57 protein-coding genes (1 of these 57 only partly in view) are annotated in these 55,559 nt (G+C 60.0%); 31 read left to right on the forward strand and 26 right to left on the reverse strand.

Annotation, left to right across the window (positions count from 1 at the left end; all coding sequences use genetic code 11):
- From nuoN to dnaE, 8 genes are all read left to right on the forward strand, one after another.
- On the forward strand, positions 1–434 hold the end of the coding sequence (nuoN, locus tag AGR7B_RS06195; protein ID WP_078054275.1) for an NADH-quinone oxidoreductase subunit NuoN. 1,009 nt of this gene lie to the left of the window's left edge; 434 of the gene's 1,443 nt are visible here — the last part of the coding sequence; its start codon lies beyond the left edge, outside the window; the stop codon is at positions 432–434.
- A 26-nt stretch (positions 435–460) separates the two neighbouring features.
- Positions 461–1,201, forward strand: a complete 741-nt coding sequence (locus tag AGR7B_RS06200; RefSeq protein WP_065653982.1) for a biotin--[acetyl-CoA-carboxylase] ligase — start codon at positions 461–463, stop codon at positions 1,199–1,201.
- A 203-nt stretch (positions 1,202–1,404) separates the two neighbouring features.
- Positions 1,405–3,072, forward strand: a complete 1,668-nt coding sequence (locus AGR7B_RS06205) for a ribonuclease J (RefSeq protein WP_080856261.1) — start codon at positions 1,405–1,407, stop codon at positions 3,070–3,072.
- A 132-nt stretch (positions 3,073–3,204) separates the two neighbouring features.
- Complete coding sequence (locus AGR7B_RS06210; protein WP_065653980.1) at positions 3,205–3,510, forward strand: DUF1467 family protein; 306 nt, start codon at positions 3,205–3,207, stop codon at positions 3,508–3,510.
- Between the two features lie 655 nt (positions 3,511–4,165).
- The gene (gene proS / locus AGR7B_RS06215; RefSeq protein ID WP_003521508.1) at positions 4,166–5,488 is read left to right on the forward strand and encodes a proline--tRNA ligase; all 1,323 of its coding nucleotides are present in this window, start codon (positions 4,166–4,168) and stop codon (positions 5,486–5,488) included.
- A 124-nt stretch (positions 5,489–5,612) separates the two neighbouring features.
- A complete protein-coding gene (locus AGR7B_RS06220; protein WP_080856262.1) occupies positions 5,613–6,920 on the forward strand; it encodes a lipoprotein-releasing ABC transporter permease subunit in 1,308 nt (435 codons plus the stop codon).
- A 15-nt stretch (positions 6,921–6,935) separates the two neighbouring features.
- Positions 6,936–7,619, forward strand: a complete 684-nt coding sequence (locus AGR7B_RS06225) for an ABC transporter ATP-binding protein (protein WP_003521506.1) — start codon at positions 6,936–6,938, stop codon at positions 7,617–7,619.
- Positions 7,620–8,052: 433 nt separating this feature from the next.
- Positions 8,053–11,553, forward strand: coding sequence for a DNA polymerase III subunit alpha (gene dnaE, locus AGR7B_RS06230; RefSeq protein WP_080856263.1), 3,501 nt, complete (start codon positions 8,053–8,055; stop codon positions 11,551–11,553).
- A gap of 22 nt (positions 11,554–11,575) precedes the next feature.
- Here dnaE and AGR7B_RS06235 read toward each other — a convergent pair whose 3' ends face one another.
- The 3 genes from AGR7B_RS06235 to AGR7B_RS06245 form a co-directional block, all read right to left on the reverse strand.
- On the reverse strand, positions 11,576–12,814 hold the full coding sequence (locus AGR7B_RS06235) for a L,D-transpeptidase family protein (protein ID WP_078054012.1): 1,239 nt from the start codon (positions 12,812–12,814) through the stop codon (positions 11,576–11,578).
- A gap of 169 nt (positions 12,815–12,983) precedes the next feature.
- On the reverse strand, positions 12,984–14,267 hold the full coding sequence (locus tag AGR7B_RS06240) for a DNA polymerase IV (RefSeq protein WP_080856264.1): 1,284 nt from the start codon (positions 14,265–14,267) through the stop codon (positions 12,984–12,986).
- Between the two features lie 70 nt (positions 14,268–14,337).
- Complete coding sequence (locus AGR7B_RS06245) at positions 14,338–14,646, reverse strand: DUF3572 domain-containing protein (protein WP_078054010.1); 309 nt, start codon at positions 14,644–14,646, stop codon at positions 14,338–14,340.
- Between the two features lie 131 nt (positions 14,647–14,777).
- Here AGR7B_RS06245 and AGR7B_RS06250 point away from each other — a divergent pair, with 131 nt between their 5' ends.
- Together AGR7B_RS06250 and AGR7B_RS06255 are read left to right on the forward strand one after the other, a co-directional pair.
- The gene (locus AGR7B_RS06250; protein ID WP_003521498.1) at positions 14,778–15,149 is read left to right on the forward strand and encodes a response regulator; all 372 of its coding nucleotides are present in this window, start codon (positions 14,778–14,780) and stop codon (positions 15,147–15,149) included.
- Between the two features lie 18 nt (positions 15,150–15,167).
- On the forward strand, positions 15,168–16,538 hold the full coding sequence (locus AGR7B_RS06255; protein ID WP_020810655.1) for a PleD family two-component system response regulator: 1,371 nt from the start codon (positions 15,168–15,170) through the stop codon (positions 16,536–16,538).
- Between the two features lie 883 nt (positions 16,539–17,421).
- Here AGR7B_RS06255 and rpmG read toward each other — a convergent pair.
- The 6 genes from rpmG to topA form a co-directional block, all read right to left on the reverse strand.
- Complete coding sequence (gene rpmG / locus AGR7B_RS06260) at positions 17,422–17,589, reverse strand: 50S ribosomal protein L33 (protein ID WP_003496403.1); 168 nt, start codon at positions 17,587–17,589, stop codon at positions 17,422–17,424.
- Between the two features lie 89 nt (positions 17,590–17,678).
- Positions 17,679–18,845 (reverse strand): MFS transporter, encoded by a 1,167-nt coding sequence (locus AGR7B_RS06265; RefSeq protein WP_161987842.1) that lies wholly within the window; start codon positions 18,843–18,845, stop codon positions 17,679–17,681.
- 17 nt (positions 18,846–18,862) lie between these two features.
- On the reverse strand, positions 18,863–19,489 hold the full coding sequence (locus AGR7B_RS06270; RefSeq protein WP_003521495.1) for an NUDIX hydrolase: 627 nt from the start codon (positions 19,487–19,489) through the stop codon (positions 18,863–18,865).
- Positions 19,490–19,551: 62 nt separating this feature from the next.
- Positions 19,552–19,995 (reverse strand): DUF983 domain-containing protein, encoded by a 444-nt coding sequence (locus AGR7B_RS06275; protein ID WP_020808926.1) that lies wholly within the window; start codon positions 19,993–19,995, stop codon positions 19,552–19,554.
- 44 nt (positions 19,996–20,039) lie between these two features.
- Positions 20,040–22,394: a ribonuclease R gene (rnr, locus tag AGR7B_RS06280; RefSeq protein ID WP_078054007.1), complete on the reverse strand. Its 2,355-nt coding sequence runs from the start codon at positions 22,392–22,394 to the stop codon at positions 20,040–20,042.
- Positions 22,391–25,075: a type I DNA topoisomerase gene (topA, locus tag AGR7B_RS06285; protein ID WP_080856265.1), complete on the reverse strand. Its 2,685-nt coding sequence runs from the start codon at positions 25,073–25,075 to the stop codon at positions 22,391–22,393. The genes rnr and topA overlap by 4 nt, the downstream gene beginning before the upstream one ends.
- Positions 25,076–25,333: 258 nt before the next feature.
- Between topA and AGR7B_RS06290 the strand changes: the two genes are divergently transcribed.
- Entirely contained in the window at positions 25,334–25,567 is a 234-nt protein-coding gene (locus AGR7B_RS06290; protein ID WP_003521491.1) for a hypothetical protein, read from the forward strand.
- Here the strand turns inward: AGR7B_RS06290 and dprA are convergent.
- The 5 genes from dprA to AGR7B_RS06315 form a co-directional block, all read right to left on the reverse strand.
- Positions 25,520–26,662 carry a DNA-processing protein DprA gene (gene dprA / locus AGR7B_RS06295; RefSeq protein ID WP_080856266.1) on the reverse strand — a complete coding sequence of 381 codons (1,143 nt, stop codon included), beginning with the start codon at positions 26,660–26,662 and terminating at the stop codon, positions 25,520–25,522. The genes AGR7B_RS06290 and dprA overlap by 48 nt on opposite strands.
- A gap of 20 nt (positions 26,663–26,682) precedes the next feature.
- Positions 26,683–27,300: a glycerol-3-phosphate 1-O-acyltransferase PlsY gene (gene plsY, locus AGR7B_RS06300; RefSeq protein ID WP_065653971.1), complete on the reverse strand. Its 618-nt coding sequence runs from the start codon at positions 27,298–27,300 to the stop codon at positions 26,683–26,685.
- A 48-nt stretch (positions 27,301–27,348) separates the two neighbouring features.
- The gene (locus AGR7B_RS06305; protein WP_080856268.1) at positions 27,349–28,641 is read right to left on the reverse strand and encodes a dihydroorotase; all 1,293 of its coding nucleotides are present in this window, start codon (positions 28,639–28,641) and stop codon (positions 27,349–27,351) included.
- A complete protein-coding gene (locus AGR7B_RS06310; RefSeq protein WP_080856269.1) occupies positions 28,638–29,579 on the reverse strand; it encodes an aspartate carbamoyltransferase catalytic subunit in 942 nt (313 codons plus the stop codon). The genes AGR7B_RS06305 and AGR7B_RS06310 overlap by 4 nt, the downstream gene beginning before the upstream one ends.
- A 236-nt stretch (positions 29,580–29,815) precedes the next feature.
- Positions 29,816–30,247: a DUF6841 family protein gene (locus AGR7B_RS06315; RefSeq protein ID WP_080853180.1), complete on the reverse strand. Its 432-nt coding sequence runs from the start codon at positions 30,245–30,247 to the stop codon at positions 29,816–29,818.
- A 326-nt stretch (positions 30,248–30,573) separates the two neighbouring features.
- Between AGR7B_RS06315 and AGR7B_RS06320 the strand changes: the two genes are divergently transcribed.
- The 7 genes from AGR7B_RS06320 (at position 30,574) to AGR7B_RS06345 (ending at position 35,192) form a co-directional block, all read left to right on the forward strand.
- Positions 30,574–32,226, forward strand: coding sequence for an acyl-CoA dehydrogenase family protein (locus AGR7B_RS06320; RefSeq protein WP_020808932.1), 1,653 nt, complete (start codon positions 30,574–30,576; stop codon positions 32,224–32,226).
- 137 nt (positions 32,227–32,363) lie between these two features.
- Complete coding sequence (locus tag AGR7B_RS06325) at positions 32,364–32,975, forward strand: GNAT family N-acetyltransferase (protein ID WP_020808933.1); 612 nt, start codon at positions 32,364–32,366, stop codon at positions 32,973–32,975.
- 63 nt (positions 32,976–33,038) lie between these two features.
- Positions 33,039–33,335, forward strand: coding sequence for a type II toxin-antitoxin system ParD family antitoxin (locus AGR7B_RS06330; protein WP_080856270.1), 297 nt, complete (start codon positions 33,039–33,041; stop codon positions 33,333–33,335).
- Positions 33,332–33,706 (forward strand): type II toxin-antitoxin system RelE/ParE family toxin, encoded by a 375-nt coding sequence (locus AGR7B_RS06335; protein WP_080856271.1) that lies wholly within the window; start codon positions 33,332–33,334, stop codon positions 33,704–33,706. The genes AGR7B_RS06330 and AGR7B_RS06335 overlap by 4 nt, the downstream gene beginning before the upstream one ends.
- A gap of 121 nt (positions 33,707–33,827) precedes the next feature.
- Complete coding sequence (locus AGR7B_RS06340; RefSeq protein ID WP_003521480.1) at positions 33,828–34,472, forward strand: TetR/AcrR family transcriptional regulator; 645 nt, start codon at positions 33,828–33,830, stop codon at positions 34,470–34,472.
- Positions 34,473–34,743: 271 nt separating this feature from the next.
- On the forward strand, positions 34,744–34,878 hold the full coding sequence (locus AGR7B_RS26425) for a hypothetical protein (RefSeq protein WP_256366667.1): 135 nt from the start codon (positions 34,744–34,746) through the stop codon (positions 34,876–34,878).
- Complete coding sequence (locus AGR7B_RS06345; protein ID WP_003521478.1) at positions 34,875–35,192, forward strand: DUF6105 family protein; 318 nt, start codon at positions 34,875–34,877, stop codon at positions 35,190–35,192. Before AGR7B_RS26425 ends, AGR7B_RS06345 begins: the two co-directional genes overlap by 4 nt.
- Here the strand turns inward: AGR7B_RS06345 and ruvX are convergent.
- Positions 35,144–35,623 carry a Holliday junction resolvase RuvX gene (gene ruvX / locus AGR7B_RS06350; RefSeq protein WP_065653965.1) on the reverse strand — a complete coding sequence of 160 codons (480 nt, stop codon included), beginning with the start codon at positions 35,621–35,623 and terminating at the stop codon, positions 35,144–35,146. The genes AGR7B_RS06345 and ruvX overlap by 49 nt on opposite strands.
- Before the next feature lie 14 nt (positions 35,624–35,637).
- Positions 35,638–35,940, reverse strand: a complete 303-nt coding sequence (locus AGR7B_RS06355) for an alkylphosphonate utilization protein (RefSeq protein WP_065653964.1) — start codon at positions 35,938–35,940, stop codon at positions 35,638–35,640.
- A gap of 84 nt (positions 35,941–36,024) precedes the next feature.
- Here AGR7B_RS06355 and AGR7B_RS06360 point away from each other — a divergent pair, with 84 nt between their 5' ends.
- The 3 genes from AGR7B_RS06360 to gatA all read left to right on the forward strand — a co-directional run bounded on the left by AGR7B_RS06360 (position 36,025) and on the right by gatA (position 38,677).
- Positions 36,025–36,729, forward strand: a complete 705-nt coding sequence (locus AGR7B_RS06360; protein WP_065653963.1) for a metal-dependent hydrolase — start codon at positions 36,025–36,027, stop codon at positions 36,727–36,729.
- A gap of 124 nt (positions 36,730–36,853) precedes the next feature.
- Positions 36,854–37,141, forward strand: coding sequence for an Asp-tRNA(Asn)/Glu-tRNA(Gln) amidotransferase subunit GatC (gatC, locus tag AGR7B_RS06365; protein ID WP_003521472.1), 288 nt, complete (start codon positions 36,854–36,856; stop codon positions 37,139–37,141).
- Between the two features lie 54 nt (positions 37,142–37,195).
- Positions 37,196–38,677, forward strand: coding sequence for an Asp-tRNA(Asn)/Glu-tRNA(Gln) amidotransferase subunit GatA (gene gatA / locus AGR7B_RS06370; protein ID WP_080856272.1), 1,482 nt, complete (start codon positions 37,196–37,198; stop codon positions 38,675–38,677).
- A gap of 58 nt (positions 38,678–38,735) precedes the next feature.
- Here gatA and AGR7B_RS06375 read toward each other — a convergent pair whose 3' ends face one another.
- On the reverse strand, positions 38,736–38,993 hold the full coding sequence (locus tag AGR7B_RS06375; RefSeq protein WP_003521470.1) for a YjhX family toxin: 258 nt from the start codon (positions 38,991–38,993) through the stop codon (positions 38,736–38,738).
- Positions 38,994–39,267: 274 nt separating this feature from the next.
- Between AGR7B_RS06375 and AGR7B_RS06380 the strand changes: the two genes are divergently transcribed.
- Entirely contained in the window at positions 39,268–39,777 is a 510-nt protein-coding gene (locus AGR7B_RS06380) for a GNAT family N-acetyltransferase (RefSeq protein WP_035217587.1), read from the forward strand.
- Here AGR7B_RS06380 and AGR7B_RS06385 read toward each other — a convergent pair.
- Positions 39,759–40,091 (reverse strand): DUF1294 domain-containing protein, encoded by a 333-nt coding sequence (locus AGR7B_RS06385; protein WP_162934065.1) that lies wholly within the window; start codon positions 40,089–40,091, stop codon positions 39,759–39,761. The two genes, AGR7B_RS06380 and AGR7B_RS06385, sit on opposite strands and share 19 nt — an antisense overlap.
- A gap of 151 nt (positions 40,092–40,242) precedes the next feature.
- Between AGR7B_RS06385 and gatB the strand changes: the two genes are divergently transcribed.
- The 5 genes from gatB to AGR7B_RS06410 all read left to right on the forward strand — a co-directional run bounded on the left by gatB (position 40,243) and on the right by AGR7B_RS06410 (position 44,000).
- Positions 40,243–41,748: an Asp-tRNA(Asn)/Glu-tRNA(Gln) amidotransferase subunit GatB gene (gatB, locus tag AGR7B_RS06390; RefSeq protein WP_080856274.1), complete on the forward strand. Its 1,506-nt coding sequence runs from the start codon at positions 40,243–40,245 to the stop codon at positions 41,746–41,748.
- A gap of 206 nt (positions 41,749–41,954) precedes the next feature.
- Entirely contained in the window at positions 41,955–42,452 is a 498-nt protein-coding gene (locus tag AGR7B_RS06395; RefSeq protein WP_080856275.1) for a GNAT family N-acetyltransferase, read from the forward strand.
- Positions 42,449–42,922 carry a GNAT family N-acetyltransferase gene (locus AGR7B_RS06400; protein WP_080856276.1) on the forward strand — a complete coding sequence of 158 codons (474 nt, stop codon included), beginning with the start codon at positions 42,449–42,451 and terminating at the stop codon, positions 42,920–42,922. The genes AGR7B_RS06395 and AGR7B_RS06400 overlap by 4 nt, the downstream gene beginning before the upstream one ends.
- Positions 42,923–43,031: 109 nt before the next feature.
- The gene (locus AGR7B_RS06405) at positions 43,032–43,430 is read left to right on the forward strand and encodes an NADH:ubiquinone oxidoreductase subunit NDUFA12 (RefSeq protein ID WP_003521463.1); all 399 of its coding nucleotides are present in this window, start codon (positions 43,032–43,034) and stop codon (positions 43,428–43,430) included.
- Positions 43,431–43,562: 132 nt separating this feature from the next.
- Entirely contained in the window at positions 43,563–44,000 is a 438-nt protein-coding gene (locus AGR7B_RS06410; protein WP_080856277.1) for a DUF2155 domain-containing protein, read from the forward strand.
- A 17-nt stretch (positions 44,001–44,017) separates the two neighbouring features.
- Here AGR7B_RS06410 and AGR7B_RS06415 read toward each other — a convergent pair whose 3' ends face one another.
- From AGR7B_RS06415 to AGR7B_RS06440, 6 genes are all read right to left on the reverse strand, one after another.
- Complete coding sequence (locus AGR7B_RS06415) at positions 44,018–44,461, reverse strand: hypothetical protein (RefSeq protein WP_065653956.1); 444 nt, start codon at positions 44,459–44,461, stop codon at positions 44,018–44,020.
- Between the two features lie 79 nt (positions 44,462–44,540).
- Positions 44,541–45,185: a leucyl/phenylalanyl-tRNA--protein transferase gene (gene aat, locus AGR7B_RS06420; protein ID WP_078053997.1), complete on the reverse strand. Its 645-nt coding sequence runs from the start codon at positions 45,183–45,185 to the stop codon at positions 44,541–44,543.
- A 6-nt stretch (positions 45,186–45,191) separates the two neighbouring features.
- Complete coding sequence (gene accC / locus AGR7B_RS06425; RefSeq protein ID WP_063951155.1) at positions 45,192–46,538, reverse strand: acetyl-CoA carboxylase biotin carboxylase subunit; 1,347 nt, start codon at positions 46,536–46,538, stop codon at positions 45,192–45,194.
- A gap of 12 nt (positions 46,539–46,550) precedes the next feature.
- Positions 46,551–47,042 (reverse strand): acetyl-CoA carboxylase biotin carboxyl carrier protein, encoded by a 492-nt coding sequence (accB, locus tag AGR7B_RS06430; protein WP_059752742.1) that lies wholly within the window; start codon positions 47,040–47,042, stop codon positions 46,551–46,553.
- 25 nt (positions 47,043–47,067) lie between these two features.
- Positions 47,068–47,505, reverse strand: a complete 438-nt coding sequence (aroQ, locus tag AGR7B_RS06435; protein ID WP_065653953.1) for a type II 3-dehydroquinate dehydratase — start codon at positions 47,503–47,505, stop codon at positions 47,068–47,070.
- A gap of 125 nt (positions 47,506–47,630) precedes the next feature.
- Positions 47,631–48,398, reverse strand: a complete 768-nt coding sequence (locus AGR7B_RS06440) for a DsbA family protein (protein WP_003521455.1) — start codon at positions 48,396–48,398, stop codon at positions 47,631–47,633.
- Positions 48,399–48,571: 173 nt separating this feature from the next.
- On the opposite strand from AGR7B_RS06440, the gene AGR7B_RS06445 reads away from it, so the two are divergent.
- Entirely contained in the window at positions 48,572–49,729 is a 1,158-nt protein-coding gene (locus AGR7B_RS06445) for a pyridoxal phosphate-dependent aminotransferase (protein WP_003521454.1), read from the forward strand.
- A 38-nt stretch (positions 49,730–49,767) separates the two neighbouring features.
- On the opposite strand, the gene AGR7B_RS06450 is transcribed toward AGR7B_RS06445, so the two are convergent.
- A complete protein-coding gene (locus tag AGR7B_RS06450; RefSeq protein WP_078053993.1) occupies positions 49,768–50,451 on the reverse strand; it encodes an ArsR/SmtB family transcription factor in 684 nt (227 codons plus the stop codon).
- A 74-nt stretch (positions 50,452–50,525) separates the two neighbouring features.
- Between AGR7B_RS06450 and AGR7B_RS06455 the strand changes: the two genes are divergently transcribed.
- From AGR7B_RS06455 to AGR7B_RS06465, 3 genes are all read left to right on the forward strand, one after another.
- Positions 50,526–50,852, forward strand: coding sequence for an NIPSNAP family protein (locus AGR7B_RS06455; RefSeq protein WP_080856279.1), 327 nt, complete (start codon positions 50,526–50,528; stop codon positions 50,850–50,852).
- Positions 50,849–51,208 (forward strand): antibiotic biosynthesis monooxygenase family protein, encoded by a 360-nt coding sequence (locus tag AGR7B_RS06460; RefSeq protein ID WP_080856280.1) that lies wholly within the window; start codon positions 50,849–50,851, stop codon positions 51,206–51,208. The genes AGR7B_RS06455 and AGR7B_RS06460 overlap by 4 nt, the downstream gene beginning before the upstream one ends.
- A gap of 132 nt (positions 51,209–51,340) precedes the next feature.
- A complete protein-coding gene (locus AGR7B_RS06465; protein WP_078053990.1) occupies positions 51,341–52,045 on the forward strand; it encodes an SDR family oxidoreductase in 705 nt (234 codons plus the stop codon).
- Positions 52,046–52,193: 148 nt separating this feature from the next.
- On the opposite strand, the gene AGR7B_RS06470 is transcribed toward AGR7B_RS06465, so the two are convergent.
- The gene (locus tag AGR7B_RS06470) at positions 52,194–55,088 is read right to left on the reverse strand and encodes an Rne/Rng family ribonuclease (protein ID WP_080856281.1); all 2,895 of its coding nucleotides are present in this window, start codon (positions 55,086–55,088) and stop codon (positions 52,194–52,196) included.
- Between the last annotated feature and the right edge of the window lie 471 nt (positions 55,089–55,559).

Consider the following 55,559-nt stretch of genomic DNA (forward strand, 5'->3'; position numbering starts at 1 on the left):
CGCTCGGCACCTTCGCCTGCATTCTCTCCATGCGCCGCAAGGAAATCGGCAATGTCGAGACTGTCGAGGATCTGGCCGGTCTTTCGTCCTCCAACCCCTTCATGGCAGTTGTACTGACGATTCTGATGTTCTCGCTTGCCGGCATTCCACCGCTCGCCGGCTTCTTCGGCAAGTATTACGTCTTCCTCGCAGCCATCGAGGCGAAGCTCTATCCGCTCGCCATCATCGGTGTCATTGGCTCGGTTGTCGGCGCCTATTATTATATCCGCGTCGTCAAGGTCATGTGGTTCGATGAAGCCAAGGACAAGTTCGAGCGTCCTTCGGGCGAACTCAAAGTGGTTTATGCGCTTTCGGCCTTCTTCACCGTGGCCTTCATCGTCTTCGGCGGTGCACTCGGCAACGCGGTCACTGCTGCGGCGAAGACCTTCTTTTGAGCAGCACACACAAGCATACGGGCCGGATGTCCATCGATGACTTCCGGCACGAGGCGATGGCGGAAACGCCATCGACCAATCTGGAATGTTTCACCCAGGCAAGGGCGGGCGATGGCGGCAATCTGTGGATCACCGCCATCCGCCAGACCGGCGGACGCGGCCGTCGCGGCCGGCCATGGGTCTCCGAACCCGGCAATCTCTACGCCTCGCTTCTTCTGATCGATCCCGCTCCGATGGACCGTATAGGGTCCCTGCCGCTTGCCTTCGCGCTGGCTGTTTATCGCGCCATCCGCGCGGTGCTGCCGACGGGTGGTGAGCCGCTCGAAATCAAATGGCCGAACGACGTGCTGATTGGCCGCCGCAAGACCTGCGGCATTCTCATGGAGGCGGAGCTGCTGCCGGATGGCCGACGCGCCATCGTCATCGGCATCGGCATCAATATCGCCCATAAGCCGGAAAATCCGCTTTACCCCGTCACCATGCTCTCCGAACATGGTGCGTCCTGCTCGCCCGACGAATTGTTCGCCCATCTTTTCCGTGAGACGGCGGAGGTGCTGGGGGATTGGGACGAGGGCAGGGGCGTTGCCGGCATCATGGCTGGCTGGCGTGCCGCCGCCTGTGGTATCGGCGAACATATCACCGTCAACTTCCCGGACCGTTCGATTGGCGGGCGTTTCGTCGGGATTGATGATAATGGTTATCTGCTGCTGGATGAGGATGAGGGCGCAAGGCGCTCGATTGCCGCCGGCGACGTGTTTTTCGGATGAGGTGAACGGCGCGACCCGAAGGCCCGCGCCGAACCGCTTTCGACGGGTTGGAGCTTTCCTGCGGCTCATGAAAAGCAGGGTGACAAACCGGTTCCGCATCGGCCCGGTCGATCAGATGGTTCAACAGGTCCGATGCTTAAGAGCGCGGCGGGCGCGGCCAATTGCCGTCGCCTGCGTGCTTTCGTGAATGGATAAGAAAAATAATGGCTAAACAGGACGAACTGGTCTTTGTGCCGCTTGGCGGCGTGGGTGAAATCGGCATGAATCTGGCGCTTTATGGCTACGGGCCGGAGAGCAAGCGCCAATGGATCATGGTGGATTGCGGCGTGACCTTCGCCGGCACGGACCTGCCGGGCGTCGATCTGGTACTGCCGGACATCAGCTATATCGCCGAGCAGAAAAAGAACCTCAAGGGCATCATCATCACCCACGCCCATGAAGACCATTATGGCGCGCTTAACGATCTCTGGCCCGGCCTCAACGTGCCGGTCTATGCTTCGCCTTTCACCGCCGGCATGCTGGAAGCCAAGCGCGCCTATGAGGGCACGCGTGCCGAAATTCCGGTGACGATCTTCAAGGCGGGCGACCGCATCAATGTCGGCCCGTTCGAAATCGAGGCGGTCGGCGTCAACCACTCCATTCCGGAGCCGATGTCGCTGGTCATCCGCACGCCGCTCGGCAATGTCATCCACACCGGTGACTGGAAAATCGACGAAGCCCCGTCGCTCGGTCCGTTGACGGATGAAGCCCGCTTCCGCGCCATCGGCGAAGAGGGCGTACTGGCGCTGATGTGCGACAGCACCAACTCGGTGCGCGATGGCGTATCGCCCTCCGAACACGAGGTTTCCGAAGGCCTGCGGCAGATCATCGAAAACGCCGAGGGTCGTGTGGCCGTCACCACCTTCTCCTCCAATGTCGGTCGCATCCGCTCGATTGCGCAGGCCGCGGAAGCAGCCGGCCGCGAGGTGCTGCTGCTTGGCTCGTCGCTGAAGCGTGTCGTGAACGTCTCGCAGGATCTCGGCATCATGGAAGGCATCAAGCCATTCCTCGCCGAAGACGAATATGGCTATATTCCGCGCGACCGGGTGGTGCTGATCCTGACCGGTTCGCAGGGCGAGCCGCGCGCCGCACTCGCCAAGCTTTCGCGTGACGAGATGCGCAATGTGGCGCTGGCTTCCGGCGATACGGTGGTGTTCTCATCGCGCGCCATCCCCGGCAACGAGAAGGCGATCATCGACATCAAGAACGGCCTCATCGAGCAGGGCGTCCATATCGTCACCGACAATGAGGCGCTGGTGCATGTCTCGGGCCATCCGCGACGCAACGAACTTCTGAAGATGTATGAATGGACGAAGCCGCAGATCGTTGTGCCCGTCCATGGCGAGGCGGCGCATCTGGTGGCGCAGAAGGAACTGGCCGAACAGGCCGGCATCTCGCAGGTGCCGAAGGTGCGCAACGGCAATGTTTTGCGCCTTGCGCCGGGTCCGGCCGAAGTCATCGACGACGTGCCGCATGGCCGCGTTTTCAAGGATGGCAATCTCGTTGGCGACATGGACGAGATGGGCATCAGCAATCGCCGCAAACTGTCCTTCGCCGGCCATGTGGCCGTCAATGTCGTGCTGGATAGCCGCTACGATTTCCTCGGCGATCCCGATGTGGTGCCCTTCGGCCTGCCGGAATTCGATGACGAGGACGAGGCGATGGAAGACACGCTTTATGACGCCGTTCTCGGCGCCGTAGAAAGCATTCCGCGTGCCCGCCGCAAGGATCTGGATCTGCTGCGTGAAGCCCTGCGTCGCGCCGTGCGTGCCGCCGCCAACCAGAGCTGGGGCAAGAAGCCGATCGTCACGGTATTTGTAACCAAGGTCTAAGCCGGGAGCTTACTGGCAATCGGCCGGGGCGTCTGCCTTTTTCCCGTTGATTCCAGGGCCGTGCCGCAAAGCGCGGCCCTTCTGTTTTCTTTTAGGGTTTCTTGCGGAGAAGTGATTCCGATCTGCGGATGAATGCGTTACAAGAAGCCCATTGTGCAGGAGGATCACATGCCGCTTCTTTCGGCCTTCGCCGTTTATTTCATCGTCTGGTGGACGGTGCTTTTCATCGTGCTGCCGATTGGCCTGCGCACTCAGGACGAGGAGGGCGATGTGGCGCTGGGCACGGTCGCCAGTGCGCCATCAAGGTTCAGGGGCGGGCGGATCGTTTTGTGGACGACCGTAATCTCGGCCCTGATCTGTGGGCTGTGGTACGGCGGAACCTGGTGGTTCGGCGTTAGCCTCGATGACCTGCCGAGAATTATTCCCGTTTTCGATTGAAAAGCTGCGCTGGTGATCGCCGTTCGCGCGCATCTTGCTCACTCAGACTGGCGGTGAGCCCATGGTCGCGGCAGTTTCCGGCGGATATGACCGGGATTCTGTCATATGGATGTCATATCTCTCGTGCAAACAGCAGGAACGTGCTCAGTGCCTGATTCACCGCCATAATTTTACCGGAATATAGCGGCGGGGCGGGGTTATTTGTGTAGAAGCAAAAAAAACAAGGCCTTTCAGCCTTGTTTTCCAGGTTTCGCGTGATCTGTAACCGTTGCCGGGGCTGCGAACGAGCGCGCCTAAGATCTGATCCTCCCAAGACTGACCGCGAAAATGACAAGAATTTAAACTTCCTGCCTCTTTTGTAAGCTAAAGCTAGCTCAAACCCCCATGCTTGTCATCTCATTTTTTGCATATTTGTTACAGTCGGCAAAAAATTCTCCGTGGTGCAATTTGTCGCACCGGATCAAGAATAATATTCCGACCAAAGCGTTTTGACGCGAATTAGCTATCGCGAAAATACCGCAAAATCGCCTTTAACGCTCTTTTCATGGCGGGTTTTCATCTCGGCCGGAAACGGCTATATCCCGCGCCAATATCCCTCTATTCGGGGCGATTCCCGCGCCTTTGCGCGCTGTCGTCCGCATCAATGGAAGCCGTCATGCGTCTCAGCCGTTATTTCATGCCCATCCTGAAGGAAAACCCCAAGGAAGCGGAGATCGTCTCCCACCGCCTCATGCTGCGCGCCGGCATGATCCGGCAGCAATCGGCTGGCATCTATTCCTGGCTACCGCTCGGCAAGCGCGTGCTGGACAAGGTCAACAGGATCATCCGCCAGGAGCAGGATCGCTCCGGTGCCATCGAGCTTCTGATGCCGACGCTGCAATCGGCCGAGCTCTGGCAGGAAAGCGGCCGTTACGATGATTACGGCAAGGAAATGCTGCGCATCAAGGACCGTCAGGACCGCCAGATGCTCTACGGCCCCACCAATGAGGAGATGATCACTGACATCTTCCGTTCTTATGTGAAGTCCTACAAGAACCTGCCGCTGAACCTCTACCATATACAGCTTAAGTTCCGCGACGAGGTGCGTCCGCGTTTCGGCACCATGCGTTCGCGTGAGTTCCTGATGAAGGACGCCTATTCCTTCGATCTGACCAAGGAAGACGCGATCCATTCCTATAACAAGATGTTCGTGGCTTACCTGCGCACCTTCGAGCGCCTTGGCCTGCGCGCCATTCCGATGCGTGCCGATACCGGCCCGATTGGTGGCAATCACAGCCATGAATTCATCATTCTGGCCGATACCGGCGAATCCGAAGTCTTCTGCCACAAGAGCTTCCTCGACCGCGCCATTCCCGCCGAAAACACCGACTTCGACGACGTCGCAGCCCTGCAGGGCGTTTTCGACGAGTGGACGGCCGATTATGCCGCCACGTCCGAAATGCATGACGAAGCCGCTTACAATGCCATTCCCGATGGCGAGCGCCTTTCCGCGCGCGGTATCGAAGTCGGCCACATCTTCTATTTCGGCACCAAATATTCCGAGCCGATGGGCGCGAAAGTGCAGGGTAAGGATGGCAAGGAACACCCTGTCCACATGGGTTCCTATGGTATCGGGCCGACACGCCTTGTTCCCGCCATCATTGAAGCATCGCATGATGAGAACGGAATCATCTGGCCGGCCTCGGTCGCTCCCTTCGATGTCGTGATCATCAACATGAAGGCTGGCGATGCTGCCTGTGATGCGGCTTGTGAAAAGCTGTATTACTCGCTCTCCAACGCCGGCAAGGATGTTCTTTACGACGACACGGACGACCGTGCAGGCCAGAAATTCGCAACCGCCGATCTTATTGGCGTGCCGCTTCAGATCATCGTCGGCCCGCGTTCGGTCGCGAATGGCGAAGTCGAAGTGAAGGATCGCAAGACCGGCGAGCGGGAGACCGTGACGATCGAGGCGGCGATGAACAGAGTGCTCGGCTAAGCGCGAGCTGAAGACGGAGCGGCTTCACCCGAAGTCCGCTCCGGTTTCGTAACGCAGATGCCGCAGAAATATGGGCCGGTTTTCGGAAAAGACCGGCCTTGTAGTTTGAGATCAGGGAGACGACATGGCACAAGCCGAGGCTGACAAGGGTACGGCTGTTTCCGCCGGGGCAAAAACCGCCCGGCCGTTTTCCGCTTTTGAACGTATGGTGGCCTGGCGTTATCTGCGGTCGCGGCGCAAGGAAGCGTTCATTTCCGTCATTGCCGGGTTTTCCTTTGTCGGCATCATGCTGGGCGTGGCGACGCTCATCATCGTCATGGCGGTGATGAACGGGTTCCGCACCGAGCTCATTTCGCGCATTCTCGGCATCAACGGCCATATGATCGTGCAGCCGATCGACCAGCCATTCAATAATTATGATGAGCTGGCGAAGAAGTTTGCCGCCGTTCCCGGCGTCATCATGGCCCTGCCGCTGGTGGAGGGCCAGACGCTCGCCTCCGGCCGCGGCGGCGCGGGCTCCGGCGCTCTGGTGCGCGGCGTTCGCCAGGAAGATATCGACAAGGTCAAGGAAGTCGCCACCAACATCAAGACCGGCGATCTGGTCGGCTTCATGGCCGGAGATGGTGTTCTCGTCGGCTCAAGGCTTGCCGCCCAGCTGGGCGTAACGGCCGGCGACGATATTACCCTCATTTCCCCGGAAGGCGACGTGACGCCGATGGGCGTCAATCCGCGCGTCAAATCCTACAAGATATCCGGCGTCTTCGAGATCGGCATGTCGGAATATGACGCCTCGATGATCTATATGCCCCTGTCCGAAGCCCAGCTTTATTTCAATGCCGAAGGCCTCGTGCAATCCATCGAACTTTATGTCAGCCGCCCCGACGATGTCGACGGAATCCGCCCGCTGGTGGAACAGGCCGCCGAACGCCAGATTTATATCACCGACTGGAGACAGCGGAACCAGACCTTCTTCTCCGCCCTGCAGGTGGAAAGAAATGTAATGTTCATGATCCTCACTCTCATCGTTCTGGTGGCGGCGCTGAACATCATTTCCGGCCTCATCATGCTGGTGAAGGACAAGGGCAGCGACATCGCCATTCTGCGCACCATGGGCGCAAGCTCCGGCTCCGTGATGCGCATCTTCTTCATGACCGGGGCGGCCATTGGCATGGTCGGCACCTTTGCGGGCGTGGCGCTCGGCGTCATCGTCTGCCTCAATGTGGAATCCATCAGGCAGTTCTTCTCGTGGATATCCGGCACGGTGCTGTTTGACCCGCAGCTTTATTTCCTGAGCCAGCTTCCGGCCGAAATGGATATCAGCGAGACCATTTCCGTTGTCATCATGGCGCTGACGCTCTCTTTCCTGGCAACGATCTTTCCAGCATGGCGGGCTTCCAAGCTCGATCCGGTGCAGGCCCTGCGTTACGAATAAGGACCGCTTCGCAATATGGCAAAAAAAACAGTGCTGCGGCTTACTGGCGTCGAGAGAACCTATGGTCAGGGCGAGACGTCGCTTTCCATTCTGCGCAAGGCTGATTTCGAATTGAAGAGCGGCGAGATGGTGGCGCTGGTCGCCCCTTCGGGAACCGGTAAATCCACGCTGCTGCATCTGGCGGGACTTCTCGAACATCCAGATGCCGGCGAGGTCTATATCAACGGCGCACCCTGCAATGACCTGCCGGATGAAACGCGAACCGCGATCCGCCGCAGCGATATCGGCTTTGTCTACCAGTTCCATCACCTCCTGCCGGAATTCTCGGCGGTGGAAAATGTGATGATGCCGCAGCTCATCGCCGGTCTGACACAGGCCGAAGCCCACAAGCGCGCCAGTGCGCTGCTCGACTATATGCGGGTGGGGCATCGCGGTGAGCACCGCCCGGCGGAACTCTCCGGCGGTGAACAGCAGCGTGTCGCCATCGCCCGCGCCGTCGCCAACGCACCGCTTTTGCTGCTCGCCGATGAGCCGACCGGTAATCTCGATCCGGAAACAGCGCATTATGTGTTCGACGCGCTGGAGGCGCTGGTACGCCAATCCGGCCTTGCGGCGCTGATCGCCACCCACAATCATGAACTCGCCGCCCGCATGGACCGGCGCGTGACGCTGGCCGACGGCAAGATCGTCGATTTCTGAGCTGGTAAGTCGATCCGTCCGGTGCTCTCCAGAGAACGCCGGTTCTTCTCATTTGAATTTTTTCTGAGCCCGGCGGTGTTTTTACCTCCGGGTTTTTTCGTTTTGGAGTCAGTGGCTTGCTGTTCCCATGCGGGAACCGAAGGCGATTCTGCGGCATTAGCAAGGGGAATATCAGCAAAACCCTGTTGACAATCGAACAAAATGAGAACAAAGTTGGAACATAACGAGTAAGGAGAGACCAATGACTGATTTCATCCGTGACGTTGCCGCTTTCGCCTCCATCGCTGTCTTCGTAGCCAGCTTTTCGGTGATCCTCACCGCCCTGTGAAGGGCACGCCGGCGCAGAAACCTGTATGGACGCCGCAAAGCGGTGGACTTTGAGCGCCGGAAATCGGAAAATCGCCCCCTCGATTCAGAATGACAGGATGATGATATGGGCGATGCGGTTGTGCGTGGAGAGACCTCTGGCGAGACGCTAAAAACTCCCGGTTTCGTCCATTTGCGGGTTCATTCCGCCTATTCCCTGCTTGAGGGGGCCTTACCCCTCAAGAAAATCATGTCGAAGGCCGTCGCCGACGGCCAGCCGGCCATTGCCATCACCGATACCAACAACCTCTTTGTCGCGCTGGAATTTTCCGAAAAGGCGCGCGATGAAGGTTTGCAGCCCATCATCGGCTGCCAGCTGTCGATCGACATGCAGGATGCGGCGGAGGACCGCCGCAACCATAACAGCCACCTTCAGAAACTTCCCGCCATAGTGCTCCTTGCCGCCAATGCCGAAGGTTACGAGCGGCTGGTGGATATCGTCAGCCGCGCCTATCTGGAAGGCGAGGGCAGCGGCCATTCGGTGCATATTACCCGTGCATGGCTGGAGGAAGCCTCCAATGCCGGCCTGATCGCGCTGACGGGCGCTTCCGGCGGTCCGGTGGATATGGCCTTGAAGGAAGGTCACGCTGCCCAGGCGAAAGAACGGCTGCTGACGCTGAAGTCACTCTTCGGTGACCGGCTTTATATCGAATTACAGCGCCAGTCCGGTTATGACCGTTCCCATGAGCGGCGCATGATCGGCCTTGCTTATGACCATGATATTCCGCTGGTCGCCACCAACGAGGCGTTTTTCCCTTCCAAAGCCGATTACGAGGCGCATGATGCGCTGATGGCGGTGGCGCATAACGCTATTGTCTCCGATGACAGCCGGTTCCGGCTCACGCCCGACCATTACCTCAAAAGTCGACAGGAAATGGCGGCGCTGTTTGCCGATCTTCCCGAGGCGCTGGAAAACACCGTCGAGATCGCGCTGCGCTGCTCCTATGTGCTGAAGAAGCGCGGGCCGATCCTGCCGCGTTTCACCGGCGCCAGCGACGACCCGGAGGCGGCGGAACATGCCGAAGCCGAAGAGCTTCGCCGTCAGGCGGTGGAGGGGCTGGATCAGCGCCTGGCGGCGCTCGGCATGGCGGCCGGCTATACGGAGCAGGACTATCGCGACAGGCTGGATTTCGAACTCGGCGTCATCTCGCGCATGAAGTTCCCCGGTTACTTCCTGATCGTTGCCGACTTCATCAAGTGGGCCAAGCAGCACGATATTCCGGTCGGGCCGGGCCGCGGTTCGGGTGCGGGCTCGCTTGTCGCTTATGCGCTCACGATTACCGATGTCGATCCTCTGCGCTTCTCGCTGCTTTTCGAACGCTTCCTCAATCCCGAACGCGTTTCGATGCCCGACTTCGATATCGACTTCTGTCAGGATCGTCGCGAAGAGGTGATCCGTTATGTGCAGGCCAAATATGGCCGCGAGCAGGTGGCGCAGATCATCACCTTCGGTTCGCTGCAGGCGCGCGCGGCCTTGCGCGACGTCGGCCGCGTGCTGGAAATGCCCTATGGGCAGGTGGACAAGATCTGCAAGCTGGTGCCCAACAACCCGGCCAACCCGACACCCCTGTCGAAAGCGATCGAAGAAGAGCCGCGCCTGCAGGAAGAGGCGGACAAGGAGCCGGTCGTCGCCCGCCTCCTGGATATCGCCCAGAAGATCGAAGGGCTTTACCGCCACGCCTCCACCCACGCAGCCGGTATCGTCATCGGTGACCGCCCGCTGTCGAAGCTGGTGCCGATGTATCGCGATCCGCGCTCGGATATGCCGGTCACCCAGTTCAATATGAAATGGGTGGAAAGCGCCGGTCTCGTCAAATTCGACTTTCTCGGCCTGAAGACACTGACGGTGCTGAAGGTGGCCGTCGATTTTGTTGCCAAGCGCGGCATCAAGGTCGATCTCGCGGCGATCCCGCTGGATGATGCCAAAACCTACGAGATGCTCTCGCGCGGCGAAACCATTGGCGTGTTCCAGGTGGAAAGTGCCGGCATGCGCAAGGCGCTTATCGGCATGCGGCCGGACTGCATCGAGGACATCATCGCGCTGGTGGCGCTTTATCGTCCGGGACCGATGGAAAACATCCCGGTCTATAATGCCCGCAAACATGGCGAGGAGGAGCTGGAATCGATCCATCCGACCATCGACCATCTGCTCAAGGAAACGCAGGGCGTTATCGTCTATCAGGAACAGGTGATGCAGATCGCCCAGGTCCTGTCGGGCTATTCGCTCGGCGAAGCCGATCTTCTGCGCCGCGCCATGGGCAAGAAGATCAAGGAGGAGATGGACAAGCAGCGCGAGCGTTTCGTGGATGGCGCCATCAAGAACGGCGTCTCGAAGCCGCAGGCCAACACCATCTTCGACCTTCTCGCGAAATTCGCCAATTACGGCTTCAACAAGAGCCACGCTGCGGCCTACGCCATCGTGTCCTACCAGACCGCCTATATGAAGGCGCATTATCCGGTGGAGTTCCTGGCGGCCTCCATGACGCTCGATATGGCGAACACGGAAAAGCTCAACGATTTCCGCCAGGATGCCGGCCGCCTTGGCATAGAGGTCGTGGCACCGTCGGTGCAGACGTCGTTCCGGCAATTCGAGACAGGTGAAAACCGCATCTATTATTCGCTCGCCGCCATCAAGGGCGTAGGCGAGGGGGCAGTGGAGCACATCGTCCAGGTACGCGACGGCAAGCCGTTCACGAGCCTTGAGGATTTCTGCCTGCGCATCGATCCCAAGCAGATCAACCGGCGTGTGCTGGAAAGCCTGATCAATGCCGGCGCTTTCGATTGTTTCGGCCGCGACCGCGCCGAGCTGATCGGCGGGCTGGACCGCATCATCGGTTATGCGCAGATGGCGCAGAACAACCGCACCATCGGCCAGTCGGACATGTTCGGCTCCGGTGGTGGAAGCGGCCCGGAAAAGCTTATCCTGCCGGCTTTCCAGCCCTGGCTCGCCTCGGAAAAGCTGCTGCGTGAATATCAGGTGCTCGGTTTTTACCTCACCGCCCATCCGCTCGATACCTATCGCCCCGTGCTGGAAAAGCTGCGGGTGCAGAATTTCGCCGATTTTTCCGCCGCGGTGAAACAGGGCGCAACTGCCGGGCGTCTGGCCGGCACGGTCACCGGCAAGCAGGAACGCAAGACCCGCACCGGCAACAAGATGGGCATCGTCACCTTCTCGGACGCATCGGGCCAATATGAGGCGGTGCTGTTTTCCGAAGGGCTCGGCCAGTTCCGCGATCTGCTCGAGGTCGGCAAATCACTGGTTATCACCGTGCAAGCGGAAGAGCGCCCGGAAGGTATCGGCCTGCGTATCCAGACGGCACAGTCGCTGGAAGAGAAATCCGTGCAGATGCAGAAGGCGCTGCGTGTTTATTTGCGCGATTCCGGCCCGCTGAAAACGGTGGCCCGCCACCTCAACACCAAGGGTGACGGCTCAGTCTATTTCATCGTCATCAAGGATGAGGGCAGCCGTGAGATCGAGGTGGAGCTGACGGAGAAATACCGCATCTCGCCGGAAATCGCCGCTGCGCTGCGCTCCGCGCCCGGTGTCGTCGATGTGGAACTGGTGTGAGGCCTCAAGCCTCACACGTCGCTCATACCGGGCCTTCTTTGGTCACGGTGATGAAGTCCGTTCCAGTGCCTGTCTCCAGCTGGTGACTGATATCGGAAACGGTGATAGAGCTACCGATTGAAAGCTCCTGCTCGATCCGGCTGCGTATTTCCGTGGGAATTTCGAGGCGGCCGAGCACGGCGCTCAATTGATCGAAACCGCCCGGGGCTTCGGTAACGGAGATGCCGAGCCGCTTGCGGGCCGCTGCCGGCAGTTGGTTTTCCAGCGTCACGCCGTTCCATTCGGCGGTTCCGGCGGTGCGATCCACGGACACGGCTTCGAAGAAATGGGTTCCGAGCGCGACTTCCGGGTCCTTGATGTCGATGGCTGCTTCGAACAGCGGCTTGAAATCCTGACGCACCATGATCTGGCCGGTCGGTGGGTGGTCCTCACCGGCGGAGGCATAAAGCGCCGTCACGAAGGCGTCGGTCAGAAGCGGGCCGGTGGTTTTCAGCCCCTTCCAGCGCTTGAAACCATTGATGGCGCTGATCGTCATTTCCCCGGCATAACCATCGGCTGAACCGGCATCGAAACCGAGGCGGGTCAGCACGGTCTGAATATCCATCACCCTTTCCCGCTCGCCGCGCCGAGTGATGAGAATGCGCAGGGGCGAGGGTTCCCTGGTCTTTGCCGCCGGCTTGAGAGCCTGGGTCTTTTCATTGACGGCAACCTCGACCGTTCCCAAAGCCGCATCGAAAGTCGCCGGGCGCAATTCCACATCCGAGAGAAGCAGCTTGCCGTCATCGGCATCGTCGCGCGGCTGAAACAGCGCCGGATGCTGCACAAAGCGCAGCGAGACCGGCCGGTTGGTGATGATGACATGCACGCCGGTCCGGGTGTCTCCGAAGAGAGACTTTGCGAATTTGGACGGCAGGCGCACGCAGCCATGCGAGGCCGGATAGTTCGGCACCTTGCCTTCGTGCAGCGCGATGCCGGACCATGTCAGCCGCTGCATGAAGGGCATGGGCGCGGCCGAGTAGATATTCGACTCGTGGTATTTGCGCTTTTCCAGAATCGAGAAGATGCCGCTCGGTGTCTCATGTCCGGCCTTGCCGGTGGAGACTTTCGAGGTGGCGACGATTTCGCCGTTCTCATAAAGCGAAAGCGACTGGTCGCTTTTCGATACCAGTATCTGCAGGGACCTGCTGTCAGCGGCAAGCGCCGGAAAGGCAAGAATGCTGGCCGACAGCATGCCAGCCATAAGACGGAGGCGGAGGGACATGACGCAATACACCACATGTACAAAACTTGCCTCACTCAATCACGCGAAGTTTAATGAAGTTTAAGGACCGCTCATTCGCAACATCACTAATTTGTGTAAAATCTAAAATATATCCGGCGCGAGGCGGTGAGCGCACGATTGCGCGACCTGTCACACAATCCCGCAACTGTTATTTGCGCGTTCCGAACGTATAGCCGGTCTCGACGCTGCCCTTGCCGAACTTGTCGCGCAGCTTGTCCATCGCCGCTTCCGCCGCAGCCCGGCGCCCCGCCTGTTTGTCGACGAGATCGGGCGGATCGGCGAGGCCCGCGTCGCGCAGATCGCTGACGCCGATCCCGATGAGGCGGAACCTGGTGCCGTCCGTTTCCTTTTCCAGCAGCGAAAGGCCGCTGCGGAAAATCCGGTCGGCAAGCTGCGTAGGGTCGTCCAGCTTGCGGTTGCGGGTGCGGAGCTTGAAGTCTGCCGTCTTCATCTTCAGCACCACCGTCTGGCCGGCAATGCCGCTCTTCTTTAGCCGCCAGGCAACTTTTTCGGAAAGCGAGCGCAGTATCGGCACCAGATCCTCATGACGGGAAATATCGTTGAAGAAGGTGGTTTCGGAAGAGACGCTTTTGACGGGGTCGTTATTGTGCACGTGCCGCTCGTCGATGCCGCGCGAAAGCCGGAAGAGGCGTTGCCCCATCACGCCATAACGGCGCATCAGCTCGTTTTCCTCCATCTCCTGCAACTGCGCGATCATGCGGATACCGTCCGCCTCCAGCGTCGCCGCAAAGGCCTTGCCCACCCCCCAGATGGTCGTCACCGGTCGTGTCGCCAGAAAGGACAGCGCCTCCGTTTCGCCGATCACCGAAAAGCCGCGCGGTTTTTGCAGGTCGGACGCGACCTTGGCCAGAAATTTGCAGTAGGAAAGCCCGGCTGAAACGGTCACGCCCACTTCCTTTTCCACGCGCCTAGCGAATTTTGCCAGCACACGGGCCGGTGGATCGTGATGCAGCTTCTCGGTGCCGGAAAGATCGAGAAACGCCTCGTCTATGGAAAGCGGCTGCACGAGCGGCGTCAATTCCTGCATCATCGCCCGGATTTCGCGTCCGACACGGCTGTATTTTTCCATATCCGGCTTGATGACGATGGCGTCAGGACAGGCTTCCAGTGCCTTGAACATGGGCATGGCGGAACGCACGCCGTGAATGCGGGCGATATAACAGGCGGTGGAAACCACCCCACGTTTGCCGCCGCCAACGATCACAGGCTTGTCGGCCAGTTCCGGATTGTCCCGTTTTTCAACGGAGGCATAAAAAGCGTCGCAGTCGATATGGGCAATGCTCAGATCGTAGAGTTCGGCATGATAAACAAGGCGCGGGCTGCCACAGGCGCGGCAACGCCTCAGCCCCTCTGGCTGGCCGGCCAGACAGTCGCGGCAAAAACCGGGATCATAGGGTTGCGACGTGGACATGGGGCGAAAACAAAACCAGAACGTTGCCGACCATACTCCGGCCGTGACAACGGCTCAAGGGGGCACCCCGTCAATACACGCCTGAATCCAGCCCCGGCCCGGAAAAGTGATGCCAGGCGGCCGCCACTGTTTCGGGGGAAGTATCGGTCGCGGCGCAAAACGCCATCAGGTCCGGTTCATGGCTCATCAGAAAATCGGTGAGGCCGGCAAGAAAGCCGTGATCGTTGACGGCCTGGCGCAGCATATTGGCCTGCAACCCGCTCAGCGCCAGAAAACGCGCCAGCATTTCCGGCTCGTTTGCCAGCCAGCCAAGTATGGCGGCTGCCGTTTCTTGCGGATCCTGGCCGGCATTGCCTTTGTTTTTCGTATCGCGCAGCATTTCTTCCCCGAAGTTACCTATTTTGAAACCAAATCCCTCTAGCCTTGCGCAACAAATGGACGATGGAATCGGTTCTCTGGCAACTTATATGTCTGGATGAAGGTTTCAAAGCGAAACGGGGACTGCTCACCATGCCCAAGCAGGTCATGATAGTCGAAGACAACGAGCTGAACATGAAGCTCTTTCGCGACCTGATCGAGGCGTCCGGTTATACGACCATCCAGACGCGCAACGGCATGGAAGCGCTCGATCTCGCCCGCAAGCACCGCCCGGACCTCATCCTCATGGATATCCAGCTTCCGGAAGTTTCGGGGCTGGAAGTGACGAAATGGCTGAAAGAAGATGACGAGCTGCATGTCATTCCGGTCATCGCGGTCACGGCTTTCGCCATGAAGGGCGATGAGGAACGGATTCGCCAGGGCGGATGCGAGGCCTATGTGTCGAAGCCGATTTCCGTTCCGAAGTTCATCGAAGTCATCAAGACTTATCTGGGCGATGCGTGAGGCGACTGGGGAACGGTTATGACGGCGAGAGTTCTGGTTGTTGACGATATTCCGGCCAATGTGAAGCTTCTCGAAGCCCGTCTTCTGGCGGAATATTTTGATGTCGTTACCGCCGAGGATGGCTTCAAGGCGTTGGCGATCTGCGACGAAGAGCAGGTCGATATCATCCTGCTGGATATCATGATGCCGGGCATGGATGGTTTCGAGGTCTGCGAAAGGCTGAAGGCCAATCCGAATACCGCCCATATTCCGGTGGTGATGGTCACGGCGCTCGATCAGCCGTCAGACCGCGTGCGCGGACTAAAGGCTGGCGCCGACGATTTTCTCACCAAGCCGGTGAATGACCTTCAGCTCATCGCCCGTGTCAAAAGCCTCGTGCGCCTCAAGGCCGTCAGCGATGAATTGCGGCTGCGTGCCGAAACCGCACGGCAGATCGGCATCGAGGAGATGCTGCGCAGCGATGGCCTGATGCAGACACCCGGTCGCGTGCTGGTTGCGGATGGCCGCGCCAGCTCGCAGGAACGTATCGTCCGGGCGCTGAAGCCGGTTGCCGAGGTCGATGCCGTCACCGAGCCGCAGGCGGCCTTGCTCAAGGCCGCGGGTAATCCGTTCGAGCTCGTCATCGTCAATTCCAATTTCGAGAATTACGATCCGCTGCGGCTGTGCTCGCAGCTTCGCTCACTGGAACGCACCCGTTTCCTGCCGCTTCTTCTGGTGGCGGAGCAGGGGGCGGACGATATGGTGGCGCGGGCGCTTGATCTTGGCGTGAATGACTATATTCTCCGCCCGATCGATCCGAACGAACTCGTCGCCCGGTCGCTGACGCAGATCAGGCGCAAGCGCTACAACGAACATCTGCGGCTCAATCTCCAGCACACGATGGAACTCGCCATTGTCGACGGGCTGACTGGCCTCAACAATCGCCGTTACCTCGACAACCACCTCAAGATACTCTTCGACCGTGCTGCCGTTCGCGGCCGCCCGATTTCGATCTGCATGACCGATATAGACCGCTTCAAGCTGGTCAATGACACCTATGGTCACGATGTCGGCGATGAGGTGCTGCGGGAGTTTGCAGCGCGCATCCGCAGCACGGTGCGCGGCGCGGATCTCGCCTGCCGTTATGGCGGGGAGGAGTTCGTCGTCGTCATGCCCGATACGCCGATGGAGCTTGCGGCAAGCGTCGCCGAGCGCCTGCGGGCGATAGTCGAGGACAAGCCTTTTTATGTTCGTTCCATCGACCGGGAATTGAGCATCACCGCCTCCCTCGGCATCGCCACCAGCAGCGGCGCCTTCGGCGCGCCGGACGAAATCCTGAAGCAGGCGGACAAGGCGCTCTACGAGGCGAAACACGCCGGCCGCAACCGCGTCGTTGCTGCCGCTGCTTGAGCGTCAGATTGCATAAAATATTGCGCAATCTCTCCGTCATATCTCGGCGAAATAGTTGTTCGGGAATACGGGGCGGCCGTCGCAAGACTGCAAGCCATTGACCTTGGACGTATTTTATCGCTTTGCAATGAAAAGATGCAGATTGACGATATAAATAGAGTTCAAGTTGAAAAATACGTTGAATTCAATCTCTTCGGCAACTATAGTGTACCAGCTTTGTATACTTAACCATGTTTCCCAGGTGATGTATCTCTGGCTTAAGAATTTGTTGATTTTTATTTTACTTCTGCGCACACTCCTATTGAGAGTAACAGTTCTTCCGGCGGTTTATCCGTCTTGTGATGATGAATGATAGCGGCTTTAGCCGTCGCGATTTCGCTCGTCAGGGGCTGGTATTGCGTAGTTTGAATGCCCCATGATGCTCAGGTCCGCCGCATCTCCTGAATCGTGGGGTCGGTCGGCTGACGATGTCCGAATCGGTTCCTCGTGCCGTAATCGCATCGTTGGCCGACCGCCTTCTTCCGGAACTGCCTGTTCGTGATGCGCGTGTCGCAGCTTAGCGGCTTATACGGTCGTCTCCGTTCACGTCATGTGCGAGGTCGTGATACGGGGCAGGGGCGGATGTGTAGCCCTTGGGATACTTCTTCCGAGCATCTGAATGATTGCGGCGGCGGGTGGGGCGTCAGGCCATATGGTCGGACTTACCCATGGCTGCTCGCGCGCTTTGCCAGTGACGGCGGCAATTTCCGGGGAGCGGGGAGGCGGGCCTTATTGGCCGTCTGGAACGCCTCTGGGCGCGACAAGGCTGATGGCAGCCTCTTCCTTCGGCACAAACAAAAAACGCGCCCGTTGGGCGCGCTTTTGTCGGAGACCGATCAAGAAATTACTTGATCTTGGTTTCCTTGAATTCAACGTGCTTGCGTACAACCGGGTCGTACTTCGTCTTCGTCATCTTGTCCGTGAACGTACGGCTGTTCTTGGTGGTGACGTAGAAGGTACCGGTGTCGGCTGTCGACAGCAGCTTGATCTTGATTGTTGTAGCTTTCGCCATGGTCGTCCTGCCTTTAAACAAAAGAGAAGCCGCAGGCGCTTCTCACCTCGGCTAAATCTGGCGCGAAACTACGTATCGCGCCTGAAAAGTCAAGCCTGTTTTGCCCGGAAAACAAAACGGACGATATAAAGCACCACGTAAAGCCCGAAAAATACCGCCAGCGACCAGGCAAAGCCGTCGGTTCCGGCAAGGTCCATGGAAATGCCCACGGCCTGCGGCCCCGCAATCGTGCCGACGGCGTAACAGAAGATGAAGGCGGCATTGGCGGCGACCAGATCGGCGCCTTTCAGGCGCGATCCGAGATGGGTGAGGCCTACAGTATACATGCCGGAGACCAGCCCGCCCCAGAACAGCAGCAGGGCCGCCACCAGAAGCCAGCTTTCCACCAGGAAAGGCAGCGCCAGCGTGCCGCAGACGCCGGCAAAGGCCATCAGCCCCAGCATCGTCCGCCGGTCCTTCATCCGGTCCGAAAGCAGGCCGATCGGTATCTGGAAGACCATATTGCCGATGCCCATCACGGTGAGGAGAAGCGCTGCCTGCGATTCGTTGAAGCCCTCCCGCGTCGCATAGATCGGAAACAGCGAAAGGCCGCCGGCCTGCACCGAGCCAAAGACGAAGGCCGCCGCGGACGCCATGGGCACCAGCCAAACATAACGGACGAAATGGTGGTTCGGTCCTTCGTCCAGCTCCGGGCTTTCGCCGCGCGCCATGAAGATCGGGATCGCGGCGAGCAGGATGATCGCCGCGCCGACCAGAAACGGCAATATGCCTTCGCTGCCGACCACGGAAAACAGCAGCGGACCGACCGCGAAACCGACCGCAAGGCCGGTGGCGTAGATGCCGAGAACCATGCCGCGTTTTCTGGGCGGCGCGGTCATGTTGATCCAGTATTCGGAGAGAATGAAAAGCGTAGTGGTGGCGCCATGGAAAACGATTCGCAGCGGAAACCACATCCAGAAGGCCTCGGCGAAATAAAAACCGAGCGCGCTCAGCGCCGAAATGACGACTGCGAACAGCATGGTTCGCGCCACGCCGAAATCATGGGCGATCTTGGTGGTCACGGGGGCCGCCATCATCGCCGCGACGCCGGCCATGGCCGAATTCACCCCGATCATGGTGGAAGAGATGCCGCGCTTCTCAAGGATGATCGACAGGAGCGGAAGGCCAAGGCCGATGGCGACACCGACCGCACTGATGGCGGAAATGGCGGCGATCAGTGAGGGCCAGTGAATGGCGTCCGCTTCTTCGCATTTCATTTGTGACATGACGGCCTTTATACAAAGTCTCGAATGAACCGGCCGTGGCGCGTGACATAGAGCCGCGCGGGGCTTTCAAAGGGCAATGAGGGATCACCTATCATGAGTTTTGTGACATCTTCGAGAACCGTGCGCGTGATTTTCGGCATGTTCAGACCGGAAAGGTCTGTCATGTCAAGCCATTGCACATTGTGCAACTCGTCAGAATCACGGGTTAGCCGGGTATCCAGCCGCAATTCGTCGGCATAACAGCAGAAGAATCGCGTGTCGTAGCGCCGCACATTGCCGGGTGGGGTGATAGCGCGGGCCACATATCGGAAACGGGAAAGATCGGGGCCCCTGGTGCTCAAGCCGAGATCCACACCGGTTTCCTCGAAAAGTTCGCGCGCGGCGGCAAGCGCCAGAGCTCTCGCGCCAGCAGCGCTCAGCCGCCGCGCCGCGGAGGCGGTGAGGCTGTGGAGGACGGCGGGATGCAGATCGCCCGAAAAGGGCAGCGCATGGTCGCGCGGATCGCGTTTGCCGCCGGGAAACACATAGGCGCCCGGCATGAAGACATGAGCGCTGCTGCGCTGGCCCATCAGTACCCTGAGCTGCGAGCCGGAGCGGTCGAAAAGAATGATGGAGGCGGCGTCGCGCGGCCGCATGGGCGCGCTCGCCGTTTCGGCACGCCGGGGAAGCTGAGTCACCTGCAAGGTCCCGCCCGCCGTCAGTGAGACGAGCCGTCGATCTGCGCTTTTTGCTGTTTTCGGTCGAAGCCGTGCATCTTCAGCGCCCATTGCAGGCCGATGACGCCGCCCTTGATGGGTTGCAGCGTCAAAAGTGCGGCGAGAACGGTGATCGGCACCCAGATGGCGAAATGCACCCACATGGGAACGGAAAACACCATATCGGTCATCATGAAACCGCCGACGGCGATATGGCCGATGATGACGATGGAAATATAGGGCGGCAGGTCATCGGACCGGTGGTGGTGCATTTCTTCGCCGCAGGCGGCACAGGCATCCACCGGCTTCAGAAAGGCCCGGAACAGGCGTCCGCTGCCGCACGCAGGACAGCGATTGGCCATTCCCCGCATGATCGAGCGGCCAAGCGGCCGTTCCGCGCTATCGTCTCCGAAGGTGACTGTTTCCGAGCCCTGATGTGCACTCATCCTTAAGTCCTTCTCCCGTTTTTGAACCGCCTGCAGCGGTCTTGTTACCGTCGCCTTCTGGGCGGCCGCGTCCCGGGCTTTGCGGCAGAACGCGACGTTCGCCGGCCTGCCTTGTGGAACGACCGCGAGCCGACCGGCATCTTGCGCCCCGGGCTCAGCATATCGAAACGAAGCGCGCCTGCCAAAGGCACCGCTTCCGCAAGCCGCACCTGAACCGTATCGCCAAGCTGGTATCCGAGGCCCGTCTTCTCTCCTGTCAGGGCCTGATGGGCCTCATCGTAAAGGAAATAATCGGTTCCGAGTGTAGATATAGGAACAAAACCGTCCGCGCCAAATTGCGGAAGCGCGACAAAAAGTCCCGCCTTGGTGACACCGCCGACGCGGCCCTCGAATTCTTCACCCACCCGTTCGGAAAGATGATGCGCGATCAGCCGGTTGACGGTATCGCGCTCTGCTGCCATGGCGCGCCGCTCGAAGGTCGAGATTTCAGCGGCGATGTTATCCAGCGTCGCCTCTTCCTGCGGTGTGATGCCGCCTTCGCCGAGGCCAAGCGACCCGACCAGCGCGCGATGCACGATGAGGTCGGCATAACGGCGGATCGGCGAGGTGAAATGCGCATATTTCATCAGGTTGAGGCCGAAATGGCCGATATTCTCCGGGCTGTAGATCGCCTGGCTCTGGCTGCGCAGCACCATCTCGTTGACCATGATCTGGTGCGGTGTATCGAGCGCGCGGGCCAGAATGCCGTTGAAGGAATTGGCGCGCATGGCCGCACCCTTGGCCATGGAAATGCCGATGGTGCCGAGGAATTCGCGCAGCACCTCCTGCTTGGAAAGCGTGGGCGCATCGTGGACGCGATAGACCAGCGGCTGCTTCTTCTTTTCCAGCGTCTCGGCGGCGGCGACATTCGCCTGGATCATCATTTCCTCGATCAGCTTGTGGGCGTCCAGCCGTTCGGGAATTACGACCGCGTCGACGGTACCATCGGGGCGCAGCTTGATCTTGCGCTCGGGCATGTCAAGTTCCAACGGCTGGCGCCGGTCACGGCCTCGCTTCATCACCTCATAGGCGTGCCACAGGGGCTTGAGGATCGGCTCCAGCAGCGGTCCGGTCTTATCGTCGGGCTTGCCGTCAATGGCGGCCTGAGCCTGCTGGTAGGAGAGCTTCGCAGCGCTCTTCATCATGATGCGATGGAAGGTATGGCCGGCCTTGCGCCCTTCCTTAGAGAAGGTCATCCGCACCGCAAGGGCAGGGCGGTCGACGCCTTCCTTCAGCGAGCAGAGATCGTTGGAAATGCGCTCCGGCAGCATCGGCACGACGCGGTCGGGGAAATAGACCGAGTTGCCGCGTTTCAGCGCTTCGCGGTCCAGCGGCGAACCGGAACGCACATACCAGGAGACATCGGCAATGGCGACGGTGACGATGACACCGTCAGGATTGTCGGGCGAAGTGTCGGGCTCGGCATAGACCGCATCGTCATGGTCCTTGGCGTCGGCCGGATCGATGGTGATGAGCGGCAGGTCGCGCCAGTCCTCGCGGTGCGACATGCTGGCCGCCTTGGCGGCATCCGCCTCGGCAAGAACGTTCGAGGGAAAGATATGCGGAATGCCGTGGGAATGGATCGCGATCATCGAGATCGCCTTTTCCGAGGCAACGGAGCCGATGACCGACAGCACCTTGGCGCGCGTCAGCCCGTAACGGCCGCTGTTGCGCGAGGTTTCCACCTCGATCAGATCGCCGTCCTTGGCATCGCCGACGCCATCGGGGTCGATGACCATTTCCTCACCGCGCCGGTCGATCGGCATCAGCCGTCCGCCGCCGCCGGCCGTCTCCTTGAACACGCCGAGCAGAGCATTCTGCCGGCGGTCGATCAGCTTTACGACGCGGGCCGTATAGGCCGGGCCGGAGCTTTCCTTGGAGGGGAAGATTTTCGCCAGAATGCGGTCGCCAAGACCCGCCGCCGGGGCCTTCTTGCCGCGATCCTGCGATGACTGGCGGATGAGCACGGCCGGCGCCGCGCCCTGATCCTCGGGCCATTCCGCCGGCCGGCCGATCAATTCGCCGTCCTTGTCACGGGTGGTGATATCGAGAACCGTGACCGGCGGCAGGCCGCCCGGCCGCGTCAGCGACTTGCGGCTCTTCTGCACCATGCCGTCGGCTTCAAGCTCTTTCAGCAGCGCTTTGAGAACGACGCGGTTCTCGCCTTTCAGCCCGAAAGCCTTGGCGATTTCCCGCTTGGAGGCCTGTTGCGGATGGTCGGCGATGAATTTCAGCAGCACCTCGCGGGACGGCACCTCGCCATGGATGATGCCTTCACCTTCACTGACCCGCTTGCCGCGCCCGGTGCGTCCGAAACCGTCGCTGGCGGAACCCTGTCTCTGACGCGGCGCTTTGCTCACTCTGCTGCCTTCTTGGGTTTGGCCGCTGCCTTCGGCTTGGCGGCCGTCTTGCTCTTCGTTGCCGCCTTGGCCTTGGTCGCCTTCGGCTTTGCTGCGGCGTCACCATCGGCCTTCTTGGCAGTTGTCTTCCTGCCCTTGGCAGGCTTGCCCCCGGTGCCGGTCTTGGCAATGCGCTCGGCAATCAGCACCAGCGCCTCGTCCAGCGTCACGGAAGCCGGGTCCTGACCCTTCGGAATGGTGGCGTTGACCTTGCCCCAGTTGACGTAAGCGCCATAACGACCATCGCGAACGGTGATCGAGCCGCCATCGGGATGGTCGCCCAGTTCCTTCAGCGCCGCCGGCGTGCCGCTGCGGCCGCGACCCGGTCCCTTGCTCTGCTTTTCGGCAATGACAGTCACGGCGCGGTTGAGGCCGATAGAGAACACGTCCTCGATGCTTTCGAGGTTCGCATAGGAACCGTCATGCAGCAGGAACGGCCCGTAGCGGCCGAGACCGGCGGAAATCATCTTGCCGGTTTCCGGGTGCTTGCCGATATCGCGCGGCAGGTTGATAAGCGCTAAGGCCTTTTCGTGGTCGATATCTTCAGGCTTCCAGCCCTTGGGCAGCGAGGAACGCTTGGCCTCCTTGCCGTCACCGCGCTGGATATAGGGCCCGAAACGGCCGGAGCGCAGCGTCAGCTCCTCGCCGGTCATCGGATCGGCACCCAGCGCCTTCGGCTCGTTCGATGCGGCAGCTTCCGCTTCCGAACCGTCCGAGGTCAGCTGGCGGGTGTAGTTGCATTCCGGATAGTTGGAGCAACCGACGAAAGCGCCGTATTTGCCGAGCTTCAGCGAAAGATTGCCGGTGCCGCAAACCTGACAGATGCGCGGATCGGAACCGTCCTCGCGCTTGGGGAAGACCAGCGGCGCCAGAACCTCGTTCAGCGCATCCAGAACGTTGGTGACACGCAGTTCCTTGGTGTCTTCGATCTGCGCGAAGAAATCCTTCCAGAAATCGCGCAGAACCTGCTTCCAGTCCAGTTCGCCGGCGGAAATCCGGTCGAGCTTTTCTTCAAGCGCGGCGGTGAAGTCGTATTCGACGTACTTGGTAAAGAAGCTTTCGAGGAAAGCCGTCACCAGCCGGCCGCGCGAATGCGGTATCAGCTTGCGCTTATCGATGACGATATACTCACGGTCGCTCAGCGTCTTCAGCGTTGCCGCATAGGTGGAAGGACGGCCGATGCCGAGTTCTTCCATCTTCTTGATCAGCGAGGCTTCCGAATAACGCGGGGGCGGTTCGGTGAAGTGCTGGCTGGCGTTGATCTTCTGCTTGGCGAGATTCTCGCGCTCGTTGATCGGCGGCAGACGGCCTTCGTCGTCACCGTCATCGCTCTGTTCGCCATCTTCCTTCTGGTCGGTATAGGCGGCGATGAAACCGTCGAAGCGGATGACAGAGCCGACGGCGCGCAGGCCTGCCTTTTCGCCGCCATTGCTGGCGAGGATTTCCACCGTCGTCCGCTCGATTTCCGCCGAGGCCATCTGGCTCGCTATGCCGCGCTTCCAGATCAGGTCATAAAGACGCAACTGATCGGGATCGAGGTAACGCTTCACCTGATCCGGCGTGCGGTTGAAATCGGTCGGGCGGATCGCCTCGTGCGCTTCCTGGGCGTTCTTGGCCTTGGTGGAATAGAAACGCGCCTTTTCCGGCACGTAACGGCCACCGAACTGCTCGCCAATGGCGCGGCGGGCGGCATCGATCGCTTCCGGGGCCATCTGCACGCCGTCGGTACGCATATAGGTGATCAGACCGACAGTCTCGCCGCCGATATCGATGCCTTCGTAAAGCTTCTGCGCCACCTGCATGGTGCGCGAGGCGGAAAAGCCCATGCGCGAGGAGGCCGCCTGCTGCAGCGTCGAAGTGGTGAAGGGCGGGCCGGGATTGCGCTTGACCGGTTTCGCCTCGACGCTTTCAACGACATAGCTCGCGCCTTCCAGCAGCGCCTTCAGCCGGTTCGCGTCGTCTCCGGTCTTGATCGAGCGGCTTTGCAGGCGCTTGCCATCGGCCGAAACCAGCTTGGCTTCGAACTCGTCACCGCGCGGTGTCTTCAGAAGTGCGCTGATGTTCCAGTATTCCTCAGAGACGAAACGCTCGATCTCGGATTCGCGGTCGCAGACGAGACGCAGCGCAACCGACTGAACGCGGCCGGCGGAACGCGCGCCGGGCAGCTTGCGCCACAGCACCGGCGACAGGTTGAAGCCGACGAGATAATCCAGCGCGCGGCGGGCGAGATAGGCGTCGACCAGCGGCACATCGATGTCGCGCGGGTTCGCCATGGCGTCCAGCACGGCCTTTTTGGTGATGGCGTTGAAGACCACGCGTTTTACCGGCTTGTCGCCGAGGACGCGCTTCTTCTTCAAAAGATCGAGAACGTGCCAGGAAATGGCCTCGCCTTCGCGATCCGGGTCGGTTGCGAGAATGAGGCCGTCGGAGGATTTTACCGCATCGGCAATATCCTTCATGCGCTTGGCGGATGCGCTGTCGACCTCCCAGGACATTTCGAAATCCTGGTCGGGCAGCACCGATCCGTCCTTGGCAGGAAGGTCTCTGACGTGGCCAAAGGATGCAAGAACCTTGTAGCCCGAGCCAAGATACTTGTTGATCGTCTTGGCTTTGGCAGGAGATTCTACGACGACGACATTCATATTGTTTTTCTCTGGAACTGGTCCGTTAACGTGGCCGGGTCACGGCGCAATGCCGCAATTCGCCTTCTTTATATTTCGACATGGACAGGTAATGCGCGCGGGTCAAGAGGCAAGGCCGATTTTATCGCTTCAAGGTGATTGCAACCTATGGATAATCTATTGTTGTATTGCAATCTTTGGTAAATTGGTTATGATGGGCAACATCATTTGAATCGACTTATTGCTCTTCGTTTCAGGCAAATTTTGCAGGATAGATATATGGTCCCCAACGCAACAAACAATAATGCCGATAATGAAGGGACCAGAGAGAACTTGGCTTACATTCGCCAGATGCTCGCGGAACTGCGGCAGGTCGCAAGCCGCGAGGGGGCCGACATGCTGTGTTATCTGATCGAGATGGCCTATGTCGAAGTCGGCGATATCCAGAGCGGACGGCGCAAGCTGTCAATCCGCGATGAAGAGCGACACACGCCCCCCGGCATGCCGGTTTAGACGTCCGGCGATATCAAGCTCCAGCAGCACCAGGTGAACGGTTGCAGCGGAAAAACCTGTGTGACGGATGATATCGTCCGTTTCCACAGGCGAGGGACCGAGAGCGGCGGCGATGATGCTGCGCTCGTCGTCCCCTGGTGGTGACATCTCCGTGTCGGATCTCGGTTCCTCGATCTTGCGTTCATAGGGCAATTGCGGCTCCATCAGCGGCCGCAGCGCTTCCAGAATATCAGCCGCGCCCGTGGTCAGCATCGCGCCTTCCTTGATCAGCCGGTTGGTGCCCTCGCAGCGTGCATCGAGCGGGGAGCCGGGTACGGCGAAAACGAGCCGCCCCGCTTCTCCGGCAAGCCTTGCCGTTATCAGCGAACCGGAGCGCTCCGCCGCTTCGACGATGACGACACCGAGGGAGACGCCGGCGATCAATCGGTTGCGGCGGGGAAAATCGCGGGCGCGCGGTTCCCAGCCAAAGGGCATTTCGCTGATCGTCGCGCCGCCCTGGTCATATATTTCCTGCAAAAGCCCGAAATTTTCCTGCGGGTAGGGGCGGTCGAGACCACCGGCCAGCATGGCAACCGTGCCGGTTGCAAGGCTTGCCCGGTGTGCGGCCGCATCAATGCCGCGCGCCAGCCCCGAAGCGATGCTATAGCCGGCGCGGCCGCAATCGCGCGCCAGCATGGCGGCGAATTTCGCGCCGTTGATGGAGGCGTTGCGCGAACCGACGATGCCGATGCTCGGTCTTGTCGCGGTCGCTGCCGATCCTTTCATGGCGATCAGCGGCGGCGCGCCATCCAGCTGCCGCAGGGCAGGTGGGTAATCGGGCTCGCCGATGCCGACGAAACGCGCGCCGAATTTCTCCGCGGTCTCGATCTCGCGTTCCGCCTCCGCTTGCGTCGCGATGCGCGGACTGCGCGACGAGCCGCCGCGCCTTGAAAGCTCGGGCAGGGCATCGAGCGCCTTTTCGGCGCTGCCGAAATGATTGATGAGTTCGCGGAAGGTGACGGGGCCGATATTGTCGCTGCGGATGAGCGTCAGCCACGCGACCCGCTGCCGCGCGGAAAGCTCTATGCCCTGCCGTGTCGTTTCCTCATGCGGCATGGCACATCCTTAAATGGGCCTCAGCCCTTTTGCCCGATCCTGCTTTCAGTGCCCGCCAGCAGGCGCGCGATGTTCTCGCGGTGCTTCCACCATGAAATCGCACTCAGCAGCGTAACCAGCAGAGCCGTCTTTTCAGGTCCGAGCACCCAGAGGGCGACGGGAATGACCAGCATGGCCAAAAGCGCCGACAGCGACGAGTAGCGGGTGATGAAGGCGGTTGCGAGCCAGATGAGCGCAAAGGCCAGCATCATCAGCGGTGCGGCCCCCAAAAGCACGCCGATATAGGTTGCCACACCCTTGCCGCCCTTGAAGCCGAGCCACACCGGAAACAGGTGGCCGAGGAAGGCGAAGAAACCGGCGACCAGCGACGCTTCGTAACCCCAGAGCGCATTGGCGACCAACACCGCCGCCGTGCCCTTCAGCGCGTCCAGCAGCAGGGTTGCGGCGGCGAGCTTCTTGTTGCCCGTGCGCAGCACATTGGTCGCGCCGATATTGCCGGAGCCGATCTTGCGCACGTCACCCAGCCCCGCCATGCGGGTAAGAATGAGGCCGAAGGGAATGGAACCGAACAGATAGCCGATCAGCGCTGCAAGCGCGAGAAGGGCAGGCGCCGTCTGCCAGTCAGTCAAAGCACTCATTCAAACGTCCCCTCTGTCGCGCTGGCCGCGTGATCTCTGTCGGTGATCTTATGCCAAGGAATGAACGGCTTTGCCAGCCACATAAGTGGCAACCGCGCGGCCGCTGAAACGGGCATCCTCAAACGGGGTGTTCTTGGATTTCGAGACCAGCTGCTCCTTTGCCACGAGCCACGGCTCGTCGAGGTCAATCAGCGTGATATCGGCCTTCGCACCCACCTTCAGCGTTCCGGCATCCAGTCCGAAAATCTTGGCCGGGCGGGTGGAAAGCGCATCGATCAGCCGCATCAGCGGAACTTCGCCGCTGTGGTGCAGGCGCAGCGCCGCCGCCAGCAGGGTTTCAAGCCCGACCGCGCCGCTCGCCGCATCCGAAAACGGCAGCCGCTTGGTGTCGACATCCTGCGGGTCGTGCGAGGAGACAATAATGTCGATGGTGCCGTCCTTCAGCGCCTCCACCATGGCCTTACGGTCGTCTTCGGCGCGCAGCGGCGGCGAAAGCTTGAAGAAGGTGCGGTATTCGCCGATATCGTTCTCGTTGAGCGTCAGATGGTTGATCGAGATGCCGCAGGTGGCTTTGACGCCCCGCTGCCGCGCAACGCGGATCGCTTCCGCCGATTCGGGCACGGAAATCTTGGCGGCGTGGTAGATCGCCTGTGTCAGCCCGGCAATGCGCAGGTCGCGCTCCAGCGGGATGATCTCGGCCTCCTTCGGAACACCCGACAGCCCGAGCCAGCTTGCGAAAAGCCCCTCGTTCATGTCACCGCCGCCGATATATTTGTCGCGCGTCTCAAGCGCGATCACTGCGCCCAGTTCGCGTGCATAGGTCATGGCGCGGCGCAGCACCAGCGTGTCGGAAAGCGCCTTGCGGCCGTTGGTGAAGGCCACCGCGCCGGCTTCCTTCAGCATGCCGAATTCGGTCATTTCCTCGCCATTCAGGCCCTTGGTGAGTGCTGCTGCGGGATGCACATTGACGAGCGCCTTGTCGCGCGCCGTCTTTTTCACATATTCGACCAGCGCGATGTCATCGATAACAGGATCGGTATCGGGCATGACGATGATGCTGGTGACGCCGCCGGCTGCTGCTGCGCGCGAGGCGGATTCGATGGTTTCGCGGTGTTCGGCACCAGGCTCACCCACGAAAACACGGGCGTCCACCAGACCGGGAACAGCCAGCAGACCCTTGCAGTCGCGAACGGTCGCCCCTTCGGGAGCGCCCTGATTATGGGCGTCCTTGCCTGCCGCCAGAATGGTGCCGTCGGCACCGATGATCACACTGCCGGTCTCGTCAAGATTTCGGGATGGATCGACGATGCGGAGATTGTTGAGAACGGTAACGACACTCATACGCGCTCACCCTGATTTTGCGAGACAAGCAGGGTTTCCATGACCGCCATGCGCACGGCAACCCCCATTTCCACCTGGCTTTCGATCACGCTCTGCGGACCGTCGGCCACGTCGGAGGCGATTTCCACGCCGCGGTTCATCGGGCCGGGATGCATGACCAGCGCATCCTCCTTCGCCGCTTTCAGCTTTTCGGCATCGAGGCCGTAATAATGGAAATATTCGCGCACCGAAGGCACGAAGGAGCCGGACATGCGCTCGCGCTGCAGGCGCAGCATCATCACCACATCGGCGTTCTTCAGCCCTTCTTTCATGTCGTGGAAGACTTCCACGCTCATGTCGCGGATACCGGAGGGCAACAGCGTGGCGGGGGCGACGACGCGAACGCGCGCACCCATCTGGTTGAGCAGGATGATATTGGAACGGGCGACGCGTGAATGCAGCACGTCACCGCAGATCGCCACCGTAATGCCTGATAGTTCGCCCTTCGCGCGGCGGATGGTCAGTGCGTCGAGCAGCGCCTGCGTTGGGTGCTCATGCTGGCCATCGCCGGCATTGACGACGGAGCAGGCGACCTTTTGCGCTAGAAGGGCGGCGGCACCGGCGGAGGAGTGGCGAACCACCAGCACATCCGGGCGCATGGCGTTCAGCGTCATCGCCGTATCGATCAGCGTTTCGCCCTTCTTCACCGAGGAATTGCCGACCGACATGTTCATCACGTCAGCACCAAGGCGCTTTCCGGCAAGTTCGAAGGAGGACTGCGTGCGCGTCGAGGCTTCGAAGAACAGGTTGATCTGCGTCAGGCCCCGGAGCGTCGAGGTCTTTTTCTCGCGCTGGCGGCTGATTTTCACCGCCTCGTCGGCCTTGTCGAGAAGCAGGGAAATATCCTGATGGGAAAGCCCCTTGATGCCGAGGAGATGGCGATGGGGGAAGAAGACCATGCGGTTTGCCTCCTGACGGGCGCCGCATTTTCCCGTGAAAATGCCCGGAACGCCCGAATGCTGATCCGTGCGCTCCCATTCGCTGTGAACACGCCTCAGGAGTGCGGCGGAATTCGGTCCTGCGCTCTATAGAGACTGCATGGTCGCGGGGCAAGCGCCCGCAACTCCTGAAATGAAAACATGGCGATGTTTCCCCAACCCTCTAGGCAACAGCCTGACCATGGAAGGCGCAGGCGTCAGACGATGCCATGCTCCTTTAAAAGCGCCTGTTCGTCGCCTGACGCCCAGCCGAAAACTTTCGGCGCCCCGTCCAGCCTCTGGACGAAGTAGTGAACATCGAAGTCGATTGCGACATCCGGTTGCCGCTTGCGATCAAAGGTCGCCGTCCAGGCAACATGGGCAAGGCAATGATGGTCGTCGATGGGCGAGATACGGATGTCGCGTATCCGCATTTCCTTCGTTCCGATCGTCCGATAGCGCTCGTAGCCCTTCATCATGACCTGCTTCAAGTGGTCATCGTTCTTTCCGGTCATCACCCCGGCGGGGGAGGCGGCGATAAAGTCGGAGGCGTAGAGGGAGGCGACCTCCTCCATATCCATGTCACCCTTGAGAGACTTATTGAAAAATCGCTCATATCGCTCGAAGAGCTTTCTTACGCTGGCCTCCATGGTCTCCTCCCTGTGCAGCCGTTCAGCAAAGTCGCCAACCGAAAAAGCCTGCCGCAGGTTCCACATCCGGCCGCAGATTATGGAGAATGCGTTTATCCGCATGCCTGCCGGTTGCTGCCGCAACTTCTGCGCGGCTTTTTTGGGGACTGTCGTTGATCTTGCCGGAAACGTGTTTGGCATTCTCGCCGGGCCGGATACCCAAATCAGGATCACTCCCGAAAAATGCTGAAAGCGGCGGTTTAATCGTCTCAATCGCTTCCTGCGGGTGGAATTATGCAATATCACCCCACTATGCAACGCCAGTACAAAACAGCTAGAAGCAGCGGATGACCCAGAATTCCCGGACAGAAGAAACGCTCGCCGAACTGAACCAGCCAAGCCTCTGGTCCGGTATCAACGCCTATCGTTCCGATCCGCTGATCGTCGACCTCACTTCCGGCCTGTCGCGCAATCTAAGGGATGAGTTCGACCAGCTCGGCCGTTACGTCACGTCGCATGAGGCGCAGGAACTGGCGCGCATGGCCAATCAGGGCGTGCCGCAGCTGCATACCCACGGCCCGCGCGGCGAGCGTCTGGATCAGGTGGAATTCCACCCCGCCTGGCATGCGCTGATGCGCCGTTCCATGTCGTCAGGCCTGCATTCCAGCGTCTGGGAAAATTCTCCCGATACGCGCGGCAATGAGCACAAGGCCCGCGCCACGAAATTCTACCTGACCTCGCAACTTGAGGCCGGGCATCTTTGCCCGCTCACCATGACCAGCGCCTCCGTCGCCGCCATCATGGCTTCGCCGCGCGTGCAGAAGGAATGGGCGCCGAAGATTCTCTCGCGCAAATATGATTCCTCGCAGAAACCTGCCCTGCAGAAAACCGCCGTCACCATTGGCATGGGCATGACGGAAAAGCAGGGCGGCACGGATGTGCGCGCCAACCGCACGACGGCCGAGCGGGTGGGCGAGGGCATCTATCGCCTGTCCGGTCACAAGTGGTTCCTCTCCGCGCCGATGAGCGACGGTTTCGTCATGCTCGCCCAGATGGGCGACGGCATGGGCTGCTTCCTCGTGCCGCGTTATCTGGAGGATGGCTCAAAGAACGGCCTGCATTTCCAGCGCCTGAAGGACAAGCTCGGCAACCGCTCCAACGCATCCGCCGAAGTCGAATTCACCGATGCCTTCGGTTATCTGCTGGGCGATCCCGGCAGCGGCATCCGTACCATTCTTGACATGGTGACGCTGACGCGGCTCGATTGCGCGCTTGCCTCCGCCGGCATGATGCGCGCCTCGCTTGCCGAAGCCGTGCATTATGCCCGCGGCCGTTCTGTTTTCGGCAAGATGCTGGTCACGCAACCGATCATGACGCGCGTTCTTGCCGACATGGCGCTGGATGTGGCGGCGGCCACTGCGCTCTCCTTCCGGCTGGCGACGGCATTCGACGCTGCCCGCAACAATCCGGCCGAGGCCGCCTATGCGCGGGTGATGACGCCCATCGTGAAATACTGGTGCTGCAAGATCGCGCCGGCACTTATCTATGAGGCCATGGAGTGCCTTGGCGGCAACGGTTACGTGGAAGAGCGGCCGATTGCCCGCCACTATCGCGAAGCGCCCGTCAACGCCATCTGGGAAGGCTCCGGCAACGTCATGGCGCTGGATGTGCTGCGGGTTCTCCAGCGCGGCAAGGATCTGTTCGATCTCGTTTTCCAGACGCTGGAGCGCGATCTGGGTGCAGCCGGCAAAAAGACCACCGACGTGCTGCGCGCCGCAATCGCCCTTGCCGAACGCGACGAGGGAGCGGCCCGCCTGCTGGTGGAGCAGTTCGCGCTTGCGGCCGCTGCCGCCGAGCTTTGCCGTCTCGGCGCCGGCAAGATTGCCGATGCCTTCCTCGAGACCCGTCTCGCGGGCGGCTGGCGGCATACTTACGGCATGCTCGATTCCCGCTTCGATCCGAATTATATAATCGATCTTCTTTATCCGCCTGCATCTTGACCGATGCTTGCGGATGAAGGTTTTGCAGTCCCGGCGGGAGGGGTCTCGGATTTGAAAAACAGCAATGGCGTAAAGCGTGTTCTGATCTGTCGTGACACTTTCGCGCATCGATGCGCGGCAAGGGAAGGCGGCTGCCAATGCTGACCTTCCGTTCCGCCCGCGCCGAGGATGAAGACGCGCTCTACGCCATAAGCCTTGCAACCGGCGATGCCGGGCAGGACGCCACCGCCCTTTACAATGACGGCCGCATGGTCGGGCATATCTATTCCGTCCCCTATCTGCATCTCTGGCCCGATGCCGTTTTCGTGGCGGAGGATGAGGAAGGTGTGTGCGGTTATATCGTCGGCGCACTCGATACGGCGGTGCACGAAGAGCGGCTGGAGCGGGAATGGTGGCCGCATCTGCGCAGCCTTTATCCCGATCCCGGCGGCGACCAGCAGACATGGGACGCCGACCAGCGCCGCGCCCAGTTCATCCACCATCCGCGCCGCACACCCGCCTGGCTCACCGATCCGTTTCCGGCCCATATCCACATGAACCTCCTGCCGCGCACGCAGGGCAAGGGCGGCGGCACCCGGCTTCTGTCGCGCTGGCTAGATATGGCGAGACAGAACAACGTCTACGGCATCCACCTCGGCGCCAGCGAACGCAACCATGCGGGCATGCGCTTCTGGGAAACCCGCGGGTTCAAACGCCTTGAAAGCCACGAAACGCCGGGCAGCGTATGGTTCGGCATGGCGCTGGAGTAATATTGGCAGATTATGCCAATCGGTGGTATTGTTGGACGTCGCTAATATCTGGTGGAGGCTCTGATGCCGACGCGTAACGTCGTTCTGACACAGCATCACGAAGAGATCATAGACGAACTCGTTAAATCTGGCCGCTATCAAAATGCCAGCGAAGTGATGCGCGAGGGCTTACGATTGATCGAAAGGCGCGAGCGCCTTGAGGTGACCAGATTGGAAGCCTTGAGGGCTGCGGCGCAACAGGGCTTCGCAGACCTTGATCAAGGCCGTTTTACGGATGTGGCGGAGGATGATCTCGACGACTTCATTTCCGCTCTCGGGCGCGACGCTGAAGCGCGCCTTGCCAAATCTGATAAGGCATGACGAAGTATCGTCTGTCCGAAGCCGCGCAATCGGACATTATTGAAATTCTTGGATGGACCCACACGACATTTGGGGCCGCAGCTAGAAAACGCTACGAAAAATTGCTTGTCACGGCGCTGCGTGATGTTGCGCGGGATCCGTTTCGCTCCGGAACAAGTCTCCGCCCGGAAGTGGCAGACGATGTCCGCAGCTACCATCTCCGTTACATCCGGGAAAGGGCGAGAAGTGAAACCGGCCTGGTTAAATATCCGAGGCATCTGTTGCTTTATCGCGTGTTGAATCCCGATTTGGTGGGCATCGGTCGCATTCTTCATGATTCCATGGAGATCGAGCGGCATCTCCCGGTTGACTATGGAGATGTCAGCGGCTGAAAACGCATGGTGTCACCTTCATCCACAAAAACCTTCCGTCCATCCGCCCCGCCGCGTTGTTCTTCCCTTCATGCTTTGTTAACCCGTTGAGAGAGGCCTTTCAAAACACGGGTAGGGAATCATGCTGGCGACCGCAGAGGCGATTTCAGCCGACAGACCGGAAAAACGCATCAAGGATCGCGCTCAGACCGAGAAGGCGATTTTTAATGCGGCGCGGTCGCTGCTTGCCGAAGAGGGATTTCAGGGTTTTGGCATCAATGCCGTTGCCCGCCGCGCCGGCTGCGACAAGCAACTCATCTACCGTTATTTCGGCGGCCTCGATGGCCTGATCGAGGCGATCGGCGAGGACCTCGGTTCATGGGTGAAGGATCGCATTCCGGAAGATACCGGCGGCATGTTCCTTTTGACCTATGGCGACCTCATGGAAAAGCTGGCGCTTTATTTCATGGATGCGCTGCGCAGCGATCCTCTCGTCTGCAAGATCATTGCCTGGGAAGTGTCTGACGGTTCACCGCAGGTGAGACAGCTTGCCGAAGCCCGCGCCAAATCGCTGGGCAAGTGGCTGGAGCGGATGCGCGGTTCGCTGGCGGCGCCGAAGGGGGTGGATACAGCGGCGGTCAATGCCGTACTGTTCGCTGCCATTCAGCACCTCGTCATTTCCGCTGCGACCAGCGGTCAGTTCGCTGGCGTACCGCTGAAATCAGACCGGGACTGGGACAAGATAGCCACTGCCGTCAAAAGGTTGGTGCGCGGCGTTTACGGCTGAACCGGTTTCGCAGGCGGAAGACGGTCGCGCCTGGACCTGCGCATTAAAAAAATCAGTCATGTTTTCATCGGGCCGGCAAATGCCCGGCGCATCCGGCCGTTCACGCGATCACGTTCTTTTCCACATGTCGGCCGCCGTCGTTAACCATAATGACAGCTTTCGTTTGCCTCGCCATGGCTGCCGGTCCAGTGTGGATTAACGAAATGTTAACCATGCGCAATGACTGCGCATAAGGGAGCCGCAAGTGAGCCGCTGGACAGCTTTAGGCGTCATGATGACGTTTTTTGTGATGCTGCCGTTGGATATCGACGCGCCGGCGCTGAACCTCTGCCTTATGGCCGTGGTGCGCTGGGCGGTGCTTGCCGGCGTTCCCGATACGATGTTTGTGCGGGGGCAGGCGGCATGAAGTGGTTTCTGATCCTCTGGGCCGGTCCCGTTGCGCTGCTGGGTAGCTGGTACTGGCTTTCCTATTACGACATGAGCTTCGGCTTCTACATGCTCACACGCCAGACCCATGATCTGGTGTTCGAGATTTACGGCAATATTCTCGGCCTGCCGCCGGAAAGCCTGCCGCCGCTGGTGGCGCGCGCCATCGCCGTTGACAGCCTGATCGTTTTTGCGATTCTTGCCTTCCGCAAGAGAAAGCAGATTGCGGCCTGGTGGCAGGGCCGTCAGTCGGCCGCGCGGGTGAGTGCGGAAAGCCTGTCCAGCGCGCCCTGAAGAATGAAGCTCGCGGCGGCCGAATCGATGCGTTCGGCCCGCTTTGCGCGTGAGACGTCCATTTCCAGCAATGCGCGCTCGGCCGCGACCGTCGAAAGCCGCTCATCCCAGAAAATGAAGGGCAGGGCGGTTTTTTCGCTCATCGTCCGCACAAAGGCGCGCGTCGCCTGCACGCGGGGACCGGCCGAACCATCCATGTTCATCGGCAGGCCGATGATGAAGGCGAAAACTTTTTCCTTTTCGGCAAAGGCCAGCAGCACTTCCGCATCCTGCGTGAATTTCACCCGTTTGATGACGGGGCGCGGCGTTGCGAAACGCCGCGACAGGTCCGACATGGCAAGCCCGATCGTCTTCGTGCCAAGGTCGAGGCCGGCAATCGCCTGTCCCGGCTGAAGCGCCTGCGCCAGTTCCTCAATGGTGAGTGTTGCCATGTCGCGTGTTGTCCTTATCGTTTGCGGACGAATTCGGTGCGCAGCACCAGACCCTTCACCGCATCATGTTTGCAATCGATCTCTTCCGGATTATCGGTCAGGCGGATCGACTTGATGACGGTACCCTGCTTGATGACCGTGCTGGTGCCCTTGACCTTCAAATCCTTGATGAGGGTGACGGAATCGCCATCCGCCAGCACATTGCCCGCCGCATCGCGCACTTCATTCGTACGCGCCGCTTCTGCAGCCAGCTCGGAGGCCGGTCGCCATTCACCGGTCGCCTCGTCATACACGTACTCGTCATCATTTGCGGCCATGGTCGCCTCTCTTAAATATTGGTAGTGCGGTTGTTCAGGCCGTCCTATGTCATAATATACCGGCAATACAAAGGAGAACTTCCCATGAAAATCACCTGGCTCGGCCATTCCGCCTTCCGCCTCGAAAACGGCAGCGCGAAGATACTCATCGATCCGTTCTTCACCGGTAACCCCGGTTTTGTCGGACAGGATGGAAAGTCGGCAGCCGAAGGCATCACCCATATTCTCCTGACCCACGGCCATGGCGACCATGTCGGCGATACCGTCCAGCTTGCCCGCGAAACCGGCGCGACGGTTCTTGCAAATGCCGATCTTGCCGCCTGGCTTTCCGCCAAGGGCGTCGCGAAGGTCGATATGGGCAATACCGGCGGCACGGTGCATTTCGATGGTTTTTCCGTCACCTTCACCAATGCGCTGCATTCCTCCGCCCAGATCACCGAAGACGGCGTCTCCCATTCGCTCGGCAATGCCAACGGTCTGATGCTGCATTTCGAAGACGGCCCGGCCGTCTATCACATGGGCGATACCGACATCTTTTCCGACATGAAACTCATCAATGAACTGCATCAGCCGGATATCGGCCTTGTGCCGATCGGTGACCGCTTCACCATGGGCGGAGCCGTCGCCGCGCTCGCATGCCAGCGCTTCTTCAATTTCGGCAATGTCATTCCCTGCCATTACGGTTCCTTCCCGATCATCGACCAGACGCCGGAGAAGTTCGTGGCCGGCATGGAAGGGGCGCAAGCGCGCGTCCACACGCCGAAGGCCGGCGATACGCTGTCCTTCTGACATTTTGCCCGTGCATGTCGCGACCGCAAACCGCCATACAGTTTGGCGCGACATGCTTTCTACCGTTGCGAATGACGGACATGGTGATTATAGCGAATGGGAAATATCCCATCGGAGTAGAACCATGTCCGTCGATCTCGCCACCGTAAAGCGCGTTGCGCGCCTTGCCCGTATCGCAGTCAGCGAAGAAGAAGCACAGAATATGCTCGGCCAGCTGAACGGCATACTCGGTTTCGTGGAGCAGCTTTCGGAAGTGAATGTCGACGGCGTTGAGCCGATGACCTCGGTGACCCCGGTGGACATGAAAAAACGCGCCGACGTGGTGACCGACGGCAACAAGGCGGAAGACATTGTCGCCAATGCGCCTGCGACCGACCGGGACTTCTTCATGGTCCCGAAAGTGGTCGAATAAGCCGACCACCTCTGCCGCCCGATTTTTCCAAGATTTCGAAAGCCGTTGCCGACCATGACCGACCTGACGAGCCTGACCATTGCCGAAGCCCGCGAGAAGCTGAAGGCCAAAGAATTTTCCGCCCTCGAGCTGACCGACGCCTATCTCTCCGCCATCGATGCGGCCAACGGCGCGCTGAACGCCTATGTGGCGACGACGCCCGAAAAGGCGCGCGACATGGCGAAAGCCTCCGACGACCGCATCGCCGCCGGCAAGGCTGGCGAGCTGGAAGGCGTTCCGCTTGGCGTGAAAGACCTTTTCGCCACCCGTGACGTGCACACGCAGGCGTGTTCGCATGTTCTCGACGGCTTCAAGCCGAAATATGAATCCACCGTTACCCAGAACCTCTGGGATCAGGGCGCCGTCATGCTCGGCAAGCTCAACATGGACGAATTCGCCATGGGCTCGTCCAATGAAAGCTCCTGGTACGGCCCTGCCATCAACCCTTGGCGCGCCAATGGTTCCGACCAGAAGCTGGTGCCCGGCGGCTCCTCCGGCGGTTCGGCCGCAGCCGTTGCCGCGCATCTCTGCGCCGGCGCCACCGCAACCGATACCGGCGGCTCCATCCGCCAGCCGGCCGCCTTTACCGGCACCGTCGGCATCAAGCCCACCTATGGCCGCTGCTCGCGCTTCGGCATCGTCGCTTATGCTTCCTCGCTCGATCAGGCAGGCCCGATTGCCCGTGACGTGCGTGATGCCGCGATCCTGCTGAAGACGATGGCAAGCGTCGACGCCAAGGACACGACCTCCGTCGACCTGCCGGTGCCGGACTACGAAAAGGCCATCGGTCAGTCGCTCAAGGGCCTGAAGATCGGTATTCCGAAGGAATATCGCGTCGACGGCATGCCGGAAGAAATCGAAAAGCTCTGGGCCAAGGGCGTCGAGTGGCTGCGTGATGCCGGTGCCGAGGTCATCGATATCTCGCTGCCGCACACCAAATACGCGCTGCCCGCTTATTACATCGTCGCGCCGGCGGAAGCCTCGTCTAACCTTGCCCGTTATGACGGCGTCCGTTACGGTCTGCGCGTCGACGGCAAGGACATTGCCGACATGTACGAAAAGAGCCGCGCCGCCGGTTTCGGTAAGGAAGTGCAGCGCCGCATCATGGTCGGCACCTATGTGCTGTCCGCCGGTTATTATGACGCCTATTACCTGAAGGCGCAGAAGGTCCGCACCCTCATCAAGCGCGATTTCGAAAACGTCTTCCACGAAGGCGTCGACGCCATTCTGGCGCCGATCACCCCGTCTTCCGCCTTTGCAGTCGGTGACGAGGAACTCGCTTCCGATCCGGTGAAGATGTACCTGCAGGACGTTTTCACCATCACGGTCAACATGGCCGGTCTTCCTGGCCTCTCGGTTCCGGCCGGCCTCGACGGCAAGGGCCTGCCGCTTGGCCTCCAGCTCATCGGCAAGCCTTTCGAGGAGGAAACGCTGTTCAAGACGGCGCATGCCATCGAGCAGGCAGCCGGTAAGTTCACCCCTGCCAAGTGGTGGTAAGCGGATTCACCAAGCTCTCTACACAAACGGGCGGCATTGAATGCCGCCCGTTTGTTTTTCATCGATTGTCCAGCTCGCCCCGCACGAGTTCCAGCCCGCGCGTCGTGATGCGGTAGGGTTTGCCGCCGGAAGAGGCGATGGCTCTCTTCCGTTTCAGTTTGCGGAAGGTGAGGAGATCGAGGCCGCTGAAAATCCAGCCGTCACGCGTGTAAAGCGCGAGTTTTTCGATTTTGTGGGCGTCGTCTCGAACGAGTTCAATTCTGCCGCCCTGGGCGAGCAGGTGAAGAATGCGCTGTTCGGCGCGGGAAATGTCCATTTTTGGAAGTCCGGTCGGCGTCATATAGACGCGTGAAAGCAAATCCGGGTGCGGTTAGGGCATCCGGCTCGGTTTCAGCATGGCCCGGCGCGCAATAAACTTGCGGGCAGGGCCTTTACCGGGACTCCGATTGAGCGAACATAAAAACTCCGTTCTTGCTCCTTTTGGGTAGCGGGCAAAGCCGAGGCGGTCAAGTCCCGCCAGGCGCGAGAAAACCATGCTGGTCGAATCGCCTTGGCAATGGTTTAATTTCAACGGCCATGGAGGGCGCGGCTTGATCGTCATTCGCAATGCGCATGAGCAGGAGGCGGAGGTTCTGGCGGCCATCGGCCTCAGGGCATGGCGACAGGCAACCGCGGCTCTCGGCATCACCCCGACCCTTTACGACAATGCGGCCAGCGCCTTTTCCAATTTTACCCGCTCGTCATGGCTGGCGATCAGGGTGGCGGAGTTTGGCGGCTCGGTTGCCGGATGGGCGGCGCGTGAGCATTTCGACGAGACGATTTCCGATTTCTGGATCGATCCTGATTTTCACCGCAGAGGTGTCGGCAGCCACCTGTTGGGCGATGTCGAAAGGCTGATTGAGGACAGGGGGTTCGAGACCATCCGGCTTGAAACCCATGCCCAGAATGAGCCGGCCGTCGCCTTTTTCCGCCACCATGGCTATAGCGTCCGCTGGCTCTCCGTCTCCTATGCGCCGAAACTCGACCGCGAAGTGCAGTCGGTAGGCCTGCAGAAGCAATTGGCCGAAGTCGAGAGCGGTCTTTATGGGCCGGCTTTCTGAGACAGAGTTTGCAGAGCCTCCACCAGCCGCATCGGCCAGTCCGGCGTGATGGCGAGCGATGCGACAAGGCCAATCTGCAATATCACGATCGATATCAGGATGTTGCGGAACGGTTCCTTGCGTGTCTTATGCCGGAGCAGCCGTTGTGCCGAGATCGCGCCCAGGCTGCCGCCGATGAGTGCAAGCGATAACAGCGTGCTTTCCCGGATGCGCCATCCGCCATTTCTTGCCGCTTCCTTGTCCCACCAATAGACAAGAAAGACGAAAAGATTGAAGGCGATATAGGTTATGAAACAGAGAGCGACCGTCACCATGACGTGAATTGAAACCGGGAAGCGTAAAAAACGCGTATCCTGTATCGGCGAAAATCCCGGACCCCGCGTGAGAGGGTGCAAGATGTCTTGCGCCCGCGCTCCATTTGTTCTACCCACCAAGGCCAAAGAACCCGTATATCGTGAGCTTCAGATGACCCTTGTAGACGTGCGCACCCCCGACCCGAAACGCTTCATTCCCGGCGCCACCGGCGATTGGGAAATCGTGATCGGCATGGAGGTGCATGCGCAGGTTCTCTCCAATTCCAAGCTGTTTTCCGGTGCATCGACCACCTTCGGCAATGCGCCGAATTCCAACGTGTCGCTGGTGGATGCCGCCATGCCGGGCATGCTGCCCGTCATCAACGAGGAATGCGTGAAGCAGGCGGTGCGCACCGGTCTTGGCCTGAAAGCCAAGATCAACAATCGCTCGATCTTCGACCGCAAGAACTACTTCTATCCGGACCTGCCGCAGGGCTACCAGATTTCGCAGTTCAAGGACCCGATCGTCGGTGAGGGCACCATCACCATTTCGCTCGGTCCGGACCGTCAGGGCAATTTCGAAGATATCGAAATCGGCATCGAGCGTCTGCATCTGGAGCAGGACGCCGGCAAGTCCATGCATGACCAGCACCCCACCATGTCCTTCGTGGACCTGAACCGTTCGGGCGTGGCGCTGATGGAAATCGTCTCCAAGCCGGATATGCGCTCGTCTGACGAAGCCAAGGCCTATCTCACCAAGCTGCGTTCCATCGTGCGTTATCTCGGCACCTGCGACGGCAACATGGATGAAGGCTCGATGCGCGCCGACGTCAACGTCTCCGTGCGCCGTCCGGGCGAAGGTTTCGGCACGCGCTGCGAAATCAAGAACGTCAACTCCATTCGCTTCGTCGGTCAGGCCATCGAATATGAGGCGCGCCGCCAGATCGCCATTCTGGAAGATGGCGGCGTGATCGATCAGGAAACCCGCCTGTTCGATCCCGGCAAGGGCGAGACGCGGTCCATGCGCTCCAAGGAAGATGCGCATGATTACCGTTATTTCCCCGATCCGGACCTCTTGCCGCTCGAATTCGACGATGCTTTCGTCGAGGCGCTGAAGGTCGACCTGCCGGAGCTTCCCGACGACAAGAAAGCCCGTTTCGTGGCCGATCTCGGCCTGTCGGTCTATGACGCCTCGATCCTCGTTTCGGAAAAGGCGATTGCCGATTATTACGAGGCCGTCGCCGCCGGCCGCGATGCGAAGGCTGCCGCCAACTGGGTCATCAACGATCTGCTCGGCGCGCTGAACAAATCGGGCAAGGATATCGAGACGACGCCGGTTTCGCCCGAACAGCTCGGTGGCATCATCGATCTCATCAAGGCCGAGACCATTTCCGGCAAGATCGCCAAGGACCTGTTCGAAATCGTCTGGAACGAGGGCGGCAACCCGGCGGAAATCGTTGAAGCCCGCGGCATGAAGCAGGTGACCGATACCGGCGCCATCGAAAAGGCCGTGGATGAGATCATCGCCGCCAACCCGGATCAGGTCGAGAAGGTGAAGGCAAAGCCGACTCTTGCCGGCTGGTTCGTCGGTCAGGTCATGAAAGCGACGGGCGGCAAGGCTAACCCGCAGGCGGTGCAGGCGCTGGTGAAGGCCAAGCTCGGTATCGAGGAAGAGTAAGCGGACGCTGCCTCGTGCTCACAGGTATCGAGGCAGAAAGCTCTCATCCGTCATCCTCGGGCTTGTCTCGAGGATCTAACGACCCACAAGGTCCAATGTGCTCAGATCCTCGGGACAGGCCCGAGGACGACGTCGGGCACGAGGGACTGACATCACTTCTGCCGGGATCAACGCCCGGCATTTCTGTTTCAAGACGGAGCCAAATCATGTTCTTCATCCGCACGGCAAGCCTGCGTGACATTGAGCCGGTGCGCAACCTGCTCGCCACGACGTGGCACGCGACCTATGATGCGATCTATGGCGTGGACAAGGTCAACCAGCTGATCCTCGCATGGCATTCGCCGCAGGCCATGAAGGACCGCATCGAGAAAAAGGGCGGCGAGTTTCTGGTGGCTGACGACGGCAAGCGGATTGGCGGCATGGCCTATGGCTCCATGTCCACCAAGATGGCGAAGACAGCCCTGCTGCACCAGCTCTATGTCGCGCCTGACCTTCAGCGGCAGGGCGTCGGCCGCGATCTCTTCGCCGAACTGGAAACCTGTTTTCCGGATGCGGAAATCATGCGGCTGGAAGTCGAGCCTAAAAATACTGTCGCAATCGCCTTTTATGAAGGCGTCGGATTTGTCGAGGTCGACCGAATCGAGCGCATGGCGGGCATCGAGGGTCTGCCCGGCGTCGTTATGGAAAAGAGCCTGACCCGATGAATGAGAAACTTCAACAACTGATCATCCGCACGGCGCGCGAAGACGATCTTCCGGCACTCGCCGCCATTTTTGCCGCCGACGAGATCGGCGGCCACGGCGATACGGCGGAAGAATCGGCGCAGCCGGATTATCTCGCCGCTTTCCGCGCCATCGAAGCGTCGCCGAGCGAAACGCTCTATGTGGCGGAACTGGATGGCGAGGTGGTCGGCACCTTCCAGACGGCGATCCTGACCAAGCTCGTCGGGCGAGGGGCAAAGTCCATGGTGATCGAGGCGGTGCAGACGCGTGCCGACATGCGCGGTCGCGGCATCGGCGCGGTGATGATCAATCATTGCCTGGACGAAGCCCGCCGTCAGGGCCTGAACGCCGCGCAGCTGACGTCCAACATGGCCAGGCTGGACGCTCACCGCTTCTATGAGCGGCTGGGTTTCGAGAAGCGGCATTTAGGCTTCAGGATGAAGCTGAAATAGCGCGGATATATCTCGAAATGCTGGACAATTGCCGTGAGGGGCGGCATAAGCATGTCTTGTGCCGTGCACGGAAAATCGCTGCGGCGCATTCAAGCCCGAGGAACGTAGAATGAAGACTCTCCTGACGCAAATCTTCACCTGGTGGAACGGCCAGACGATCGGAACGCGGTTTCATACCTGGCGTTTCGGCAAGAAGGTAGGACAGGACGAGTTGGGCAACACCTATTACGAAGGCGGCACCACCTCCTGGGGTATGCCGCGCCGCTGGGTGATCTACAACGGTTATGCCGAAGCGTCGGCCATTCCGCCCGGCTGGCATGGCTGGATGCATTACCGCACCGACGTGCCGCCGAGCCAGGAAAGCTACGTTGCGCGCGACTGGCAGAAGCCGCATCAGCCGAACCTCACCGGTTCCTCCAAGGCCTATCGCCCTCAGGGGTCGCTGGCCGTGGCTGGCGAGCGCCCGCGCGTGACCGGCGACTACGACGCCTGGACCCCCGGCAACTAAGCATCTTGCGATGCGCGGTGTTGTGCAAAACACCGCGCTTGCATCCGGCCTCACCGGTTTTTGCCACATTCCGCCCTTAGGCGTTGATCCGGTCGGCGGTTCGACACAGGCAAATATTTGGAGACATATCGTATGAGGAAATTCACGCGGGATCGTTCTTTGCGTGCGCTGACAGTCTCGCTGTTTGCAGCGGTCTCTGCTGTCATCCTCATTTCGCCCGTTTATGCTGCTCGTCTTGAAAACCGTGTGGCGGTGTTTTCCGGCATCGACAAGATCACCGGCCGCATCACTTCCTTCGATGTCTATATCGATGAGACCGTGCAGTTCGGCGCGCTTCAGGTGACGCCGAAAGTCTGCTATTCCCGCGACCAGACGGAAGCGCAGAAGATCGATGCCTTCATCGAGGTGGATGAAATCACCCTCGACCGCAAGATCAAGCGGATTTTCACGGGCTGGATGTTCGCCGACAGCCCCGGCCTCAACGCCGTGGAACATCCCATCTACGACGTGTGGCTGACGGGCTGCAAGCAGGACTCGGAAGTTCCCGCTCCCTCAACGGCAAGCAAGTAATTAACCCACGACCGCGCCTATTTCTGGCGTCTGAGCTTCTCGGCCAAATCGGCCAGGGCTTTGCTTTTGCTTTCCAGTTGTTCGATCATTTCCTCCCGTGTCAGTTCAGGCTCGATCACAATCGGAACGGTGAACTTGTTGGGCTGATCGCCGGCGGGCGGTGAGGGGAACCTGATTTCGGAAAATGCCCTCTTCACGGCCATTCTTGTCTGATAGGTACTATCCCTTATGTTTTTGACCTGAACGGCCTGCATCTTTCCCGCCGGGTCAACGCGGAAAGTAACAAGGAGTACCTGCTTCTTGTTCGTCCGCACGACCTTGAATTCGGGGCGGCCGGTTACGCCCGTCAAGGCTCGGGAAATTTCGCTTCGCCAGGCGGCCTGCGGGTTGGGGCGCTGTTCGGCAGCGGTGACATTCGCCGCCGGCGTCAACATCAATAACAAGGCCGCAATCCAGCGCATGGCCATCCCCCGGCAAACCATATATCATGATCGGATAGGTCATGTTTTCGAGGGTTGCAAGCAAAATCTCAGGTTGTTTTCAGCGTAGATTTTCTTGCGCCGACGATTTTTCGAATGGTACGTCCGGCCTGTCGACAGCCGCTTCAAGTATCGTGGCATATTCCGACTTCGGAATATCGATTGCCCCGAATGTCTTCAGATGTTCGGTCGTAAATTGCGTGTCGAGCAGCGTAAACCCCTGCTGCCGCAAACGCTCGACCAGATGCACGAGGCAAATCTTCGATGCATTGGTGCGGCGGGAAAACATGCTCTCGCCGAAGAAGGCGGCGCCCAGCGAGACGCCGTACAGCCCGCCGACGAGCTCCTCGCCCTCCCACGCCTCGACGCTATGGGCGTGGCCGATCTGGTGCAATTCGGTATAGAGCCTGCGGATGGTGGCATTGATCCAGGTGCTTGGCCTGTCCGGCGCTTCCGCCGCACATCCGGCCATCACCGCTTCGAAGGCGGTGTTGAAGCGAATCTCGAACGGCTTCCTGCGCATCGCCTTGGCGAGGCTTTTGGAAACGTGAAAACCATTGAGCGGGATGATTCCCCGAATTTCCGGCTCGACCCAGAAAAGCTCGGGATCGTCAGCCGAATCGGCCATTGGGAACAGGCCGGCGGAATAGGCGCGCAGCAGGATATCGACCGTTATGCCGTTATTTCTACTGCGCCGCCCAACCATATCGTCTTAGTGAGACGCGTCACCGGCCAGATATTTTTCCAGCCAGTGAATGTCGTAATCGCCCTTCAGGATATCCTCGTTCTGAAGGAGATCCTGGAAAAGCGGCAGCGTGGTCTTGATGCCATCAACGACGAATTCGTCGAGCGCCCGACGCAGACGACGAATGCATTCGTCACGGTCGCGGCCGTGAACGATCAGTTTGCCGATCATGCTGTCGTAATAGGGCGGGATCTTGTAGCCCTGATAGGCACCGGAATCGACACGCACACCAAGACCGCCCGGCGTGTGGAAATAGGTCAGCGTGCCCGGTGAGGGAACGAAGGTGCGCGGGTCCTCGGCATTGATACGGCATTCGATGGCATGGCCATGGAATTCGATATCCGCCTGCGTGACCGACAGGCCCTGACCGGAAGCGACCCGGATCTGTTCCTGCACGAGATCCATGCCGGTGATGGCTTCCGTCACCGGATGCTCCACCTGCAGACGGGTGTTCATTTCGATGAAATAGAACTCGCCGTTTTCATAGAGGAACTCGATGGTGCCGGCGCCGCGATATTTCAGCTTGCGCATGGCGCTCGCGCAAATCTCGCCGATCTTCATGCGCTGTTCGACGGTCAGAGCCGGCGAATTGGCTTCTTCCAGCACCTTCTGGTGGCGGCGCTGGAGCGAGCAATCGCGTTCGCCAAGGTGAACGGCATTGCCTTCGCCATCGCCGAAAACCTGCACTTCGATATGGCGCGGTTTGCCGAGGTATTTTTCCATGTAGACGGCGTCGTTGCCGAAGGCTGCTGCCGCTTCGGATCGGGCCGTCGCAACGGCCTCTTCCAAATCGGCTTCGGTCTTGGCCACCTTCATACCGCGACCACCGCCGCCCGCCGTCGCCTTGATGAGGACCGGGAAGCCGATCGTCCGGGCGATTTCGAGCGCGTTTTCAGGCTTCACTTCGCCATCGGAACCGGGAACCACGGGAATGCCGAGTTCCTGCGCCGTCTGCTTGGCGGTGATCTTGTCGCCCATGATGCGGATATGTTCGGCGGTCGGTCCGATGAAGGTGATGCCGTGCGCGTCAAGGATATCGGCAAACTTGGCGTTTTCCGACAGGAAGCCGTAGCCAGGGTGAACGGCGTCCGCACCGGTGATTTCGCAGGCCGCAACGATCTGGTGGATGTTGAGGTAGCTGTCACGCGAGGGCGGCGGGCCGATGCACACGCTTTCGTCGGCAAGGCGCACATGCATGGCGTCCGCGTCGGCCGTGGAATGCACGGCCACCGTCGGAATGCCAAGTTCCTTGGCGGCGCGCAGGACGCGTAGCGCGATCTCGCCGCGGTTGGCTATGAGGATCTTCGAAACCATGCTGAACCGCCTTTATTCGATGACCACGAGGGCTTCGCCATACTCCACGGGCTGAGCGTCGTTGACGACGATTTCCACGACCTTGCCGGACTTGGGAGCCGGGATCTGGTTCATGGTCTTCATGGCTTCGACGATGAGGATGGTCTGGCCTTCCTTGACGGTTGCACCCACTTCGATGAAGGGACGTGCGCCCGGGGCAGGCGAAAGATAGACCGTGCCGACCATGGGCGAGGACACGGTGTTGGCCGGGTTGCGGGCAGGCGCTGCGGAGGCCGCAGGGGCGGCCGGCGCGGCTGCGGCCGGTGCAGCAACGGGGGCTGCTGCCGGTGCGGGCGCATAAGCAGCAGGCGCTGCGGCATAGACCGTGGCGGCGGGAGCGGCGCGGGAAACGCGGATGCGCAGGTCGTCCTGCTCCACTTCGATTTCCGAAAGGTCGGTATCGTTGAGGATATTCGCGAGTTCGCGGATCAGTTCCTTGTCGATACCCTGTTTCTTTTCAGACATGACAAACCCTATTCTTTGTTTCTTTTTATGCCGTGATGTTTTTCAGCGCGTGAAGCGCCATGATGTATCCATATGGTCCGAAACCGCAGACCATGCCCTTTGCCGCGGGTGATACCATCGATTTGTGACGGAACTCTTCGCGGGCGTGGATGTTGGAAATGTGCACTTCCACGACGGGCGTGGAAATCGCGCGAATGGCGTCATGCAACGCGATGGATGTGTGGCTGTAGGCGCCGGGATTGATGACGACGCCTACCGCCCGCTCGCCCGCCTCCTGCAACCAGTCCACCAGCACGCCTTCGTGGTTGGACTGGCGGAATTCCACTGCGAAACCGAGATCGGCACCGGCTTGAAGGCAATCATTCTCGATGTCCTTCAGCGTCTTGCCACCATAGATACCCGGTTCCCTTTTTCCCAGCATGTTGAGATTGGGGCCGTTGATGACGATGATGATGTTGCTCATTCACGTTTCCATAAGAAAATCAGCGACACCTATAGACTGCGCAGCCGTCAAGGAAAAGCCCCCGCAAGCCCTAAACCGGCCGCTTGGCAGGCATCTCACAGGGAATGCAGTGGCTTTTTTGGCAATCAGGAGCAGGTGGCTTTTCCACAGCTGCGCATATTGGCGATTTTTTCCTTCAGCGGGTCAGCGCCGACCGCACCGAAAACCGCCTCGTCGCCGACGATATAGGACGGCGTTCCGGTGATGCCGAGGCTGGTTGCCAACTTGTAAGTCTCCTGCACCTGCTCGTCATTGGGGTTCTCCGCCATCGATTTGCGGATGTCGGCTTCCTTGAGACCGAGCGAGGTCGCGACTTCCATGGCGCTGTCCTCATTCGCCCGTCCGCGACCGCCGAGCAGCGTGCGCTGGAATTCGGGATACTTGGCCGGCGCAAGCAGCTTCACGGCATTGGAGACACGGTGGGCCGCAACCGATTCCGGTCCGAGGATCGGGAATTCCTTGAGAACGACGCGCACCTTCTTGTCGCTCTTCAGAATATTGTCCATGTCGCCCATGGCGCGTTTGCAATAACCGCAATTGTAGTCGAAGAACTCGACCAGCGTGACATCGCCATCCGGGTTGCCGAGCGCCAGATCGAATTTCGATTCGAAGATGGCCTTCTTGTTGTCGGCGACGGCTTCCGCCGCCTTGGCGTTGCGCGCCGCATATTGCTTGCGCTCAAGCGCATCCTGAACCTCGAGCATGATTTCCGGGTTCTCGATCAGATATTGCTTGATGAACTCGCCCATTTCCTTCTTCTGCTGCTCGTCGAGCGCATGGGCGGGCAGGGAGGCGAATACCGTCGAAAGGGCCGTCACGCTGGCGAGAAGGGTGGAACGGAGAAAATGCGCCATATCGGTCCTCATTCTGTGCGGCCGGAGCCTCTTGAAATCTTATGAAGGCAATTACCTTACTTTAAGCCAAATGCCATACGGCAAAAATACTTGTCCGCATTATGATCGCATGATTGTGAAGATTGTGATTCTGCGGCAAGTCTCTGAAATACGGTTCAGGAAAGAGCATGCCCTTGATTACGATGTCGAAGCGGAGCGCAGTCGAACCCTTTCACGCCATGGATATTCTGGCGGAAGCGAATCGGCGCAGGCAGGCGGGCCGCCCCGTCATTTCCATGGCGGTCGGCCAGCCCTCGCATCCCGCGCCGAAAGCCTCGCTTGCGGCGGCTGAGGCGGCGCTGAAGCATGGGCGGATCGGTTATACCGATGCGCTCGGCCTGCGCGAGCTGCGGGAGGCGATCGCCGGTCATTACCGGCTGCGCCACCAGGTCGCCATCGATCCGGCCCGCATCGCCGTGACCACGGGCTCATCCGCAGCCTTCAATCTCGCTTTCCTCAGCCTTTTCGATGCCGGCGATTATGTCGCTATCGCAAGGCCCGGCTATCCGGCCTATCGCAATATTCTGAAGGCTCTCGGCCTCAATGTCGTGGAAGTGCCGGTTACGGCGGAAACCGGCTATACGCTGACCCCGGCAAGTCTGGAGCGGGCAGAGACAAAGGCCGGCTGCAAGCTGAAGGGTGTGCTTCTGGCAAGCCCGGCCAATCCGACCGGCACCGTTACCGGCCGTGAGGCGCTGAAGCGGCTTGCGAGCTACTGCGAAAGCCGCGACATGGCTTTCATTTCCGACGAGATTTATCACGGCCTTACCTTTGTCGGCGAAGAGACGAGTGCGCTTGAAATCACCGACAATGCCGTGATCATCAACTCCTTCTCCAAATATTATTGCATGACCGGCTGGCGCATCGGCTGGATGGTGCTGCCCGAAAATCTGGTCCGTCCCGTCGAGTGTCTGGCCCAGAGCCTTTATATTTCCGCGCCCGAACTGTCGCAGCTTGCGGCGACAGCGGCCTTTTCGGCGGCGGAGGAACTGGATGTCTATCGGGAGAGCTATCGCACCAACCGCGATTTCCTGATGGCGCGCCTGCCGGAGATCGGCCTGCCGCTGGCATCCCCTATGGATGGCGCTTTTTACGCCTATGTCGATACCAGCCGTTTTTCTAATGACAGCATGGATTTTGCCAAGCGCATGCTGGCGGAAATCGATGTGGCGGCGACGCCGGGCATGGATTTCGATCCCGAGGAAGGGCACAGGGCGCTGCGCATTTCCTATGCGGGTTCCGTGTCGGATATCGCCGAGGCCGTTGGACGTATTGCCGGCTGGCTGAAATAAGCCGGGATCATCCGTTCGGGGAAATCAGGTAAGGGAGATCAGGCGGGCGTGCAGCCGAAGGTGCTGTTGAACGCCTTCTCGCCCTTCGCAGTGAAGGTCAGCACACGGCCGTTTCCGCGCCGCAGCCAGTCGCGCTGCTGCATGGCTTCGAGAAGCGACGCGCCAAGCCCGCCGCCGAGGTGATGGCGACGTTCGCTCCAGTCCAGGCAATGCAGGCAGACCGGGCGACGGGCCTTTTCGAGTGACGAAAGGTCGATGCCGAAGCTTGAGAAGAAGTCGCGTCCGTTCTCGGTTAGGGCAGGATCGTCACCTAACGTCACGAGCCCTTTTGCGGTGATGGCGGCAAGCAGCGCAACGCCGCTTTCCCCGGCCAGATGATCGTAGCAGATGCGCGCTTCCCGCAGCGCCTTGTCCTTCGGTCCCGTGCGGACGCGGACTGCGCCCGTGCGCTGGGCAAGACCCATCAACGCTTCAAGAACATGCGCCACATCCTCGTCGGAAAGACGGAAATAGCGGTGACGCCCCTGTTTTTCCGCTTTCAGGAGTTGCGCCTCGGAGAGCTTCGACAGATGCCCGCTGGCGGTCTGCAGGGTCACGCCTGCGGCTTCGGCAAGCTCGCTTGCGGTCAGCGCGCGTCCGTCCATCAGCGCCGTCAGGATGTTGGCGCGGGCAGGGTCGCCGATCAGCGCGGCGACATTGGCGATTAAGGGTCCGTCTTTCATGCTTCGATGGTAGCCGAAGCATTGATGCAAGGCAATGGCGTAGAAAGGAGAGGCAAACCACGAGGAGACAAACGATGCTGACCTGTTTCATCCGCTACGAGATCGATCCTTTCAAGGTCGACGCCTTTGAGCGATATGCTCGCACATGGGGTGAGGCGATACCGCGCTGCGGGGCCGATCTGATCGGCTATTACGCGCCGAAGGAAGGATCGAGCACCATTGCTTACGGTGTCTACAACATCGAAAATCTCGCCGCTTACGAAGCCTACAGGGCACGGCTGGCCGTTGATCCTGCAGGGCGGGAAAATTACGAATTCGCCCGCCGCGAACAGTTCATCCGCCGAGAGGACCGGCTTTTCCTGCGTCTCGCTTCCACTCCGCATGCCGGAGGTGGACAATGATTGCCGTTATCTTCGAGGTCTGGCCGGCTGAAGGCGAGAAGCAGCATTATCTCGATATCGCGGCAGGCCTGCGGGCTGAACTGGAAACCATAGACGGCTTCCTGTCCGTTGAACGGTTTCAAAGCATCGGCAATCCGGACAAGATGCTCTCTCTGTCCTTTTTCCGGGATGAGGAGGCGGTGAGGGTATGGCGCAACACCGCGCCGCATCGCACTGCGCAGTCGCTGGGCCGCTCCGGTGTTTTCTCCGATTACCGGCTGCGTATCGCGCAGGTGATCCGCGACTATGGCCTGGAGGAGCGGGAGGAAGCGCCGGCCGACAGCCGGAAAGCCCATCCGGGAGAGGGAACAGCTTAGGCTGATATTTCCAGCATCAGTTTTTCTGCATGCCGTTGCAAGGCTTTCTGGTTCGAACTCGCCTTTGAAACCCGTTATAGATAGGCCAATGTGGTGCGGGACACCCTTAAGGTTAGGACAAGGAGAAAAGCGATGTCGGCAGAAAAAGTAGCGATTGTAACGGCAGGCGGCAGCGGCATGGGGGCCGCCGTGGCGAAACGTCTGGCCGCGGATGGCTACAAACTCGCGATCCTGTCTTCGTCCGGCAAGGGGGAGGCGCTGGCGCAGGAGCTGGGCGGTATCGGCGTTACCGGCTCCAACCAGTCCAATGACGATCTCCAGCGGCTCACGGATCTGACACTCGAAAAATTCGGCCGCATCGATGTGCTGGTCAACAGCGCCGGCCATGGCCCGCGCGCCTCCATTCTCGATATTACCGATGAGCAATGGCACACCGGCCTCGATGTCTACCTCATGAACGTCATCCGCCCGACGCGGATCGTCGCCCCCGTTATGGTGAAACAGAAGGCGGGCGCCATCGTCAATATCTCGACCGCCTGGGCTTTCGAACCGAGCAGCATGTTCCCGACATCCGCCGTGTTCCGCGCCGGTCTTGCCTCCTACACCAAGATTTTCGCCGATACCTATGCGGCCGACAATGTGCGCATGAACAATGTTCTGCCCGGCTGGATCGACAGCCTGCCGGCGACGGAGGAACGCCGCGAGAGCGTGCCGATGCAGCGTTACGGCAAGAGCGAGGAAATCGCCGCCACCGTGGCATTCCTTGCCTCTGATGGGGCCGGTTATATTACCGGTCAGAATATCCGCGTTGATGGCGGGCTGACGCGGTCTGTTTGACGGGTTGGCCTTTCCCACTCCTCATTCCCGTGACAAGCGCAGGAATGAGGAAATGTCAGCGGCTCAAAAAACGCCCGTTCTTTGCGCCGATAAAAGAAAACGCCCGCAACATCGTTGCGGGCGTCTTTTATTCAGGATGTGGCTTCTCTCAGAAGAAGCCCTTGCGCTGCCACCAGCCACCCTTGCGGGGCTTCGGCTCCTCGCCATCGGCGGGGGTGGAGGAACCGGAAGAGGTGACTACCGGCTCCGAGCTCGAGACATTGCTGCCCCGGTTCGCGCGGACCTTTTCTTCCGTGGCCGGTGCTTCCGCTTCCGAAGCCAGATCGGCCGAAGCCTCACCCGCTTCTTCAATGGCGACGTCCACCACGGTTTCCTCAACGATCACCGGCTCCACCGTTTCAACGGCTTCGGCCTTCGGCGCTTCCTCGGTTTCAGTCTTGGCCTTTGCCTTGCGGGTGCGGCGCGGCTTTTTCGGCACGTCCTCTTCCGCGACCTCGGCAACCGCACCTTCCACCACCTCGGCGGCGGTCGGCTCTTCGGTTACGGATGCTTCGGCGGAAGCCTCTTCGCTTTCACCTTCGGCTTCCGAGCCGGCGGCATCGAGAGCCTCGTCTTCCGCACGGTTGCGACGTCCGCCGCGCTTGCCGCGACGGCGGCGCTTGCGCTTGCCGTCCTCTTCGGAGGTTACGGCTTCCGTTGCACCGTTTTCGGTTTCAGCATCGGCTTCATCGGTTTCGACGCCATCGTCATCACCTTCGGCATCATCGCCTTCCGCATCGCCGGACTGGGCGTCGAGCGCGCCGTTCTGCTCGCCCTGACCGCCCTTGCCGCGACGGCGGCGGCGACGCTTGCGCTTGCGCTTGCCTTCCTCGCCATTGTCGCCCTGCTGCTGCTGGCGTGGCTCGGAGGTCTGCGCCTTGACGATTTCTTCCTCGTCTTCGTCCTCTTCCACCTCGGCGACGAAATCGTCTTCCTCTTCCACGAAGTTCGGCAGCATCTGGATGAGGCTTTCGATCTTCACCGGATTTTCGACGGCTTCACCGCGATCGATGGCGAAATGCTGCGCACCGACGCCGGCGTCAGCAGCGATGATGATCGAAACGCCGAAGCGGCCTTCATAATCGACGATCGTGCCGCGCTTGTGGTTGAGCAGGTAGAGCGCCGTTTCCGGCGTGCAGCGCACCGTGATGTTGTGGGTGGTGTTGCGCAGCAGATATTCCTCGACGCCGCGCAGCACATGCAGCGCGATGGAGGATTCCGAGCGAACATGGCCCGTGCCGCCGCAATGCTGGCAGACCTGCGTGGTCGATTCCAGTACCGAAGCGCGGATGCGCTGGCGCGACATTTCCAGAAGGCCGAAATGCGAGATGCGGCCGACCTGAATGCGGGCGCGGTCGTTCTTCAGGCAATCCTTGAGCTTCTTCTCGACAGCGCGGTTGTTGCGCTTTTCTTCCATGTCGATGAAGTCGATGACGACAAGGCCGGCAAGGTCGCGCAGGCGCAGCTGGCGCGCCACTTCTTCCGCCGCCTCGAGGTTCGTCGTCAGCGCGGTTTCCTCGATGGAATGCTCGCGGGTCGAACGGCCCGAGTTGACGTCGATGGAAACCAGCGCTTCCGTCTGATTGATGATGAGGTAACCGCCCGACTTCAGCGTGACCTGCGGCTGCAGCATCCGGTCGAGTTGGGCTTCGATACCGGAGCGCGAGAAGATCGGGTGAATGTCGCGGTAAGGCTGAACCACCTTCGCGTGGCTCGGCATCAGCATCTTCATGAAGTCTTTGGCTTCACGGTAGCCGTCTTCGCCCGAAACGATGATCTCGCCGATATCCTTGTTGTAAAGATCGCGGATCGAACGCTTGATGAGCGAGCCTTCCTCGTAAACGAGGCAGGGGGCCGTGGAGTTGAGGGTCAGCGTGCGGACATTTTCCCACAGGCGCATCAGATATTCGAAGTCGCGCTTGATTTCGACGCGGGTACGGTTGGCGCCGGCGGTACGCAGGATGACACCCATGCCCTGCGGCACTTCCAGATCGCGCGCGATTTCCTTCAGGCGCTTGCGGTCGGCCGGCTGGGTGATCTTGCGGGAAATACCGCCGCCACGCGCCGTATTCGGCATCAGAACGGAATAACGGCCGGCAAGAGACAGGTAAGTGGTCAGCGCCGCGCCCTTGTTGCCGCGCTCTTCCTTGGCCACCTGCACCAGAAGAATCTGGCGGCGCTTGATGACTTCCTGAATGCGATACTGCTTGCGCGGCTTGCGGGCGACGCGGTCCGGAACCTCTTCCATGGCGTCTTCGGCGCCGACGGATTCGATCACTTCCTTTTCGTGGTGATCGTCATCGTCGTCGTCATCATCGTCATTGCCGCGGCGAAGACCCTCGACTTCCTCGGAAATCGTGTCGGTATCGACCATGGCGGCCATTTCACCGCCGGCGCTGCCATCGTCTTCAGAAGACGCTTCGGCGGCCTCGGCCGCTGCGGCTTCTTCTTCCGCCGTCTTCTTCTTGGCGCGGGGGCGACGGGTGCGCTTTTTCGGCTTTTCTTCCTCGGCGGGCGCTTCTTCGGCTACGGCCTCGACGGCCGCTTCTCCAGAAACCTCTTCCGCGGCAGGCGCAGTCTCTTCCACGACGACCGTTTCAGTGGTTTCGCTGGCGGAAACAATGCCGACATCCGGCTGATCCACCTGCGAAAGGTCGATCATGGGGGCGCCGGGCTCGGGTGCGTCAGCGGATTCGAAATCGTCGCTGCGGCGATGATCCTCGGCTTCCGCTTTCAGGAGGGCCTGACGGTCGGCGAGCGGAATCTGGTAATAGTCCGGATGGATTTCCGCAAAAGCGAGAAAGCCGTGGCGGTTTCCACCGTAGTCGACGAAGGCCGCCTGGAGGGAAGGCTCAACGCGCGTGACCTTGGCAAGGTAGATATTGCCGCGGATCTGTTTCTTGTGCTCCGATTCGAAATCGAATTCTTCGATCCGGTTCCCACGGACAACGACTACGCGTGTCTCCTCTTCGTGGGAGGCGTCGATAAGCATTTTGTCTGCCATGTAAGCTGTGCTCCTCGGCGCAGCCTTGTTTTATACGAGAACAGGCCCGCCACACGGACGAGCCTTTCATATGAGTGCAAGGATGTGCCGGAAATGAAGTCTCCTGCCGGGCGTCTGTAAACTGGCAGCATCCGGACCGACGGCGAGGCGCTTGGCCTGCTCCTGGTATCCGGTTCATGTGAAAACTGCTGCGACATCATTGGCCAGGCGGAACGACAATAATATATAGACCCCTTGGGATCCGATGAATTTGCTCTCCTCAGAGCGGCGGTGGCAGCGCCACCGGGTAGGTCTCCGGCCACGGCCGGAATTGATCGAGTTTCAGGATAAATGTAACGACGGCAGATGATTGCCCGATTTGCAGCGCCAGCGTCTTTTTCGATTGGCAGCCGGCGGGCATCTATCCCGTCAACACTTTTAACCCTCATCCGTGTTGTATGTTTTCTCTGTCATAATAGCAATAGGCTGGCT

This window comes from Agrobacterium deltaense RV3 (assembly GCF_900013505.1).
Lineage (GTDB): Bacteria > Pseudomonadota > Alphaproteobacteria > Rhizobiales > Rhizobiaceae > Agrobacterium > Agrobacterium leguminum.

Coding starts and splice junctions, on each gene's coding strand:
- AGR7B_RS06200 (WP_065653982.1), top strand. CDS start 461: ATGTCCATCGATGACTTCCGGCACGAGGCGATGGCGGAAACGCCATCG.
- AGR7B_RS06205 (WP_080856261.1), top strand. CDS start 1,405: ATGGCTAAACAGGACGAACTGGTCTTTGTGCCGCTTGGCGGCGTGGGT.
- AGR7B_RS06210 (WP_065653980.1), top strand. CDS start 3,205: ATGCGTTACAAGAAGCCCATTGTGCAGGAGGATCACATGCCGCTTCTT.
- proS (WP_003521508.1), top strand. CDS start 4,166: ATGCGTCTCAGCCGTTATTTCATGCCCATCCTGAAGGAAAACCCCAAG.
- AGR7B_RS06220 (WP_080856262.1), top strand. CDS start 5,613: ATGGCACAAGCCGAGGCTGACAAGGGTACGGCTGTTTCCGCCGGGGCA.
- AGR7B_RS06225 (WP_003521506.1), top strand. CDS start 6,936: ATGGCAAAAAAAACAGTGCTGCGGCTTACTGGCGTCGAGAGAACCTAT.
- dnaE (WP_080856263.1), top strand. CDS start 8,053: ATGGGCGATGCGGTTGTGCGTGGAGAGACCTCTGGCGAGACGCTAAAA.
- AGR7B_RS06235 (WP_078054012.1), bottom strand. CDS start 12,814: ATGTCCCTCCGCCTCCGTCTTATGGCTGGCATGCTGTCGGCCAGCATT.
- AGR7B_RS06240 (WP_080856264.1), bottom strand. CDS start 14,267: ATGTCCACGTCGCAACCCTATGATCCCGGTTTTTGCCGCGACTGTCTG.
- AGR7B_RS06245 (WP_078054010.1), bottom strand. CDS start 14,646: ATGCTGCGCGATACGAAAAACAAAGGCAATGCCGGCCAGGATCCGCAA.
- AGR7B_RS06250 (WP_003521498.1), top strand. CDS start 14,778: ATGCCCAAGCAGGTCATGATAGTCGAAGACAACGAGCTGAACATGAAG.
- AGR7B_RS06255 (WP_020810655.1), top strand. CDS start 15,168: ATGACGGCGAGAGTTCTGGTTGTTGACGATATTCCGGCCAATGTGAAG.
- rpmG (WP_003496403.1), bottom strand. CDS start 17,589: ATGGCGAAAGCTACAACAATCAAGATCAAGCTGCTGTCGACAGCCGAC.
- AGR7B_RS06265 (WP_161987842.1), bottom strand. CDS start 18,845: ATGAAATGCGAAGAAGCGGACGCCATTCACTGGCCCTCACTGATCGCC.
- AGR7B_RS06270 (WP_003521495.1), bottom strand. CDS start 19,489: ATGCGGCCGCGCGACGCCGCCTCCATCATTCTTTTCGACCGCTCCGGC.
- AGR7B_RS06275 (WP_020808926.1), bottom strand. CDS start 19,995: ATGAGTGCACATCAGGGCTCGGAAACAGTCACCTTCGGAGACGATAGC.
- topA (WP_080856265.1), bottom strand. CDS start 25,075: ATGAATGTCGTCGTCGTAGAATCTCCTGCCAAAGCCAAGACGATCAAC.
- AGR7B_RS06290 (WP_003521491.1), top strand. CDS start 25,334: ATGGTCCCCAACGCAACAAACAATAATGCCGATAATGAAGGGACCAGA.
- dprA (WP_080856266.1), bottom strand. CDS start 26,662: ATGCCGCATGAGGAAACGACACGGCAGGGCATAGAGCTTTCCGCGCGG.
- plsY (WP_065653971.1), bottom strand. CDS start 27,300: ATGAGTGCTTTGACTGACTGGCAGACGGCGCCTGCCCTTCTCGCGCTT.
- AGR7B_RS06305 (WP_080856268.1), bottom strand. CDS start 28,641: ATGAGTGTCGTTACCGTTCTCAACAATCTCCGCATCGTCGATCCATCC.
- AGR7B_RS06310 (WP_080856269.1), bottom strand. CDS start 29,579: ATGGTCTTCTTCCCCCATCGCCATCTCCTCGGCATCAAGGGGCTTTCC.
- AGR7B_RS06315 (WP_080853180.1), bottom strand. CDS start 30,247: ATGGAGGCCAGCGTAAGAAAGCTCTTCGAGCGATATGAGCGATTTTTC.
- AGR7B_RS06320 (WP_020808932.1), top strand. CDS start 30,574: ATGACCCAGAATTCCCGGACAGAAGAAACGCTCGCCGAACTGAACCAG.
- AGR7B_RS06325 (WP_020808933.1), top strand. CDS start 32,364: ATGCTGACCTTCCGTTCCGCCCGCGCCGAGGATGAAGACGCGCTCTAC.
- AGR7B_RS06330 (WP_080856270.1), top strand. CDS start 33,039: ATGCCGACGCGTAACGTCGTTCTGACACAGCATCACGAAGAGATCATA.
- AGR7B_RS06335 (WP_080856271.1), top strand. CDS start 33,332: ATGACGAAGTATCGTCTGTCCGAAGCCGCGCAATCGGACATTATTGAA.
- AGR7B_RS06340 (WP_003521480.1), top strand. CDS start 33,828: ATGCTGGCGACCGCAGAGGCGATTTCAGCCGACAGACCGGAAAAACGC.
- AGR7B_RS26425 (WP_256366667.1), top strand. CDS start 34,744: ATGATGACGTTTTTTGTGATGCTGCCGTTGGATATCGACGCGCCGGCG.
- AGR7B_RS06345 (WP_003521478.1), top strand. CDS start 34,875: ATGAAGTGGTTTCTGATCCTCTGGGCCGGTCCCGTTGCGCTGCTGGGT.
- ruvX (WP_065653965.1), bottom strand. CDS start 35,623: ATGGCAACACTCACCATTGAGGAACTGGCGCAGGCGCTTCAGCCGGGA.
- AGR7B_RS06355 (WP_065653964.1), bottom strand. CDS start 35,940: ATGGCCGCAAATGATGACGAGTACGTGTATGACGAGGCGACCGGTGAA.
- AGR7B_RS06360 (WP_065653963.1), top strand. CDS start 36,025: ATGAAAATCACCTGGCTCGGCCATTCCGCCTTCCGCCTCGAAAACGGC.
- gatC (WP_003521472.1), top strand. CDS start 36,854: ATGTCCGTCGATCTCGCCACCGTAAAGCGCGTTGCGCGCCTTGCCCGT.
- gatA (WP_080856272.1), top strand. CDS start 37,196: ATGACCGACCTGACGAGCCTGACCATTGCCGAAGCCCGCGAGAAGCTG.
- AGR7B_RS06375 (WP_003521470.1), bottom strand. CDS start 38,993: ATGGACATTTCCCGCGCCGAACAGCGCATTCTTCACCTGCTCGCCCAG.
- AGR7B_RS06385 (WP_162934065.1), bottom strand. CDS start 40,091: ATGGTGACGGTCGCTCTCTGTTTCATAACCTATATCGCCTTCAATCTT.
- gatB (WP_080856274.1), top strand. CDS start 40,243: ATGACCCTTGTAGACGTGCGCACCCCCGACCCGAAACGCTTCATTCCC.
- AGR7B_RS06395 (WP_080856275.1), top strand. CDS start 41,955: ATGTTCTTCATCCGCACGGCAAGCCTGCGTGACATTGAGCCGGTGCGC.
- AGR7B_RS06400 (WP_080856276.1), top strand. CDS start 42,449: ATGAATGAGAAACTTCAACAACTGATCATCCGCACGGCGCGCGAAGAC.
- AGR7B_RS06405 (WP_003521463.1), top strand. CDS start 43,032: ATGAAGACTCTCCTGACGCAAATCTTCACCTGGTGGAACGGCCAGACG.
- AGR7B_RS06410 (WP_080856277.1), top strand. CDS start 43,563: ATGAGGAAATTCACGCGGGATCGTTCTTTGCGTGCGCTGACAGTCTCG.
- AGR7B_RS06415 (WP_065653956.1), bottom strand. CDS start 44,461: ATGCGCTGGATTGCGGCCTTGTTATTGATGTTGACGCCGGCGGCGAAT.
- aat (WP_078053997.1), bottom strand. CDS start 45,185: ATGGTTGGGCGGCGCAGTAGAAATAACGGCATAACGGTCGATATCCTG.
- accC (WP_063951155.1), bottom strand. CDS start 46,538: ATGGTTTCGAAGATCCTCATAGCCAACCGCGGCGAGATCGCGCTACGC.
- accB (WP_059752742.1), bottom strand. CDS start 47,042: ATGTCTGAAAAGAAACAGGGTATCGACAAGGAACTGATCCGCGAACTC.
- aroQ (WP_065653953.1), bottom strand. CDS start 47,505: ATGAGCAACATCATCATCGTCATCAACGGCCCCAATCTCAACATGCTG.
- AGR7B_RS06440 (WP_003521455.1), bottom strand. CDS start 48,398: ATGGCGCATTTTCTCCGTTCCACCCTTCTCGCCAGCGTGACGGCCCTT.
- AGR7B_RS06450 (WP_078053993.1), bottom strand. CDS start 50,451: ATGAAAGACGGACCCTTAATCGCCAATGTCGCCGCGCTGATCGGCGAC.
- AGR7B_RS06455 (WP_080856279.1), top strand. CDS start 50,526: ATGCTGACCTGTTTCATCCGCTACGAGATCGATCCTTTCAAGGTCGAC.
- AGR7B_RS06460 (WP_080856280.1), top strand. CDS start 50,849: ATGATTGCCGTTATCTTCGAGGTCTGGCCGGCTGAAGGCGAGAAGCAG.
- AGR7B_RS06465 (WP_078053990.1), top strand. CDS start 51,341: ATGTCGGCAGAAAAAGTAGCGATTGTAACGGCAGGCGGCAGCGGCATG.
- AGR7B_RS06470 (WP_080856281.1), bottom strand. CDS start 55,088: ATGGCAGACAAAATGCTTATCGACGCCTCCCACGAAGAGGAGACACGC.